General features: G+C 63.2%; 56 protein-coding genes (1 of these 56 only partly in view). 29 read left to right on the top strand and 27 right to left on the bottom strand.

Annotated elements, in window-relative coordinates:
- A partial coding sequence (locus AB4Y77_RS13440) for a hypothetical protein (RefSeq protein WP_442014296.1) occupies positions 1-370 on the top strand: 370 nt, incomplete at its 5' end.
- A gap of 67 nt (positions 371-437) precedes the next feature.
- Here AB4Y77_RS13440 and AB4Y77_RS13445 read toward each other — a convergent pair.
- Entirely contained in the window at positions 438-1,058 is a 621-nt protein-coding gene (locus AB4Y77_RS13445) for a class I SAM-dependent methyltransferase (protein ID WP_442014297.1), read from the bottom strand.
- Between the two features lie 203 nt (positions 1,059-1,261).
- Between AB4Y77_RS13445 and arfA the strand changes: the two genes are divergently transcribed.
- Positions 1,262-2,797, top strand: coding sequence for an arabinosylfuranosidase ArfA (gene arfA, locus AB4Y77_RS13450; protein ID WP_442014298.1), 1,536 nt, complete (start codon positions 1,262-1,264; stop codon positions 2,795-2,797).
- Between the two features lie 3 nt (positions 2,798-2,800).
- On the opposite strand, the gene AB4Y77_RS13455 is transcribed toward arfA, so the two are convergent.
- Positions 2,801-3,175, bottom strand: a complete 375-nt coding sequence (locus tag AB4Y77_RS13455; RefSeq protein ID WP_442014299.1) for a hypothetical protein — start codon at positions 3,173-3,175, stop codon at positions 2,801-2,803.
- 151 nt (positions 3,176-3,326) lie between these two features.
- On the opposite strand from AB4Y77_RS13455, the gene AB4Y77_RS13460 reads away from it, so the two are divergent.
- The 4 genes from AB4Y77_RS13460 to AB4Y77_RS13475 all read left to right on the top strand — a co-directional run bounded on the left by AB4Y77_RS13460 (position 3,327) and on the right by AB4Y77_RS13475 (position 6,756).
- Positions 3,327-3,734, top strand: a complete 408-nt coding sequence (locus tag AB4Y77_RS13460; protein ID WP_442014300.1) for a RidA family protein — start codon at positions 3,327-3,329, stop codon at positions 3,732-3,734.
- Positions 3,735-3,791: 57 nt separating this feature from the next.
- Complete coding sequence (locus tag AB4Y77_RS13465) at positions 3,792-4,796, top strand: LacI family DNA-binding transcriptional regulator (RefSeq protein WP_442014301.1); 1,005 nt, start codon at positions 3,792-3,794, stop codon at positions 4,794-4,796.
- A gap of 33 nt (positions 4,797-4,829) precedes the next feature.
- Positions 4,830-5,930 carry a D-TA family PLP-dependent enzyme gene (locus AB4Y77_RS13470; protein WP_442014302.1) on the top strand — a complete coding sequence of 367 codons (1,101 nt, stop codon included), beginning with the start codon at positions 4,830-4,832 and terminating at the stop codon, positions 5,928-5,930.
- Between the two features lie 112 nt (positions 5,931-6,042).
- Positions 6,043-6,756 (top strand): heme oxygenase (biliverdin-producing), encoded by a 714-nt coding sequence (locus tag AB4Y77_RS13475; protein ID WP_442014303.1) that lies wholly within the window; start codon positions 6,043-6,045, stop codon positions 6,754-6,756.
- On the opposite strand, the gene AB4Y77_RS13480 is transcribed toward AB4Y77_RS13475, so the two are convergent.
- Positions 6,688-7,209 (bottom strand): flavin reductase family protein, encoded by a 522-nt coding sequence (locus AB4Y77_RS13480; RefSeq protein WP_442014304.1) that lies wholly within the window; start codon positions 7,207-7,209, stop codon positions 6,688-6,690. The two genes, AB4Y77_RS13475 and AB4Y77_RS13480, sit on opposite strands and share 69 nt — an antisense overlap.
- Before the next feature lie 200 nt (positions 7,210-7,409).
- Between AB4Y77_RS13480 and AB4Y77_RS13485 the strand changes: the two genes are divergently transcribed.
- From AB4Y77_RS13485 to AB4Y77_RS13520, 8 genes are all read left to right on the top strand, one after another.
- Complete coding sequence (locus tag AB4Y77_RS13485) at positions 7,410-7,712, top strand: urease subunit gamma (RefSeq protein WP_311211721.1); 303 nt, start codon at positions 7,410-7,412, stop codon at positions 7,710-7,712.
- A gap of 8 nt (positions 7,713-7,720) precedes the next feature.
- Positions 7,721-8,074 carry an urease subunit beta gene (locus tag AB4Y77_RS13490; protein WP_311211720.1) on the top strand — a complete coding sequence of 118 codons (354 nt, stop codon included), beginning with the start codon at positions 7,721-7,723 and terminating at the stop codon, positions 8,072-8,074.
- Positions 8,071-9,801, top strand: coding sequence for an urease subunit alpha (gene ureC, locus AB4Y77_RS13495; protein ID WP_442014305.1), 1,731 nt, complete (start codon positions 8,071-8,073; stop codon positions 9,799-9,801). The genes AB4Y77_RS13490 and ureC overlap by 4 nt, the downstream gene beginning before the upstream one ends.
- 17 nt (positions 9,802-9,818) lie before the next feature.
- A complete protein-coding gene (ureE, locus tag AB4Y77_RS13500; RefSeq protein ID WP_442014306.1) occupies positions 9,819-10,292 on the top strand; it encodes an urease accessory protein UreE in 474 nt (157 codons plus the stop codon).
- Between the two features lie 180 nt (positions 10,293-10,472).
- On the top strand, positions 10,473-11,141 hold the full coding sequence (locus AB4Y77_RS13505; RefSeq protein WP_442014307.1) for an urease accessory protein UreF: 669 nt from the start codon (positions 10,473-10,475) through the stop codon (positions 11,139-11,141).
- Positions 11,142-11,162: 21 nt separating this feature from the next.
- The gene (gene ureG / locus AB4Y77_RS13510; protein ID WP_442014308.1) at positions 11,163-11,780 is read left to right on the top strand and encodes an urease accessory protein UreG; all 618 of its coding nucleotides are present in this window, start codon (positions 11,163-11,165) and stop codon (positions 11,778-11,780) included.
- Between the two features lie 268 nt (positions 11,781-12,048).
- Positions 12,049-12,906 (top strand): urease accessory protein UreD, encoded by an 858-nt coding sequence (locus AB4Y77_RS13515; RefSeq protein WP_442014426.1) that lies wholly within the window; start codon positions 12,049-12,051, stop codon positions 12,904-12,906.
- Positions 12,906-13,958 carry a HoxN/HupN/NixA family nickel/cobalt transporter gene (locus AB4Y77_RS13520; protein WP_311211713.1) on the top strand — a complete coding sequence of 351 codons (1,053 nt, stop codon included), beginning with the start codon at positions 12,906-12,908 and terminating at the stop codon, positions 13,956-13,958. Before AB4Y77_RS13515 ends, AB4Y77_RS13520 begins: the two co-directional genes overlap by 1 nt.
- Positions 13,959-14,015: 57 nt before the next feature.
- Here AB4Y77_RS13520 and AB4Y77_RS13525 read toward each other — a convergent pair whose 3' ends face one another.
- The gene (locus AB4Y77_RS13525; RefSeq protein WP_311211712.1) at positions 14,016-14,993 is read right to left on the bottom strand and encodes a serine hydrolase domain-containing protein; all 978 of its coding nucleotides are present in this window, start codon (positions 14,991-14,993) and stop codon (positions 14,016-14,018) included.
- A 149-nt stretch (positions 14,994-15,142) separates the two neighbouring features.
- On the opposite strand from AB4Y77_RS13525, the gene AB4Y77_RS13530 reads away from it, so the two are divergent.
- The gene (locus tag AB4Y77_RS13530; protein WP_442014309.1) at positions 15,143-15,652 is read left to right on the top strand and encodes an RNA polymerase sigma factor; all 510 of its coding nucleotides are present in this window, start codon (positions 15,143-15,145) and stop codon (positions 15,650-15,652) included.
- Between the two features lie 5 nt (positions 15,653-15,657).
- Positions 15,658-16,695, top strand: a complete 1,038-nt coding sequence (locus AB4Y77_RS13535) for a hypothetical protein (RefSeq protein WP_442014310.1) — start codon at positions 15,658-15,660, stop codon at positions 16,693-16,695.
- Positions 16,696-16,794: 99 nt separating this feature from the next.
- On the opposite strand, the gene AB4Y77_RS13540 is transcribed toward AB4Y77_RS13535, so the two are convergent.
- On the bottom strand, positions 16,795-19,278 hold the full coding sequence (locus AB4Y77_RS13540; RefSeq protein ID WP_442014311.1) for an alpha-amylase family glycosyl hydrolase: 2,484 nt from the start codon (positions 19,276-19,278) through the stop codon (positions 16,795-16,797).
- A gap of 307 nt (positions 19,279-19,585) precedes the next feature.
- Between AB4Y77_RS13540 and AB4Y77_RS13545 the strand changes: the two genes are divergently transcribed.
- Complete coding sequence (locus tag AB4Y77_RS13545; RefSeq protein ID WP_311211708.1) at positions 19,586-19,783, top strand: hypothetical protein; 198 nt, start codon at positions 19,586-19,588, stop codon at positions 19,781-19,783.
- Complete coding sequence (locus tag AB4Y77_RS13550) at positions 19,780-20,010, top strand: hypothetical protein (protein WP_311211707.1); 231 nt, start codon at positions 19,780-19,782, stop codon at positions 20,008-20,010. Before AB4Y77_RS13545 ends, AB4Y77_RS13550 begins: the two co-directional genes overlap by 4 nt.
- Before the next feature lie 74 nt (positions 20,011-20,084).
- On the opposite strand, the gene AB4Y77_RS13555 is transcribed toward AB4Y77_RS13550, so the two are convergent.
- Genes AB4Y77_RS13555 through AB4Y77_RS13575 form a run of 5 tightly spaced genes read right to left on the bottom strand, consistent with a single transcriptional unit; the run spans position 20,085 to position 24,893 of the window.
- Positions 20,085-21,125, bottom strand: a complete 1,041-nt coding sequence (locus AB4Y77_RS13555) for a lactonase family protein (protein WP_442014312.1) — start codon at positions 21,123-21,125, stop codon at positions 20,085-20,087.
- A gap of 2 nt (positions 21,126-21,127) precedes the next feature.
- Complete coding sequence (locus AB4Y77_RS13560) at positions 21,128-21,958, bottom strand: aldo/keto reductase (protein ID WP_442014313.1); 831 nt, start codon at positions 21,956-21,958, stop codon at positions 21,128-21,130.
- Between the two features lie 60 nt (positions 21,959-22,018).
- Complete coding sequence (locus AB4Y77_RS13565) at positions 22,019-23,068, bottom strand: NAD-dependent epimerase/dehydratase family protein (RefSeq protein WP_442014314.1); 1,050 nt, start codon at positions 23,066-23,068, stop codon at positions 22,019-22,021.
- Complete coding sequence (locus tag AB4Y77_RS13570; RefSeq protein ID WP_442014315.1) at positions 23,065-24,036, bottom strand: aldo/keto reductase; 972 nt, start codon at positions 24,034-24,036, stop codon at positions 23,065-23,067. The genes AB4Y77_RS13565 and AB4Y77_RS13570 overlap by 4 nt, the downstream gene beginning before the upstream one ends.
- Positions 24,037-24,071: 35 nt before the next feature.
- The gene (locus AB4Y77_RS13575; RefSeq protein WP_311211703.1) at positions 24,072-24,893 is read right to left on the bottom strand and encodes an aldo/keto reductase; all 822 of its coding nucleotides are present in this window, start codon (positions 24,891-24,893) and stop codon (positions 24,072-24,074) included.
- A gap of 218 nt (positions 24,894-25,111) precedes the next feature.
- On the opposite strand from AB4Y77_RS13575, the gene AB4Y77_RS13580 reads away from it, so the two are divergent.
- Entirely contained in the window at positions 25,112-25,996 is an 885-nt protein-coding gene (locus tag AB4Y77_RS13580; protein WP_311211702.1) for a helix-turn-helix domain-containing protein, read from the top strand.
- 73 nt (positions 25,997-26,069) lie between these two features.
- Here the strand turns inward: AB4Y77_RS13580 and AB4Y77_RS13585 are convergent, their stop codons facing one another.
- Positions 26,070-26,279 (bottom strand): dodecin, encoded by a 210-nt coding sequence (locus AB4Y77_RS13585; protein WP_011773002.1) that lies wholly within the window; start codon positions 26,277-26,279, stop codon positions 26,070-26,072.
- 106 nt (positions 26,280-26,385) lie between these two features.
- Positions 26,386-27,192, bottom strand: a complete 807-nt coding sequence (locus tag AB4Y77_RS13590) for an SDR family oxidoreductase (protein ID WP_442014316.1) — start codon at positions 27,190-27,192, stop codon at positions 26,386-26,388.
- A gap of 162 nt (positions 27,193-27,354) precedes the next feature.
- Here AB4Y77_RS13590 and AB4Y77_RS13595 point away from each other — a divergent pair, with 162 nt between their 5' ends.
- Positions 27,355-27,786, top strand: coding sequence for a universal stress protein (locus tag AB4Y77_RS13595; protein WP_024819067.1), 432 nt, complete (start codon positions 27,355-27,357; stop codon positions 27,784-27,786).
- 89 nt (positions 27,787-27,875) lie between these two features.
- Here AB4Y77_RS13595 and AB4Y77_RS13600 read toward each other — a convergent pair whose 3' ends face one another.
- From AB4Y77_RS13600 to AB4Y77_RS13615, 4 genes are read right to left on the bottom strand one after another with little or no spacing between them, the layout of a single operon-like run.
- On the bottom strand, positions 27,876-29,855 hold the full coding sequence (locus tag AB4Y77_RS13600) for a pectinesterase family protein (protein ID WP_442014317.1): 1,980 nt from the start codon (positions 29,853-29,855) through the stop codon (positions 27,876-27,878).
- Between the two features lie 58 nt (positions 29,856-29,913).
- Positions 29,914-30,810 carry a carbohydrate ABC transporter permease gene (locus tag AB4Y77_RS13605; RefSeq protein WP_311211699.1) on the bottom strand — a complete coding sequence of 299 codons (897 nt, stop codon included), beginning with the start codon at positions 30,808-30,810 and terminating at the stop codon, positions 29,914-29,916.
- A gap of 9 nt (positions 30,811-30,819) precedes the next feature.
- Positions 30,820-31,770 (bottom strand): carbohydrate ABC transporter permease, encoded by a 951-nt coding sequence (locus AB4Y77_RS13610; RefSeq protein ID WP_311211698.1) that lies wholly within the window; start codon positions 31,768-31,770, stop codon positions 30,820-30,822.
- A gap of 33 nt (positions 31,771-31,803) precedes the next feature.
- Complete coding sequence (locus AB4Y77_RS13615; RefSeq protein ID WP_311211697.1) at positions 31,804-33,114, bottom strand: ABC transporter substrate-binding protein; 1,311 nt, start codon at positions 33,112-33,114, stop codon at positions 31,804-31,806.
- Between the two features lie 308 nt (positions 33,115-33,422).
- On the opposite strand from AB4Y77_RS13615, the gene AB4Y77_RS13620 reads away from it, so the two are divergent.
- From AB4Y77_RS13620 to AB4Y77_RS13630, 3 genes are read left to right on the top strand one after another with little or no spacing between them, the layout of a single operon-like run.
- A complete protein-coding gene (locus AB4Y77_RS13620; protein ID WP_311211696.1) occupies positions 33,423-34,289 on the top strand; it encodes a PmoA family protein in 867 nt (288 codons plus the stop codon).
- Positions 34,286-35,866: a family 43 glycosylhydrolase gene (locus tag AB4Y77_RS13625; protein ID WP_442014318.1), complete on the top strand. Its 1,581-nt coding sequence runs from the start codon at positions 34,286-34,288 to the stop codon at positions 35,864-35,866. The genes AB4Y77_RS13620 and AB4Y77_RS13625 overlap by 4 nt, the downstream gene beginning before the upstream one ends.
- Positions 35,863-36,894 (top strand): LacI family DNA-binding transcriptional regulator, encoded by a 1,032-nt coding sequence (locus AB4Y77_RS13630; protein WP_311211694.1) that lies wholly within the window; start codon positions 35,863-35,865, stop codon positions 36,892-36,894. The genes AB4Y77_RS13625 and AB4Y77_RS13630 overlap by 4 nt, the downstream gene beginning before the upstream one ends.
- An 8-nt stretch (positions 36,895-36,902) precedes the next feature.
- On the opposite strand, the gene AB4Y77_RS13635 is transcribed toward AB4Y77_RS13630, so the two are convergent.
- From AB4Y77_RS13635 to AB4Y77_RS13660, 6 genes are read right to left on the bottom strand one after another with little or no spacing between them, the layout of a single operon-like run.
- Entirely contained in the window at positions 36,903-38,588 is a 1,686-nt protein-coding gene (locus tag AB4Y77_RS13635; RefSeq protein WP_311211693.1) for a thiamine pyrophosphate-binding protein, read from the bottom strand.
- On the bottom strand, positions 38,585-39,361 hold the full coding sequence (locus tag AB4Y77_RS13640) for a cyclase family protein (RefSeq protein ID WP_442014319.1): 777 nt from the start codon (positions 39,359-39,361) through the stop codon (positions 38,585-38,587). Before AB4Y77_RS13640 ends, AB4Y77_RS13635 begins: the two co-directional genes overlap by 4 nt.
- 7 nt (positions 39,362-39,368) lie before the next feature.
- On the bottom strand, positions 39,369-41,018 hold the full coding sequence (locus tag AB4Y77_RS13645) for a phytoene desaturase family protein (protein ID WP_442014320.1): 1,650 nt from the start codon (positions 41,016-41,018) through the stop codon (positions 39,369-39,371).
- A 32-nt stretch (positions 41,019-41,050) separates the two neighbouring features.
- Positions 41,051-42,826, bottom strand: a complete 1,776-nt coding sequence (locus tag AB4Y77_RS13650) for a flavin reductase (RefSeq protein WP_442014321.1) — start codon at positions 42,824-42,826, stop codon at positions 41,051-41,053.
- 30 nt (positions 42,827-42,856) lie between these two features.
- The gene (locus AB4Y77_RS13655; RefSeq protein ID WP_442014322.1) at positions 42,857-44,095 is read right to left on the bottom strand and encodes a styrene monooxygenase/indole monooxygenase family protein; all 1,239 of its coding nucleotides are present in this window, start codon (positions 44,093-44,095) and stop codon (positions 42,857-42,859) included.
- A 51-nt stretch (positions 44,096-44,146) separates the two neighbouring features.
- Positions 44,147-44,935, bottom strand: coding sequence for an SDR family oxidoreductase (locus AB4Y77_RS13660; protein WP_311211688.1), 789 nt, complete (start codon positions 44,933-44,935; stop codon positions 44,147-44,149).
- 488 nt (positions 44,936-45,423) lie between these two features.
- Between AB4Y77_RS13660 and AB4Y77_RS13665 the strand changes: the two genes are divergently transcribed.
- On the top strand, positions 45,424-46,347 hold the full coding sequence (locus AB4Y77_RS13665) for an AraC family transcriptional regulator (RefSeq protein ID WP_442014323.1): 924 nt from the start codon (positions 45,424-45,426) through the stop codon (positions 46,345-46,347).
- Positions 46,348-46,361: 14 nt separating this feature from the next.
- Here the strand turns inward: AB4Y77_RS13665 and AB4Y77_RS13670 are convergent, their stop codons facing one another.
- From AB4Y77_RS13670 to AB4Y77_RS13680, 3 genes are all read right to left on the bottom strand, one after another.
- On the bottom strand, positions 46,362-47,510 hold the full coding sequence (locus AB4Y77_RS13670) for a Fic family protein (protein ID WP_442014324.1): 1,149 nt from the start codon (positions 47,508-47,510) through the stop codon (positions 46,362-46,364).
- A gap of 136 nt (positions 47,511-47,646) precedes the next feature.
- The gene (locus AB4Y77_RS13675) at positions 47,647-48,348 is read right to left on the bottom strand and encodes a FadR/GntR family transcriptional regulator (RefSeq protein WP_442014325.1); all 702 of its coding nucleotides are present in this window, start codon (positions 48,346-48,348) and stop codon (positions 47,647-47,649) included.
- A 72-nt stretch (positions 48,349-48,420) separates the two neighbouring features.
- Entirely contained in the window at positions 48,421-49,224 is an 804-nt protein-coding gene (locus AB4Y77_RS13680) for an alpha/beta fold hydrolase (RefSeq protein WP_442014326.1), read from the bottom strand.
- A 129-nt stretch (positions 49,225-49,353) separates the two neighbouring features.
- On the opposite strand from AB4Y77_RS13680, the gene AB4Y77_RS13685 reads away from it, so the two are divergent.
- The 5 genes from AB4Y77_RS13685 to AB4Y77_RS13705 all read left to right on the top strand — a co-directional run bounded on the left by AB4Y77_RS13685 (position 49,354) and on the right by AB4Y77_RS13705 (position 54,668).
- On the top strand, positions 49,354-50,853 hold the full coding sequence (locus tag AB4Y77_RS13685; RefSeq protein WP_442014327.1) for a four-carbon acid sugar kinase family protein: 1,500 nt from the start codon (positions 49,354-49,356) through the stop codon (positions 50,851-50,853).
- A 25-nt stretch (positions 50,854-50,878) separates the two neighbouring features.
- On the top strand, positions 50,879-51,781 hold the full coding sequence (locus AB4Y77_RS13690; protein ID WP_442014328.1) for an NAD(P)-dependent oxidoreductase: 903 nt from the start codon (positions 50,879-50,881) through the stop codon (positions 51,779-51,781).
- A gap of 101 nt (positions 51,782-51,882) precedes the next feature.
- Entirely contained in the window at positions 51,883-53,349 is a 1,467-nt protein-coding gene (locus AB4Y77_RS13695; protein ID WP_442014329.1) for a GntP family transporter, read from the top strand.
- Positions 53,349-54,224: a class II fructose-bisphosphate aldolase gene (locus AB4Y77_RS13700; protein WP_442014330.1), complete on the top strand. Its 876-nt coding sequence runs from the start codon at positions 53,349-53,351 to the stop codon at positions 54,222-54,224. The genes AB4Y77_RS13695 and AB4Y77_RS13700 overlap by 1 nt, the downstream gene beginning before the upstream one ends.
- Positions 54,225-54,275: 51 nt before the next feature.
- Positions 54,276-54,668, top strand: coding sequence for a DUF1304 domain-containing protein (locus AB4Y77_RS13705; protein ID WP_311211680.1), 393 nt, complete (start codon positions 54,276-54,278; stop codon positions 54,666-54,668).
- 15 nt (positions 54,669-54,683) lie between these two features.
- Here the strand turns inward: AB4Y77_RS13705 and AB4Y77_RS13710 are convergent, their stop codons facing one another.
- The gene (locus AB4Y77_RS13710; protein WP_442014331.1) at positions 54,684-55,103 is read right to left on the bottom strand and encodes a VOC family protein; all 420 of its coding nucleotides are present in this window, start codon (positions 55,101-55,103) and stop codon (positions 54,684-54,686) included.
- Between the two features lie 63 nt (positions 55,104-55,166).
- Positions 55,167-55,227 carry the final stretch of an Lrp/AsnC family transcriptional regulator gene (locus AB4Y77_RS13715; protein WP_442014332.1) on the bottom strand. 974 nt of this gene lie beyond the right edge of the window, so 61 of the gene's 1,035 nt are visible here — the last part of the coding sequence; the start codon falls outside the window, past its right edge; the stop codon is at positions 55,167-55,169.

Here is a 55,227-nt window from a genome sequence, read left to right on the forward strand (position 1 = left end):
CCCCCAAAAATGGGTCGATAAGGGCACTCGTAACATGGATTGCAGAACCTCCGACGGGCAAGACGGCGTGAACTACAGCATCCTGACCCAAACGCCTGACCCCGTGGACCTGGAAGCATCAGTAAGCGTGGTCAGAGCGTTCTGGGAATCCAAGGGCTTCACCACCCGTACCGAAACCAACCCCCGAGAACCGGGCCTTATCCGCCTCTACGCCAACGAGAATGGCGGACACCTCGTGTCCTACTTCGCAAACATCAAAGGCTCCGGCCTGGAAATGGACACTATCTGCATCGCCGGAGACCAGACCGCAATCTACAAGGAATTGGACAGGCAGGAAGCGAGTGCCAGTCCCTCGCCGAGTACCAAGTAGAGCTGAAGAGCCCCGGCCCCTTGTTGACTCTGGGCCGGTGCACAGCAATCACTGCGCGTAGGTGGGTTTAGCCATCCAAGGTCGGAGTGAGCAGCCGCTTCGCGACGATAGCCGCGTGGGGACGCACTCCAGGGTCGACGCGGGAGTGCGTACCGACAATGCTGAAACCGGCTTCCTGCAACAGTCCCGACAACTCCTCCACAGACCAGAAATAGGCGGACGTCACTGCGTGCGGGAACGGTTCACCCGCCGGGCCATCGAAGAAGCCGAGCAGGAGGCTCCCGCCGGGAGTGAGGCAGCGGGCAAACTCGTCCAAAACCTGGCTGACCCCATCAGGGTGAGTGTGGATCAGGGAGTACCAGGCGAGGATCCCCGCCAATGAGTCATCCGGCGTCGGCAGCCGTTGAAGTGACCCGACAGAGAACCGAGCCTCCGGACAGAACCTCTTGGCCGTCTCAATGAACTCCGGTACGAAGTCCACGCCCTGGACGTCCACCCCGGCGGAGTGCAGGAAAGCTGTCCACTGTCCGGGCCCACAGCCGGCGTCGATAACCTTCCCGGGCAATCCCCGAGCCCATGACAACACCAGCTCCCTATCGACCGGATGCGTGCTGCTGATGGACCCGAACAGCGAGGTGTACTCGGCGGAACGCGCAGAATAGGCGGCTCTCACTGCTCCAAAGGACATGCGTCTCAGCCTAGAGGCAGTTAGCGCCCGAGCATGTTCGAGTCTCCGGCCACACAACGGCTTGCCCGGCGAACAAAGGCGGGAAGGATGCGTCCCGGCAAGAAATCTCTTGACTCCCAGACCAAGGCCACGTCAGCATAGTTTCTATAACGTTGTAAATCAGCAATGCAGACCACGCAGCACAAGCAGACAAGGACCGCCCTTTGGGAACCCCGGAAAACCCCACGGCCAAAATCACCATCGACCCCGCGTTCGTCGTAGGCCCCGTCAGGAGGAAGACCTTCGGCGCCTTCGTCGAGCACCTCGGCCGCTGCGTCTACACGGGCATTTTCGAGCCCGAGCACCCGAAAGCAGACGACGACGGCTTCCGCACCGACGTCCTCGACCTCACCAAGGAACTCGGCGTCTCCACGGTCAGGTACCCGGGCGGAAACTTCGTGTCGGGCTACCGTTGGGAAGACGGAGTGGGACCCAAGGAGGACCGCCCAACAAGGCTCGACCTCGCCTGGCACTCCAGCGATCCCAACCTGGTGGGCGTGGACGAGTTCGCCAAGTGGTCGGAGAAAGCCGGGGTTGAACCCATGATGGCCGTGAACCTGGGCACCAGGGGGACCCAGGAAGCGCTGGACCTGCTGGAGTACTCCAACATCAAGGGTGGAACGGCCCTGTCCGAACAGCGCAAGGCGAATGGCGCCGTCGAGCCTCACAACATCAAGATGTGGTGCCTCGGGAACGAGATGGACGGCTTCTGGCAGATCGGCCACAAGAAGGCCGGCGAGTACGCGCGGGTTGCCGCCGAAACGGCGCGGGCGATGCGCATGGTCAACCCGGACCTGGAACTGGTGGCCTGCGGAAGTTCGGCACCCACCATGCCCACGTTCGGCGAATGGGAGCGCGTGGTCCTCAACGAGACGTACGAGTTGGTGGACCTGATCTCGGCGCACCAGTACTTTGAGGACTTCGGGGATCTGCAGGAGCACCTGTCAGCCGGGCACCGGATGGAGGCGTTCATCAAGGATCTGGTGTCGCACATCGACCATGTGAAGTCGGCGAACAAGTCCGGGAAGCAGGTCAATATCTCGTTCGATGAGTGGAACGTGTGGCACATGTCCCGCGACGAATCCAAGGCGCCCTCGGGAGATGACTGGCCGGTGGCGCCTGTGCTGTTGGAGGACCGCTACACGGTTGCCGACGCCGTGGTGGTGGGAGATCTCCTCATCACGCTGCTGCGCAACACGGACCGCGTCCACTCCGCGAGCCTGGCGCAACTGGTCAATGTGATCGCACCCATCATGACCGAGCCGGGTGGCCGGGCCTGGAAGCAGACCACGTTCCACTCGTTCGCGCTCACCTCGCAGCACGCCTCCGGCACGGTGCTCAACCTCGCCGTCGAATCCCCACAGCTCGCGAGTGAAAAGACTGCCGGCTTTACCGCGCTTTCAGCGGTGGCGACCTATGACGCAGACGCCAAAGAGGCCGTGGTGTTCGCTGTGAACCGCTCGGCGACGGACGCGCTGACGCTGGATGCCGCCGTCGGAAGCCTCAACGCAAGCAAAGTCATTGAGGCCGTCACCTACTCCAACAAGGACCCGTACTGGCAGGCCACTGCCGACGATTCGACGTCGGTCCTGCCGTCCGAGAACGTCAGTGTGAAGCTCGACGGCGGCCGCCTCACAGCCGGTCTTCCGGCCGTGAGCTGGACCATGATCCGGTTGTCACTGGAGGACCAGGTCAACTGAAAGCTAGGCGATCTGCTGCGAGCCGTCGTGGAACATGGGGTACGCGGAGATCGGTGTGACCGTGGCTGACGGAGTTGGCTCCGGTGCCTGCGCTGCAGGTGCCGGGGCCGGCTGGTCAACCGTCACTATCTCCATGGACTCCATGTCCAGGAGCCGCCTGCTCCCGGTGTCGTCCGTGAGCCAGAAGAGGTCGGTCCCCGCGACGGTTTTCACCACGCTGCCCCGGTGATAGAGGCGGCCGTTATGCCAAGCCTCGATGTAGTCACCAGGGCTCAACGGATGCTGTTCTTCCTTGCTGCCCGGCATGCTGCCGAATGCCTGCGCCAAGCTGGCCTGGGTCTTCAGCGCCTGGAAAAGATCCCTGTTTGCAATGCTCATGTCTGCTCCCCTCAGCTGTCGCCGTCCGTTGGCATCAGCATTACGCATGTATGTTGCAGGCGCGTTGCATGGAAATGAGCGGCGTGTGACGGCTGCTGGGGCTTAGGGCACATGATGGGATGTACCCATTCATCCAAAGCGAAGGACCTCCATGCCGGGCGCTGTCACTCTTATTCATTCCGACCGGCTCAGTTCGGCAGCCGAGTACGCCTATGCTGCAACGGCCCCTGCCGGCGCACGGCTGATCTTCCTGGCGGGGTCCTGCCCGCTGAACGAGGACGGCACCACAGCAGATATTGGGGACTACAGAGCCCAAGCGGAAAAGTCGGTTGAAAACATGCTGCTGGCTTTGGACGCCGCCGGAGCGGGGATCGGGGACGTCATTTCCACCCGCGTCCTTGTTGCATCGGCGCAGCAGTCCGACTTGGTGGCGGCGTGGGAGGTGGTGCGCGCGGCGTTCGGTGACCATGACGTCCCAAGCACCCTCATGGGCGTCACCGTCCTCGGCTACGACCACCAATTGGTGGAGATCGAAGCCATCGCCGCAGTCATCGACTGACTCCATGCCGGCCTGATCTGCAACGATGTATGCCAACAGGACAAAAGGAGCACTTGAATGGCCGTCACCATGAACGACGTCGCGCGGGTCGCCGGGGTCTCGTTGAAGACGGTTTCCAACGTGATCAACAACTACGAGTTCATCCGGGCCACCACCAAGCAGCGCGTCCTGGACGCCATTGACGAGCTGGGCTATGAAACCAACCTGACGGCCCGGAGCCTTCGCTCGGGCAAGACCAGCATGCTCGGATTGGTCCTGGCCGATCTCTCGATTCCGTACTACGCCGAGTTGGCGTCTGACATCATGAAAGCCGCGTGGACCCGGGGCTACCGTGTCCTGGTGGAGCAGTCCGGGAATGAGCCTGAGCACGAAAAGGCGGCGCTCCAGGGCCAGTTCCGCACCCTGACTGATGGACTCCTTTTCATTCCACTTGCCTTGGATGCTGAGCAGATTATTGATGCGGCGGGCAAGAAGCCGTTGGTCCTGCTGGGTGAATTCGTTCAGGATCCGCGGCTGGATATGGTCCTCATTCAAAACCACCGAGCCGCTGCTGCGGTCACCGCGCACCTGCTGGCCGGCGGCCGCCGTCGTATAGCCGTTGTGGGGGCGCGCGACGGCGACACGACAGGCAGCAACGGCCTCCGCCTTGAGGGGTACAAGGCTGCGCTCGCTGACGCCGGCGTTGCGTACGATCCCGCCTTGGTGGTCGATTGCGATTGGCGGCGCGACGGGGGTGCTGAAGCCAGCGGGCGGCTCCTGGACAGCGGCGTGGAGTGTGATGCCGTGTTTGGGCTCAACGACGCCCTCGCGCTGGGTGCGCTGCATGAGCTTCTGGTCCGCGGCAGGAAGGTCCCCGAGGAGATCGCCGTTGCCGGTTTCGATGACATCGATGAGGCGAGGTTTGCCTCGCCGTCGCTGACCACTGTGGCGCCGGGGCGGGCGGAAATTGCGGAGCGCGCCGTCGAACTCCTGATCAACCGGATTGAAAACAAGGATGCCGCGCCCGCTGTTCAACAGCCCGAGGCGTCGTTTGAGCTGCGGGTCAGGCAGTCGGCGCCGTAGGGCGCCCACGCCCGGGCCGTTAGTGTTTGAGGAATGAACGTGATCCCCGCTGAAGTTGTTACCCCTGCTGTCATGATCGACCTCGATGTCCTGGACCGGAACATCGAACGCATGGCAGCAAGCATGCTCAGCAGGGGACTCAAGCTCCGGCCGCACGTCAAGACGCACAAGACCCTGGAGATCGCGCGCAGGCAGCTGTCAGCTGGGGCCGTGGGGATCACCGTTGCCACCATCGGCGAGGCCGAGGTCTTCGCAGCGGACGGCGTGAAGGACATCTTCATCGCGTACCCGCTCTGGGTTGAGGCCACGCACGCTGATCGCCTGCGGGCCTTGACGGCAACGTGCCGCCTGGCCGTTGGCGTGGATTCGGCAGAAAGCGCGACGGCGATGGGCCGGCAACTCGGCGCAGGCGCTGGAAGCGTTGAGGTGCTGATCGAAGTGGACAGTGGTCATCACCGCAGCGGCGTTCTGCCGAATGAAGTGGTGGACGTCGCCCAGGCAGCGGCCGCCGCGGGGTTGATGGTGTCCGGCGTTTTCACGTTCCCCGGCCACAGCTACAAGCCCGGCATGCCTACGGGGGCGGCTAGCAACGAAAATGAGGCGTTGGGTTTTGCAGCAGCGGCGCTGACGTCGGCTGGTTTCGAAGTGAAAACCATCAGCGGGGGATCAACGCCCACGGCCCTGATCTCCGGCGATTCCGCAGCCACTGAACTGCGTCCCGGAGTTTACGTGTTCGGCGATGCCCAGCAACTGGAGCTTGAACGGTGCACGTGGGACGACATCGCGTTGACCGTCGCAGCCACGGTGGTCAGCCGACATGAGGCAACAGGCGGGAACGTGCGTCGGGTGGTGGTGGATGCCGGCAGCAAAATCCTGGGCAGTGACCGCCCGGACTGGGCCACCGGCTACGGACGGCTTCCCGAATACCCCGAAGCCAAAGTGACTGCGCTGTCAGAGCACCACGCCACAGTTGTGTGGCCGGACTCCTCGGAACTGCCGCCTTTGGGCACTCGGCTCAGGGTCATCCCCAACCACGTGTGCCTGGCCATGAACCTCGTAGATGAAGTTACTGTGGTGCGCGATGGTGCCGTCGTGGAGCAATGGGCCGTGGCAGCACGCGGGCGCAATAACTAGAAGTCTCCGCAATTCCGTATTAGCGCACAAAAGCTTTACCTAATACATGTCCTGTGACAGAGTGTCATCAAACGTGCTTTTCCGCCTGTTTCGATTGATGACTGGAGTTTCCATGAACCTCTTCTCCGAAGAGCTCAAGCGCCACACCTCGGCCGCCCATGAGCATGCCGAGCAGGCGGGCTTCGTGACGGAGCTGCTGGCGGGTCGGATGGACGCAGGCCAAGTGGCCGCCATGCTGCTGCAGAACCTGGTCATCTATAGGTCGCTGGAGTCAGCCCTGAAGGTCAATCAGGACCCGCGGCTCGCGGCCTTCGCTGACCCAGCCCTCATGCGGGTCGAGGCACTGGAAAAGGACCTGGATGTCCACTACGGCCACGACTGGGAGTCCAAAGTGGCATCAGGCGAACTTCACGTAACGCCCGGCGCCAAGGCGTACGCTGACGAGCTCGCAGCACTCGGTCCGATGTCAGCCACCTATCTCATAGCCCACCACTACGTGCGTTATCTGGGTGATCTTTCCGGTGGCCAGATCATCTCCGCGCTTGTTCAGCGGCACTACGGACTAGGCCCTGAGGGTCTGAATTTCTACGCGTTTGACCATATCGAAAAGATCAAGCCGTATAAGGACGCGTATAGGACCCGCTTGGACGAGGCCGACTTCTCAGAGATCGAGAAGCAGGAAATCCTTCACCATGCCGTGGTGGCGTTCGAAACCAACCGGCAGGTCTTCGTGGACCTGATGGAGCACTACCTGGAGCTAGGCCACGGCCCGCACGGACTGGAGCAGGGTGTGGAACTCCCGGTTGTGGTAGACCAGCGGGGCTGAATCGGCGGGGCTAAACCGGATATCCGTAACGGTTGCGGCCAACAGCACGGAGCCACCCAGAGGCGCCCGATGGACGATCTCGCACCGCAATGCCCATGGAGCTTCCCTGAGCAGTGGCTCGCCTGTGGCCAGCACTTCCCAGTCCATGTCGCTGGTGAAGCGTGGGGCTGTGGGGTCGGAGAAGGTGCGCACGAGGTCAACTTGGTCCGCGCCCACCAGGTGCACGACGATCGTTTGCGCGGCAGCGATATGCGAAGCTGACCGGCCGCCGGTGACGGAGAAGGCGAGCGTCGGTGGATCCACCGCCACCGATGCCACCGAGGACGCCGTGAGCCCTACGGCTCCTTCCGGCCCTGACGCGGTGATGATGGCAACTCCTGCTGGGTGAGAGCGGAAGGCGGCCTTGAAGAGCTCGCCGACCGGCTCTGCCGGCAAGGGGGTCTGATGGGACATTCATGAACCTTCGTGGGACTGGTTGGGGTTGGCGCCGTTTTGCGGAAGCGCACCTGAACGATCCTAAGACCTCAACTTAAGTTGAGGTCAATTCGGGCAAATTCGACCCCCGGTTGAGACAGGTTGGAAACGTCGCCGAAACTTCCGCTCCCTACGCTGGTCACATCTGTCACGGACGTGCCCACGTACAAGGAGAATCCATGCATCTTTTGCCCCGCGAGCAGGAGAAACTCATGATCGTGGTCGCTGCCGATCTCGCGCGGCGCCGTCAGGGACGGGGGCTGAAACTGAACTACCCCGAGGCCGTGGCGATCATCAGCTACGAGCTCATCGAAGGTGCCCGTGACGGCAGGACCGTCGCCGACCTCATGAGCTACGGAACCACCCTGCTCCGGCGCGAAGACGTGATGGAAGGCGTGCCGGAGATGATCCACGACGTCCAGATCGAAGCTACCTTCCCTGACGGCACCAAGCTTGTCACCGTCCACCACCCCATCCGCTAGGAGCCCCCATGATCCCCGGTGAATACAGGCTCCTGCCCGGTTCCATCACGTGCAACAGCGGCCGTGAGGCAATCGCCGTCGAGGTAGTGAACCGCGGCGACCGCCCCGTCCAGATCGGTTCGCACTACCACTTTGCCGAGGCGAACCGCGCCCTTGAGTTCGACCGCGACGCCGCCTACGGCCGCCGCTTGGACATCCCGGCCGGCACCGCCGCGCGGTTCGAGCCTGGTGACCGGAAGACCGTGCAGTTGATCGAAATTGCGGGGGCGCGCGAGGTCTTCGGGCTCAGTAACGCTGTCAATGGAAAGCTCGACGGCGGCACTCGCCTGAGCGGGTCTGTTTCGGAAGGAGACGCCAAGTGAGCTTCAAGGTTTCCCGCAAGCAATACTCCGAGCTGTACGGCCCGACGACGGGCGACGCCATCCGCTTGGCCGACACCGAGCTGTTCCTCGAGATCGAAAAGGACTATACGGTCTATGGCGAAGAAGTGGTGTTCGGCGGAGGCAAAGTCATCCGCGACGGCATGGGCCAGAACGGCCAACTGACCCGTTCGGAGGACATCCCGGACACCGTCATCACCAACGTGATCGTCCTGGACTACAGCGGAATCTACAAAGCCGATGTAGCCCTCAAGGACGGGCACATTTTCAAGATCGGCAAGGCCGGCAACCCGCAGATCGCCGACTCCGTGGACATCGTGATCGGCGCCAGCACGGAGATCATCGCCGGCGAACGGAAAATCCTCACCGCCGGCGGCATCGACACCCACATCCACTTCATCTCCCCGGAACAGGTTCCGGCAGCCCTGTGCAATGGCATCACCACCATGGTGGGCGGTGGCACCGGCCCGGCCGAAGGCACCAAAGCCACCACCATCACACCAGGCGCCTGGCACATCTCCAGGATGCTCCAAGCCGCCGAGGGACTCCCCGTTAACATCGGCCTGTTCGGGAAGGGCCACGCATCCGCCGTCGAGCCCCTCGCCGAGCAGATCCGCGCCGGCGCGGTCGGGCTCAAAGTGCACGAGGACTGGGGCTCCACCACCTCGTCCATTGACATGTCCCTGCGCGTTGCCGATGAATACGACGTCCAAGTGGCCATCCACACCGACACCCTCAACGAGTGCGGCTTCGTGGAAGACACCATCAGGGCCATCGACGGCCGCGTCATCCACACCTTCCACACCGAAGGCGCCGGCGGTGGGCATGCCCCGGACATCATCAAAATCGCCGGCCTGCCCAATGTCCTTCCCGCCTCCACCAACCCCACACTGCCGTACACCCGCAACACGATCGAAGAGCACCTGGACATGCTCATGGTCTGCCACCACCTCAACCCGGACATCCCCGAAGACGTGGCCTTCGCAGACTCCCGCATCCGCGCCGAAACCATCGCCGCCGAGGACGTCCTGCACGACCTCGGCATCTTTGCGATCACCTCTTCCGACTCCCAGGCCATGGGGCGCGTTGGCGAAGTAGTGACCCGGACCTGGCAGGTAGCCGACGCCATGAAACGCCAGCGAGGCGTGCTGAAAGACCCGACCGGCGCTGCCCACGGATCTGCCGAATCGGACAACTTCCGGCTCAAACGGTACGTGGCCAAATACACCATCAATGCGGCCATCGCCCAAGGCATGGCAGGTGTCATCGGTTCCGTGGAAGAAGGAAAATTCGCGGACCTCGTCCTCTGGGACCCTGCCTTCTTCGGCGTGAAACCCGAGCTCGTCATCAAAGGCGGCCAGATCGCCTACGCACTCATGGGCGACGCCAATGCCTCCATCCCCACGCCGCAACCCCGCACCATGCGGCCCATGTTCGCCACGTACGGCAAAGCCCTCCAGCAGACGTCCATCACTTTCCTGTCCAAAGCAGCGATCGACGCCGGAGTGCCCGCCGAACTCGGCCTCGAACGCATCATCAAACCCGTCACCGGCATCCGCAACCTCACCAAAGCGGACCTCAAATACAACGGCGAAACCCCGGACATCGTCGTCGACCCCGAAACCTACAAAGTGAGCGTCGACGGCGTCGAAGTCACCTCCCAGCCCTCCGACGTGCTGCCCATGGCGCAGCGCTACTTCCTCTTCTAAACCGTTTAGGAAACCACATGATCATCGAAAAAATCCTGGGCAACCTCCACGAACAGCCCAACGCCTACGCCGGGCACCACAAAGAAAAAGTGGTCCTCCCCAGCGCAATGCTCGTCAAACGCATCCAACGCGTCACCACCGACCACGGCAAAGAACTCGGCATCCGGCTCCCCACAGGAACAGGAGACCTCCGCGACGGCGACATCCTCGCCGTCGACGACCACAACGTCATCATCATCTCCGTGCTGCCCACCGACGTCCTGGTGATAGGGCCGCGGAGCATCCACGAAATGGGGGTGGTGGCGCACTCCCTTGGTAACCGGCATTTGCAGGCACAATTCTTCGACGCTGCATCCGAATACGGGGCCGAAGTTATGGTCTGCCAGTATGACCACACTGTGGAGGACTATCTGAAGAGCGTCGGCGTCCCCTACGACAGGCAAGAGCGGGTCATGCCGGTGCCGTTCCGCCATGCTGAGCATTCGCACTAATACCGCGGTCCTGCTGCCGTCCGGGGGTGGCCGTGGCTGGGGCGCCGTTCTCGGCGAGCCTGCGGCGGATGATAGGGGCCGTGCCCGCTTCGCGGTGCCCACCACGCCGCGGCCCCTATCCTCCGCCTCCGTCGAGGTTCGCCGCGGCGGCGTCGCGGTTGACCCCGCCAGCGAGGCAGTATGACCTCCTATCAGCTTGCTCTTCAACAGTTGACCGACTCCGCGTTGCCTACGGGGGCGTTTGCTCATTCTTTGGGGTTTGAGAGCTACGTACATCGTGAGTTGGTGTGTGATGAGGGGTCTTTTGGGGTTTGGCTTTCCGCTTTTTTGGGGCAGCAGTTGGTCTATTCCGATGGGTTGGCCGTTCGCTTTCTTTATGAGGGGGTGGATGTCGAGGTTTTGGATTCTGTTCTTTCAGCGCAGCTGTTGGCTCGGGAGGTTCGGGAGGCTTCGCTCAAGATGGGGGGACGACTGTTGGAGATTGGTGGGGAGGTGTTCCCTTCGGGGGAGCTGGGAGCGTATCGGGAGTTGGTTCGTGGGGGTGGGGCTTCGGGGCATCAGCCCTTGGCTTTTGGGGTGATCGCCCGGTCACTGGGTGTTCCCTTTGAGGCCGCGCTATCCGCCTATTTGTTTGCCACCGTTACTTCGCTGACGCAGAACGCCGTGCGTGCCATCCCGCTCGGGCAGAACGCCGGGCAGCGGGTACTTCGCCAGGCGCACGACGCCGTTGCTACCGCCGTCGAGGATGTAGCACAGCTGTGCTGGGACGACTTCGGGGCTGTGAGTCCCGGCCTTGAAATTTCACAGATGCGGCACGAACGGCAACGCGCCCGCATGTTTATGAGCTAGCTAGTGCAAAGGACAGAAAACATGACAGAACCCATCAAAATCGGCATCGGCGGACCCGTCGGAGCAGGCAAAACCCAGCTCGTGGAACGCATCACCCGGCACATGAGCGGCGACATCTCCATGGCCGCCATCACCAACGACATCTACACCATCGAAGACGCCAAAATCCTCGCCGCCAACGGAATCCTCCCCGAAGACCGCATCATCGGCGTCGAAACCGGCGGCTGCCCCCACACGGCCATCCGCGAAGACACCTCCATGAACACGGCAGCCATCGAAGAACTCAAATTACGGCACCCCGACCTGCAGGTTATCTTCGTCGAATCCGGCGGCGACAACCTCTCCGCCACCTTCAGCCCCGAACTCGTCGACTTCTCCATCTACATCATCGACGTCGCCCAAGGCGAGAAAATCCCCCGCAAAGCCGGGCAAGGCATGATCAAATCCGACCTCTTCATCATCAACAAAACCGACCTGGCGCCCCATGTGGGGGCGGACCTCGCTGTCATGGAGAGGGATTCCACGGAGTTCCGCGGCAACAAGCCGTTCTGCTTCACGAATCTCAAGACGGACGAAGGTTTAGAGGAGGTCCTTAACTGGATCCGCCGGGACGTCCTGATGCTCGACTTGGCTCAATGAACCGATGCGAGTTGGCAGTTAGGTCACCTTCGGTGGCGCCCGCGGATGAAGGGGGCCGTGCCCGCTCCGCGATGCCCGCCACGCCGCGGCCCCCTTCATCCGCGTTCGCGGATCGCCCCCGTCCGCCATACGCCGCCACTTCGCGGGCTCCTGACCCCGGCGAGGCCGCCGTGACTGCCCAGCTACCTTGCGGGTGTGCCTTATGAGCACGCACGTAGTGATCCCGGACGTCGACTCCAGCCTTTGGGGGAACGTGGAGCCCGGCTCCATGTTGGCTTCCGCGGACCGCCCGGTGCGGGGGCGGTTGGAGCTGGGTATTAGTTTGCGCGGGGGGAGGTCCGTTGCTTTGCGGCAGTTTCATGAGGGCGCTTTGAGGGTGCTTAGGCCGCATTATCTGGATGAGAGCGGGCAGGTTTGTTATGTCATGGTCAATCCTGGCGGGGCGTGTTTGGGGGCCGATCTGTTTGTTGTTGAGGTGGAGGTTGATGCGGGGGCGGAGCTGTTGCTGACCACGCAGTCTGCCACGAAGATTTATCGGACTCCGGCGTCGTTTGCTGAGCAGCGGATGAGTGTCCGGCTGGGGGAGGGCTCGCGGTTGGAGCTGATGCCCGACCAGTTGATCGCCTACCGGGAGGCGAGCTACCGGCAGAATACGCACATCAGTCTCCACCCGACGTCGTGCCTTGTCATGGCGGAGGTGGTAACGCCGGGGTGGTCGCCGGACGGCGCATCTTTCAGATTCGAAGAGGTCCGGCTGCGGAATGAGATCTGGATAGAGAGCGGGAACGGACCAAAACTGTTGGCCCTCGATAACCTTCTGATTCGCCCACCCGTCAACGACGTAACCGGGATGGGGTTCATGGAGGGCTTCAGCCACTTGGGATCTTTGGTGGTGGTGGACCCGCGGGTTGACCAGGGGCTTGCTGATGACTTGGACCGCATATCCCGTGATTTTGATGCGTACACGGGAGTTTCCTTGACGGCGACTATTGCCGGGACTACTGGGCTTGTGCTGCGATCGTTGTCCAACAGCACTGAGGAACTCAACACATTGCTGGGTGTTTGCTCCGGCGTCCTGCGGGAACGTTGGTACGGGCAGGGACCCTTGAACCTGAGGAAATACTGATGACTGCACTGACCGAGTTCGCCACCATGTACCGGCAGCGGGAGACGTTGTCCCTGCGGGCCCGGCTGCTGTTCACGTTCGGTGCCGTGGCCGCATTGCACGTTGCCGCCGTCGTGCTGTTGCTTGCGGGTACGGCAGGCGCCGCGCAGCCGCTGGCGCTGGGACTGGTGGTCACCGCATATGTGGCCGGCATCAAACACAGCTACGACTGGGACCACATTGCCGCGATCGACAATTCCACCAGAAAGTTCGTGGCACAGCGCAAGGACCCCGTGAGCGTGGGGTTTGCGTTCAGCCTGGGGCACAGTTCCGTGGTGATCCTGGCGGGGCTGTTGGTGGTGGCGGGTGCCACGTTGATTGGGCAGTTCATGGAGGACGGCACCACCGGCAACAAGGTGCTGGGCTTGATCGGCAGCGGTGTCTCCGGGCTGTTCCTGTTGGCGATGGGCCTGTTCAACGGCTCCGCGTTCGTCCGCGCCACGCAGGTTTACCGGAGGGTGCAGGCCGGCGGGGAAGTGCGCCAAGAGGACCTCGAAGCGAAGGGTTTCGTGGCCCGCCTGCTCGCCAAGCCGCTGTCCAAGGTGGAGCGGCCACGGAACATCTATGTCATCGGTTTCCTGTTCGGGCTCGGGTTCGACACTGCCACCACCATCGGGCTGCTGGTCATCACCACGACGGCATCACTCGCCGGGGTCTCACCGCTCGCCTTGATGGCCCTCCCGCTCGCGTTCACTGCCGCCATGACCCTGTGCGATTCAGTCAACGGCGTGGCCATGATGAAGATGTACACATCAGCTATTCGCAACCCGCGGCGCAAGCTCGGCTTCAACGCCGTCATCACCGGCATCTCGGCAGTCTCGGCGCTGTTCATCGCGGTCATCACGCTGGGTGGGTTCGTGAATTCCGCATTTGAACTTGAGGACCCTCTGACCTTGTGGCTCGGCGGCATTGACCTTGGCGACGCCGGCCTCATCCTGGTGGGACTGTTCGTGCTCGTGTGGGCCGTATCAGCCTGGCGTGGCCGGCATGGGCGGTCAGCGCAACCCATCTAAGTCGCAGTTGAGCGCGTTTAGCGGCCTCAAAACGCGCTCAACTGCTACCTACTTGGGCTAGGAAGCTGCCACCGCGTTGAACAACTCGTTCGTATCCACGCCCAGGTCCGGGGCGTCCAGCACGTTCGTCAGGAACACGACGCAGCGGTCCTGGTCCGGGAACATCCACCACTCGGTCCCGGACCAGCCGGGGTGGCCGTAGATCCCCTTCGCCAAAAGTTCCGACTCGTTGGCGGGCAGCTGGAAACCCAAGCCCGTGTGCCGCAGGGGAGCGGGCCGGGTAGTGATGTGGGAAACCTCCGTGGTGCGGGGCCGGCGCATGGCAGCAAGGGTTGCGGGCCGTACTGCTTTCCCCGAATCCCGCAACAGCTCCGAACCGAGATTGAGCAGGTCCGTGGCGGTGCCGAACAGGCCCGCGCCGGGATGCCTGTGCTGGTACATACCCTCCACGTTCAGACCCGCAGCCTCGGTGCCGTGGACCGTGTGCGGGTTGCAGTCCGAGCTGAACGTGAGCGATCCAGCGCCGGTGTCCGCTGCCAGGGCAAGCAGTTGCTCCTCGAACGGGCGCCCATCTGCCCACTCGGCCATCGCGGCGGCCCCTTCAAAAGCGATGTTGCAGTACTGGACCAGGCTTCCCGCGTAGAAGGCTTGCTCCGCTGAGGTGAGAGTCTCGCGGAGGGGAGTGCCGCCGTCGAGCGCCGGGTCCGCAATACCGGAACGGTGGCTGAGTAACTGCTCCAAGGTCACTGTGTCCGTGCGTCGGGCGCCGAATCCGGGCACGGCCGCGTCAAGGGAGGCACCCAGGGACAACCTGCCCTGCTCCACCTGCCGCATCACGGTCAAGGCGCTGATGGGTTTGGTCACGGAGAAAAGCGCAAAGTGGTCATCGGCCGTGGCTTGCCTGCCGCCGTCGGTCCCGAAGGCCACAACGTCCTCGATGCCGTGGCTGGACGCGATCCCCAGCACAGCAACCGGCACGCGCCCAAGGTCTACCTGCTTACGGGCCCAGTCTGCGGAGGGTCCTGTTTCCATCATGGTTCTTCCACGCTCTCGTTTAGGGCTTTGTGCGTCGAATCTATCGCGGGTGACTGAAGAAACTTGCCAACGCCTGTAACCGTGGCGGCCTGGCCGGAAACTATACAAGTATCCTGCAGTTCAGGGCTCTATATCAGGGGGAAATAATCGTGCTTTCCGAGCGCGAATTGGCGTTCATCGCCATTCACAAAGACAGCTACCCATCCGTCTTCAAATTCGTCTGTCGACGCGTTGAATCCGTCGAGGCAGCGGAGGAGATCGCAGCAGACGTGTTCCGCATCGTCTGGCAGAAGTGGACCGACGACTCACGCCCGGAGCTCCCGTATTTACTGACGGTAGCGCGGAATCTGGTGGGGAACGCGTACAGAAGCCGCGACCGGCGGCTGGCGCTGCAGGAAAAGCTGCGGACGACGGCGGTGGAGCGGTTTGGCGGTGAGTCCGAAAACGTCGCGGTACAGGATGCCATGATCCGGTTGCGTGAACAGGACCGGGACATCCTCCAGCTGGCCTATTGGGACGGCTTGAGTACCGCGGAAATAGCGGGCGTGCTGCAGTGCAGTGAATCGGCGGCTAAAGTCCGCCTCCACCGGGCCCGAACGGCATTCCGGAAACAGATGCCTGCAGGGGCCGAAACCACCACACAAAAGATGGGGGTCTGAAGACAATGGATCCGATCAAGAACCAGATTTCAGCGATTGACCCGCTCACTGTCGATCCAATTGCTGAGCCCAACGGCGAAGAAGCGCTGCACAGGATACTCTCGGGCTCCACGGTGTTCAGCGACAGCCACCCGGTGGCGGCAGTGGCGTCCCTTGACCAGCGCAGGCGGCGTAAGGCACAGATTGCGGGAGGGCTGTTGCTCGCCGCTGCGGCCGTCACGGCGGGAGTGCTGGTAGCCGCCAACCTTGGCTCGGTGAACACCGCGCCGGCACCTGCTGTCACGGTCACCTCCACTGAAGCGACACCCACGCCCAGCGTTTCGGTCACGCCAACACCCTCGGCGACACCGTCGGCTACGCCATCAGCGACGCCCACGGCTACGGCAACGGCTGCCGCGCCCACTTCCCCGCCGGCTCCAACCGTTCCCGTGGTGGCACCTACCCCCGTTTCCACCACGACATTGCCGCACGCTTCCCTTTCGCGGACCTTCACTTTCCCCGACGGGCACCTCTCCTTCACGCTTCCGGTTGGTTGGAGCGCATATACGGAGCAGGGGCCCTATCTTTCCGAGGAAACGAAGGCTGCGTCCCAAGGGGCCACCATCCTGGACAGTGCAGGCACCAAGGTGGCAATGGTGGGCAGCGGGTTCTACGGAGACGGCACCGCGGGCGAGGTAACCCGGACTGTCTACGACCGGGCTGCCGTCCCAGGGCTGAGGGATATCTCCGGCAATCCTGTGGAGTTTGGTTTCGCGGCCAACCAAGCCAGGTACGTTCCGTACGGAGCGCCGGAGGGCAGTGCCAAAGTCCTGGGTGATATGTACTATTTCATGGACGTTCGCCTGGCCTCGGAGCTTCAGTCCGGGGAGACGGACTCGGGAACCAATCTGATCAGGATGCCCAACGGATTCATGAACGGCTACGTGCTGTTCGACTTCGACAAGCAGCCCACCTTCGCAACCCCCGAGGCAGCCAAGGCCTGGATGGGCACCACGCAGTACGCCCAGCTCAAGTCCTTGCTCCTGAGCCTGAGCTACAAATAGCCCATCTGAGTAGCAGTTGAGGCCGTTCTGAGAGCTCAAAACGGCCTCAACTGCAACTTACTTTGGGTCGGCGGACGGGTTGGTTAGCGGACGGGTTGATTAGCGGACGGTGACCAGGTGGCTGGCGGGGTCGTATAGGAATGTGACAGCTCCGCCAGCATGCTGCAACACCACGTTGGCGCCGTCCAATTCACCGCCCGCACCATAGTTTTCAGCCCAGGAGCCGTTGATGGCGGCCTTGAATTCGTAGCTTCCGGCGGGCAGGTTGGGCACGTTGAGTTGCCACAGCCGATGCGTCGGCTCGTAGGTCATCAATGCCTGCTCACAAGACGGCTGCCAGTCCTCGGTGCAGCCCAGTTCGGTGTTGAGGCTGCCGGCCACGGAAACGGACTCGGGCTGGGTGGGTTCACCCACCACACCGCTGCGCGGCTCACTGGCCGATGTCTGCCCCCGGTTGTCCAGCACCACGGCGCGGTATTCCACGGACGTTCCCGCCTCCAGCGAGGACACGTCATGGAACACTTGGTACGGCGCGTTGTCGTCCGTGCCGATCGCTTGCCACTCGCCGCCGGCCGTACGCGACTGGAACGTTACCTCATAGAACGAGCTGCCGTCGACGTCGGCTGTCACCTTCACACGGGACGCGTCGCCGGCCGCGGTGACTGGCTTCTTAAGCACGACGGCGGGCGCCGCCTTGGACTTCGCGAGTCGCCCCGCTGCTTCGTACACCACGGCGGAAAGCGGCGGGACGGTGACGTTCAGCTTTGCCTGTGCATCGGTTTTCGCATGAGCGGCGGCGTCACCGTAGACCAGGTTGAACGGTTGCTTCGCCTCATACGTGGGAATTGCGGCTGTTTGGGCCGTCTCGCTGTTGTTCACGGCCACGAGGTATTCGCGCTGGTCCTTGGCGTCGATACGGGAGAAGGCGTAGATCCCGGCGTCGTCGGCGGCGTAGCGGTTTTGCTGCGCCCCGGTGCGGAGGGTGGGGTGCTCAGCGGTGAGCGCGGCGAGTTCGCTGATCTTTTTGTACAGCGGGTGGCCGGTGTTGAAGTTGTCCGTGGCGTGGGTGGAGTTGGTGCCCAGGAGGTCGTCATCCAGATACTCCTGGACCTTGCTCGCGAACAGGGTCTGCCGTGAATCCTGGTCGCCGCCGGCGCCCGTGAAACCTTGCTCGTCTCCGTAGTAGACCACCGGGTTGCCTCGCGAGAAGTACATCAGCTCATGGGCCAGCTCGTCGCGTTCCACCAGTTCGGCGTCGGACGCTCCTGCGTTGTCCTGGGCGATGAACGTGCCGATACGGCCCATGTCGTGATTGCCCAGGAATGTGGGCAGCTGGTAGACGTTGGAATCGGCGTCGGTGTACCAATCATCCCCGTTGAAAAAGTCGGCCAGCCCGGTGGCCTTGCTGCCTCGGGATGCGAAGCTGCGGGCCGCGCCCTGAAAGCCGAAGTCCAGCACAGCCTGCATCTTGTTCCTGGTGGTGAATTTGGACGTGATGCTCTTTGAGGTGTCGAAGACCTCCCCGAACATGAAGAACTCGTCCTTGCCCTGTTCCTTGGCGTAGCTGAGAACCTGGGGTCCGAATTGCTGCCAGAACTCATCGTTGACGTGCTTCATGGTGTCGATGCGGAAACCGTCGATGCCGAAGTCGCGGATCCAGGTTTTGTAAACGTCCATCATCCCGTTGACCACTGTGGGGTTTTCGGTGAACAGGTCATCCAGGCCGAAGAAGTCGCCGTAGAGGGAGTCCTCGCCGGCAAAGTTGGTGTTGCCGCGGTTGTGATAGAGCGTGGGGTCGTTCAGCCAGGACGGAACCTTGACGTCTTTCTCGGCGGCCGGGACCACGGGCGTGTACGGGAACGACGTCGCCGGGTCCAAGGCCGGGAAGTCTTGCGTTCCGGCGTAATCGCGGTCGTCGAAGACGTCGCCCGCAGCCGTCCGGTAGGGCTCGGCTTCCTTGGAAATGTAGGGTGCGGACTGAGTCTCCTGGTACTGGATGACATCCGCCGTGTGGTTGGTGATGATGTCGAAGTACACCTTCATGCCCCGCGCGTGGGCAACATCAATGAGGGTCTTCAGCTCGGCATTGGTGCCCAAGTGAGGGTCGATCTGCGTAAAGTCCGTGACCCAATATCCGTGATAGCCAGCGGAACTGTTCGCTTCGGTCCCGTCACCCTGGACTGCTTTGTTCTTGAAGCTTGGCGTGAGCCAGAGGGCGTTGGTTCCCAACCCTTGGATGTAATCCAGGCGGTCCTGCAAGCCCTTCAGGTCACCGCCGTTGAAGAACCCTTTGCGGGTGGGATCGAATCCGGACACCATGGGATCCGCGCCCAGCCCGCCGTCGTCGTTGGTGGTGGTCCCGTTGTTGAAGCGGTCTGCCATGACGAAGTAGAAGTTCTGGTCGCTGACCCCTCCGCGGATGGAGTGCTGGGCTGCGGGATCCGGCTTTTTGGCGGCGGGAGCGGCGCCTGCGGGGAGGATCGCTGTGGCGGTGAGTGCCGCCGTCGTGAGGACGACGGCGGCGAGGCGGCCCAGGGGGCGGCGTTGTTGGGGGAGGGCAGGTCTATAGCTGCGAGTTAACAAGTGATGGAACCTTCCGCTAAGCGACAGTGCTGTGGGACAAGTCACAACTGTAAGCGCTTGCGTACTCTTAATCCAGATTCTGCCTTAGTTACTGGAAGTGAAGAAGTCTGTAGGGCACCAATTACTGGAAGCGTTTGCAGCAGCCCTGGCTGGAAATTCGGGATTTCGGCACTGTGCTCCTGCATCAGCGTCCCCTGGAATGCTATGCATTTGTCCATAACGCAGCCCTTGTGACTTGCATAGGGTTGAAGAGATCTGCTTCACACCACGCAGTGCCCCGATCTACTCCCAAGGATGAGTTTCAACGATGAAGAGCATCGCCCTCCTGCGCGAACGAGCCACCCGCACCATGCCTACCGGTTCCCACTGCCCGGCATCGGGCCTGTGGAGCCCGGAGTCCGATCCGGACGCCGTCCAGGTGTTCCCCGAGGGCCACGTGCTTCCTGCCCACAACGGAGTAGCAACTGTCTGGCGGCGCCGCACGGCCGCCGAAGTGTCAGCGTGACCAGCTCCATCCTGAACCGGCCCGCCGACTACCGGCACGTTCCTGCCGCAGAGTGGTCCGAGCTCAGCTCCGGCGATCCTGTGTGGATTTACGACGTCGCCTGGGGCGCCGGGACAGGCCGCGTTGACGACGTCTCCAAGCACCAGGAACTGCTCTGGGTGGTCCTCGAACCGACGGGCCGCAAGCTGCTCTGCGGCACGGACGACGTCCAGGTCTGGTCCGTCTAAAAAGACTCGCCGAGGTGGCATTTAATACCAATGTCTGAGCGGATCATACGTATTAAATGCCACCTCGGCGGTTGTTAAATCAGCATGCTGGGTGAGCCAGTCTCCACGCGGCCGACGGGGCCGTCCGGCAAACCGGTGGCCGGGTCCAGCCTGAAACTTACGACGTCGTCCGAGCCTTCGTTGGCGACGTACAGCCAGCCTTCGCGGACCAGGTGATGGCGGGGCCAGTCACCGCCACACGGAACGTCTGCAAGGGGCTCAAGCCCAGTGCCGTCGTGGGTCACCTTCAGCACGCAGATGCGGTTGGATCCGCGCACGCCCATGTAGGCGAAGCGGCCATCCAGTGACAACGCGATCTCCGCTCCGGAGTCGCCGTCGAACGGCTTGTTGATGCTGGCCGGAACAACTGCGGTGAGCTCGTACGTGCCATCCGGTTCCATCCTGACAATGGCCACCTCCACCGAATACTCGGTGTCCACGAACACGGATCCGCTGTGATGCGGTGCCATATGCCGCGGTCCCGAGCCCTTGGGCAGCACCAGCTCATGATCGGGCTGCAGGCCTTCGCCGGGAGCATACTTCCACACGCGGACCAGGTCATGCCCGAGATCAGTGGTCATTACCCGGCCGTCGGGGAGCATCAGGCTCGAATGCGCGCGACTGGGACGTTCGCCGTCAGTGGGTGCCGTGAAGTGGGGATCGACGGCGGCTGCCGCGCTGGTGCGCGAGGTGATGGCGCCGTCGTGGTCCAGTTCGTAGAGGATGACTTGGCCATCGCCCCAACAGGTGGCCACAATGAAACGGCCGTGGGGGTCCACGGCAACGTGGCAAGTGGCGTCTCCGGCAGGCCAGGGCTCACCGAAGGCCTCCAGTTCTGCCTCGCCCCTCCGGCGATAGGCCCGGACCGTTTTACCTTCCTCGGCGACTGCGTAGACCAGCGGAAGCGTGGGGTGCAGCGCAAGGAACGACGGCGAGTTGGCAGCAACCGCCAAACCGGCGGACGTCAGGTGCCCGTGGTCGTCTGCCGAGAGCACGGCGATGCCTTTGCCTTTGCCGTTCCGGTCCGCCGTGTAGGACCCCACCCAGATCAGCGTGTCAGTGGTTTTCGATTCCATGCTTAGTGCCCCTGCACGTCCGAGTCGACGCCTGCGTCAGGTCCGGCGTCGAGGGTTTGCAGTTTGGAGAGGTCTTCCTGATCCAGCTCGAAATCGAACACGTCCAGGTTCTCCTGCATCCGTTCCGGATTGGCGGTCTTGGGAATGGCAACCAGCCCCTGCTGGACATGCCAACGCAGCACCACCTGGCCCGGAGTCTTCCCGTACTTCCCACCGATGCTTGCCAGCACCGGCGCGTTGAGCAGATCGCTGCTGGCACCCAACGGGCTGTAGGACTCTGTGATGATGCCGTGCCGCTCGTTGTAAGCACGGGCTGCCGGACGGGGGATGGAAGGGCTGACCTGTACCTGGTTCACCGCCGGCACCACCTCCGTTTCCCGGAACAGTTGGTCAAGGTGCGCCGGCTTGAAGTTGGAGACGCCGACGGAGCGAACTTTCCCGGACGCCTGCAGTTCCTCGAAGGTCTTCCACGTGGAGACGAACTCGCCGCGGCGCGGGAGCGGCCAGTGGATCAGGAGCAGGTCAACATACTCCAGGCCGAGGCGTTCCAGCGATCCTTCAAGCCCGTCAATGGCCTTGCCGGAGCCTTGGAATTCGCCATCCAGCTTGGTGGTGATGAACAGTTCTTCACGACTCACTCCACAGGCGCGGATGCCGTTGCCCACACCCGTTTCATTCCCGTACTTTTTTGCCGTGTCCACGTGCCGGTAGCCATGTGACACCGCCTCCACCACGGCGTCGGCCACCTCAGCATCATTCAATGGCCACGTGCCGAGTCCCAGTTGCGGGATTTTGAAACCGTCGTTCAGTTCGATCAGTGGGGCAAGTGCCATGGGCTGGGTCTCCTCTGGGTTTCTCTGTTTCTACGCTGACCGCTGGCTGCTTGGCAACAGTTATCTTCGTGACCAGTCATGGAGCCGATCACTCAACTCCATGAAATCTTCCTTCACTACCTGCAGCTCCGGGTGGGCATCGTGCCACTCCACGATTTCCCGGGCGCCGTCCGCGAACGGGATGGTGGCCCGGTAATCAGGAACCAGCGCCTTGATCTTGGAGTTGTCGAACACCACGGAGTGGGAGCGATCGCCCAGCAGGTTGGGGCCCAGCTCCGGGCTGTGGGCGGCGATCGTCTCTGAGGAAACGTGGAAGAGTTCGGGCTCCGCAACGCCGGCTGCCCTCGCGAACAGGCGATAGACCTGATTCCACGGCAGGAACTCGTCCGAGGTAATGGTGTAGCTCTCGCCAATAGCCTGCGGCCTGCCCAGCAGCCCGACGAAGGCCTTGGCGAAATCCCTGCTGTGGGTCAAAGTCCAGAGCGAGGTTCCATCTCCATGAACCAGGATGGGCATCCCCGCGCGCATGCGGTGAATGTCGGTCCAACCGCCCACCATGGCGATCTTGGTGCGATCGTAGGTATGGGAGGGCCGCACCACCGTCACCGGAAAGTCCTGGTCGCGGTAGGCCTCGAACAGCAGTTCCTCACAGGCGATCTTGTCCCGGGAGTACTGCCAGAACGGGTTCTTCAGCGGGGTCGATTCACGGATAGGCAGTGTTGTTGGCGGTTTTTGGTACGCCGAAGCGGAACTGATGAACACGTACTGACCCGTCCGCCCACGGAACAATTCCATGCCGGCCAGCGCCTGGTCCGGGGTGAAGGAGATGAAGTCCGCAACGGCGTCGAACTCCCTTCCCCCCAGTACTTCCCGCACAGCGAGCGGGTCGCGGATGTCCGCGTGGAGGACTTCGGCACCCTCGGGGGTCGGCCGCCCGGCTGACAGTCCCCTGTTGAGGATGGTCAGCCGGTGGCCCAGTGCGACGGCGCGTTCAGCCGCCGCCGCACTGATGACGCCGGTTCCGCCGATGAACAGGATGTTCCGCGGCGCAACGGTGTCCGACGCCGTTCCGAGGTTGCCGGGGAAACTGGGGTCGCTGAAGCTGCTCACCAGGCGTAGTCTTCGGGGGCGGGGCGATGGCCCGGGAAGATGTCGTCCAGCCGCTTGAGGGCGTCCTCGTTCAGCGTGACGTCCAGTGCCCGGATGGCTGCATCCAGTTGTTCCTGCGTGCGGGGGCCCACGATCGGTGCCGTGACAGCGGGTTGGTGAAGCAGCCAAGCCAGCGCTACGTCGCCGGGCGCGTGGCCCAGTTCGTCCGCGAAATCCTCGTACTGGCGGATCTGGTCCTCGTGCTTCTTGAGGGTTTCCAAGGCCCGGCCCTCAGCACGGCGAACTCCCTGTTCCTCCTTCTTGAGGACGCCACCCAGCAGCCCGCCCTGCAGTGGCGACCACGGAATCAGGCCCAGACCATACTGTTGGGCCGCCGGAATGACCTCAAGCTCGAGTTCGCGCCGGAACAGGTTGTAGATGGACTGCTCGCTGACCAAGCCGGTGTAGTTCCGCCTCCGGGCAGCTTCCTGCGCCTGGGCAATGTGCCAGCCCGCAAAGTTGCTGCTGCCCGAGTACAGGATCTTGCCTTGCTGGACGGCGACGTCAATGGCCTGCCAGATCTCGTCCCAGGGGGTATCTCGGTCAATGTGGTGGAACTGGTAGATATCGATGTAGTCCGTCTGCAAGCGCTTCAGGCTCGCGTCCAGCGCGCGCCGGATGTTCAGTGCCGACAACTTGGACTCGTTGGGCCGGTCAGTCATGGTGCCGTACAACTTGGTGGCCAGAACGGTCCGTTCGCGGCGCTCGCCGCCCTTCGCGAACCAGCGGCCGATGATTTCCTCGGTCCAGCCGCGGTGCCCGGCCCCGCCGTATACGTTGGCGGTGTCAAAGAAGTTGATGCCGGAATCCAGCGCGGAGTCCATGATCGAATGGGCCGTTGCTTCGTCCGTCTGGGGACCGAAGTTCATGGTGCCCAGGCAGAGGCGGGAGACTTTCAGGCCGGAGCGGCCAAGGTGCGTGTACTGCATGGTTGTTGAGTTCCTTTGTTTTGTACAGTCAGGGCTTAGAGCTGGGTGAAAGCTGCGACGGCGGGATCGGAGCCGATGCGCGCGCCCGCCTCCAGTGCCGTGATGGCTGCCAGTTCGGATTCGGTGAGGGAGAGGTCGGCTGCGCCAAAGTTCTCGCGCATTCTGGTGGAGTCCGCTGATTTGGGGATCACGATGGTTCCCTGTGCCAGATGCCAGGCCAGGATTACCTGTGCAGGAGTAGTGCCGTGGGCTGCAGCCACCAACGCCACCTGCTCGGCGTTCAGGTCCTTGCCCTGCCCCAAGGGACTGTAGGCCTCCACGGCAATGCCCAAGTCGCGGCACTTAGCGGCCAGTGCGCCCTGCTGGAACGTGGGGTGGACTTCGATCTGGTTGACGGCCGGAACCACGGCTGCCTCTTTGAGCAGCGTGTCCACGTGGTCGGAGAGGAAGTTGGAGATGCCGATGGCACGGATCTGCTTGTCCTGGTACAGCTTCTCCATTTCTTTCCACGCCTGGGTGAAGAGGCCCTGCGACGGGACCGGCCAGTGGATCAGGTAAAGGTCGATGACCTCCAGCCCCAAGGCATCCCGGCTGCGCTGAAACGCGTCATAGGCTTCGCCCTGCTCACCGTTGCGGAGCTTGGTGGTGATGAAGAGTTCCTCGCGGGGAATCCCCGAGGCTGCGATGGCAGCGCCTACCCCTGCCTCATTGCGGTACGCGGCAGCGGTGTCGATGTGGCGGTAGCCGGCCTCAAAGGCATCTTCCACTACCCTCTGGGTTTCCTCGGCAGGTACTTGGAAGACACCGAATCCGAGCTGGGGAATGGTGACGCCGTTGTTCAATGTCAGCTCTGGCATGACGGTCTCCTTCGACGGGATGGTTATGGCGTTGACGCTCCAGCTTCTTGGTGTCCCTGGCGGGGACTGGTCAAGAAAGCGTTTTCGGAGGCCCTGTACTGAGCCTATGCAGTTTTGTCCACAGAGTCAGCAATCCAGCCTGATCCTGTTTTTCCTAGGTCTGGGAGTCCTACCCACAATGGTGGTCTTTCACACAGCCCGAACGGCAGAATGGAGGGATGGGTCAAAGCGCCGAGTTCGGTAAATTCCTCAAAGTCATGCGTGCCCGCCTCTCACCCGACGACGCCGGGGCGCAGGAGTCCGGCGGTGCCCGCCGAGTGCCCGGACTCCGCCGCGAAGAGGTGGCACGCCTTTCCGGCGTGAGCACTGACTACTACACACGCCTGGAACAGGGCCGGAACATCCACCCCTCCAAGGCGGTCCTGGATTCCGTGGCCCGCGCACTGCGCCTGGACGCGGGGGAGCAGGCACACATGATGGACCTGCTGGAACACTGTGCCAGCTCGGCAGGAAGCCCCGGCCCCGTGCAAAAGGTGCGGCCGGCCCTGCGGCAGCTGCTGGACGCCGTCGGAGATGTTCCCGCCTTGGTGCTGGGCCGCCGCGCGGATGTCCTGGCCGGAAACCGGCTGGCCCACCTGCTGTTTACCGATTTCGCGGCTTTGCCTGCAGCCGAGCGGAACCTGACGCGGTGGACCATCCTGGATCCGGCGGCCGGAGCGCTGTTCAGGGATTGGAAGACCGTGGCCGCCGAGGCCGTCGGGGCGTTGCGCATGGATGTGGGCCGGCATCCCAACGACCCCCAAACCAACCAGCTGGTGGGCGAACTTGCTGTCCACAGTGAGCATTTCCGTCAGTGGTGGGCCGGGCACAGGGTGGCCACGCGCTCCGCAGGTACGGTCCGGTTGCACCACCCGGTGGTAGGCGACCTGGAACTGAACTTTGAAACCCTGGGTCTCCCGGACGACCCCGACCAGCTCCTTCGGGTCTATTCGGCCAAGGCGGGTTCGCCGTCGTCGGACGCTTTGACGCTCTTGAACTTTGGCGACATGGGCACCCAAGCTGAAGTCCCCGCAACCGAACCCGCCCGCCGAGAAGGCAGTTAATGACAATCCGGAGCTCCGGAACTGTCATCAACTGCCATCTCGCGGGTGGGTAGAGAGGGTGTCAGCGCCAGAGTCAGCGCTCCAGGCGGAAGCCGAGCTTGATGGTGACCTGCCAGTCGGCCACTGCGCCGTCCTCGAGGTGGCCGCGGATTTCCTTGACCTCAAACCAGTCCAGGTTCCGCAGGGTCTGGGAAGCTGTTGCGATGCCATTCTTGATCGCGTCGTCAACGCCTTCGGTGGAAGTTCCTACAATTTCGGAAACGCTATATGTGTGGCCAGCCATGGTGCTCCTCATCAACGTCTTACGAATCTGGAAAATCCGGCCCGCCAGGCAGGCCGTCCAAGCAGACTAGCCCACGGATCTCCGTGCGGCCAGAGCCTGCACTGGCCTAGCTTTCGCGCCAATCATTGCTGGTGATGTGCGAACCGGCCTGCGGTCCCATCTGCAACATTCCACCGTCCACGGGCCAGGACGCTCCATTGACATAGCTCGACGCCGGGGACGCGAGGAAGGCGACGACGGCGGCGACTTCGCGTGCATCACCGGGGCGTCCCAGCGGAACTCCGGGCCTTTCCTTCTGTGTGGGATCCTCGTCTTCCTGCCCGGTCATGGGCGTCGCAATCTCGCCCGGTGCCACGTTGTTGGCGGTGATCCCGTACTCGGCCAGTTCCAAGGCCATGGTTTTGATGAGCCCGCCCAATCCGTGCTTTGAAGCGTCGTAGGCGGAGGCACCCACCCGCGGCTGGAATTCGTGCACGCTGGTGACGGCGATGATCCGCCCGCCGCGGCCGGCCTTCACCATGCGCTTCGCCGCGGTTTGCATGGCCACGAACGCCCCGTTGAGGTTGGTGTCCAAGGTGGACATCCAGGTTTGGAAGTCGAGGTCAAGGAACTTGGTGCCGTCACCGGCTCCGGAGTTGTTGACGAAGACGTCCACGCCACCGAGTTCCTCAGCGAGCTGGTTGATTGCTTCTACCGTCCCCTGGACGTCTGTGGTGTCGAGGTGATGCACCACGGCTTTCTGGCCGAGGCCGCGGACCTCTTCCGCGGTTTCCTCTGCGCCCTGCTGGTCCGTGTGCCAGGTGATGCCTACGTCCATGCCGGCCTTGGCCAGAGCCACTGCCGTGGCCCGTCCGATGCCTGAATCCGATCCCGTGACAATGGCTGTCACCGGGGAAAATGGTGCGTCGCTCATGGTCCTGCCTTTCGCTCGGGTGATCATTCCGATAGATGTATCCCTACCCAGTGATACTGGGCATAAACACTCCCGGCACAAAAGGGTCATCCCGGCAGATGATGATGGAGTGTAGATTTTCTTGCAGCAGCACCCAGTGAATCCCCACAACCAGGAGTACTCATGTCAGAAGTTATTGTGGTCGGCGTCGACAACAGTGAAACCGCCAAGCGCGCAGCAGTGGCAGCAGCGAAGTTCGCCACCGCCCTCGGCGCAGAACTGCACGTGATCAGCGGCTTCTCCGATGACCGCATCGAAGAATTCGGCAGCGGCAGTGACCGCATCACCGTCTCCTCCGCCGACTCAGCGGAATACGTTGCCCGCAAGGTCTCCGAGGAGCTGGACGTTCCCGCCGGAAACATCAAGTACTTCGCAGCCCGCGGTACTCCGGCCAACGCCCTCATCAACTACGCCGAAACCAACAACGCCTCGCTGATCGTGGTCGGCAACAAGCGCATGAAGGGCCTGGGCCGCGTCCTGGGCAGCATCGCCAACAGCGTTGCCCACGGTGCGCCGTGCGACGTGTACATCGTCAACACGGACGTCGACGCGTAACCAGCCCAATGTAGGTAGCAGAGGCCGTTGTGGAAGTTCACAACGGCCTCTGCTGTTACTTGGCGGGTTACCGCGTTGGGTTCGCCATCTCAAGCACCTGCTGCCGGAGTCCAGTCACCCAGGAAGGTCTCCTTGGTGAACTTCAATGCTTCCTGGTCAGTGAGCTGGGGGTGGAACTCGTTGACGTACGCGCCGGACCCCGTGTTGTTGTACTCAGCGAAGCGGCCCTCCGTCCAAGCATGTCCGCTCATGTCGGACCAGCCCTGCACCGCGATGTGGCTGCCCAGTTGTGAGTCGCGGATGACGGCCATGGGGTGGGCGTCGGGATCGCTGCTGGCAAACCAGGGGCGGCCCAGGCTGACGGTTCCTGGCGCGGCATCGGACGTGAGGGTGCTGTTCACGATCAGGAAGCCGTACGGGTTGGAGTTCTTGGTGCTGGGGGCAACGATGTAACCGTTGTTGGTGTCACTGCCACGGTTCAGGGAGTGGATGGTGCAGTCATCGAAGACTGCGGTGCCACGGCCGTAGAGGAAGTCCACATCGCCTTCGATGTAGCAGTTTTTCAGATACGTTCGCGCGGTCGCATCCCGGCCGGTGGTGTCAGCCAGGTAGGTGTCCTGGTTGCCCAGGAAGCGGGTGTTGTCGAACGATACCTTGTCCGCCACGGTCCTCACTGCGAGGGCCTGGCTCCCGCCGTTGGCGGCTTCGTCATAGGCGTTCTCCACGGTGAGGTTGCGGACGGTGGTGCCCTCCGCCAGGACGTTGAGCGTTGCGCTGCCGGCTGCGCCCCACGTGCCACCGAAGAACTTGGCGCCGTTGGCCGGGAGGTCATAGGAAATCACGACGTCGGACGGGTCACCTGTTGCTCCCTGAAGCGTCACGTTGGGCCGGTCGGCCCAGACATTGACCATTTCCCTGTAGAAGCCGGGCTTGATGGTGATGGTCCGGGGCCGGGTGTTGCCCACCGGAATTGAGCCGATGGCCGCCTGCACACTGGCGAAGTCACCGGTGCCGTCCAACGCTACGGTGACCTCCGTCGTCGTGCTTGGCGCTTGGTTTTCGCGCGGTCCTGCACCCGAGTTGACCAAGCCGGGAACCTTGGCGGCGTCGTCCTTGGCGTAGGCGTAGAACTGCGTGGGGTCGAAGGCGCTGCCGACGCTGTCCTTGCGGCCACGCGTCGCATCGAAGATATTGTCCCTGTTGACGATTTCCGTCGCTGGATCCTTGGCCACCACAGGATCCGCAACCGCGGTGAAGTAGTTGCCCTCCAGGACCACCTTGGCGGCGTTGCGGCCCATCATTCCGTACTGGCCAATGTCCTGCAGATAGTTGTTGTAGACGTGTGCCGCTGCGGTGTTGTCCAAACTGAAGTTGCGCTGGACGGTGTTGCGGATCCAGTTATGGTGGACTGTCATTTTGGTGACCGCGTTGCTGGTCCAGCCGACACCCAGGGCTTTGTTGTTGTCCGCGAAGACGTTCCAGGAGTACGTGAGGTAGTCCGAGTCCTTGCGGGTATCGATCATGCCATCGCCCATGCGCTCAAACTTCATGTGGTCCACCCAGACGTGGTGCGAGGTATCCAGCTGGATCCCGTCGCGGTCATTGTCCGGGCGCTTGCCGTCCCAGTCACCGGGAATGTAGGAATCACGGACCGTGAAGTTCCGGAAGATCACGTTGGACACGTTGATGAGCTTGAACCCGGCATTGACCAGTTCCACGCCCGCGCCGGTGCCAATGAAGCTCTTGTTGGAGGTGACGGGAATCTTCACGTAGTCCTGCGCGGTGATCCTGCCTTTGAGGAAGATGACCAGGGGTTCCTCTGCTGCGGCATAGGCCGCCAGCTCCTCAAGCGACGACGCACTGACGTGCCTGCCGGCCTGGCCGCCGGTGGTCCCGTCCAGTCCGTTGCCGGGCAGGGAAGCGAACCCGTCAGGGCGCTGCTTCCACAGAGCGGCCGGTGCGGACGACTCCGTACCGCTGTGGATGGGCTCCGCCCGGGCGGGCGCAGCGGTAAGGCTTCCAAGAATGACGACGGCGGTGACCGCGCCGAGCAGGCGTCGCAGGCGCATGCAAAACTCCTTTGTCTTGTGAGGTGGGGCTTGTCAGGTGGGGCTTCAGGTGGAGGGACTACTTCAGCCCCGTGGTGGCAATACCGTTGATCAGGTACTTCTGCCCGGCAATGAAGAAGCCGATAATCGGTGCGATGGACACCACCGACATCGCAAACATGGGACCCCACATGCTCTGGCCTTCGGAGTCCATGAAGGCGCGCAGGGCCAGGGGGACGGTGTAGAGGTCCTGGTTCTGGATGTAGAGCAGCGGCCCGAAGAACTCGTTCCACGTGGAGATGAACGTGAAGATCGCGGTGGTGGCCATGGCCGGAACACAGAGCGGCAGGATCACGCGGATGAACGTCCGGAAGGGGCCGCATCCGTCGATCTGGGCGGCGTCGTCCAATTCCTTGGGCAGGGACTTCATGAACTGGACCATCAGGAAGATGAAGAAGGCGTTCGTGGCCATGAAGTTGGGCACGATCAGCGGCAAGTACGTATCCAACCATCCCAGCTGCGAGAAGATGATGTACTGCGGAACCAACAGCACGTGGCCCGGCAACATCAGGGTTCCCAGCATGAGGGCGAAGAACAGCTTCCGGCCCGTGAACTCCATCCGGGCAAAGGCATAGGCCGCCAGCGCGCAGGAGAAGATGTTGCCGATGATGGAGAAGATCACGATGACCATGGAGTTGATCAGGTACACGTGGAACGGCTGGTCCAGGGCGGTCCAGCCCTGTGCATAGTTTGAGAAGTCCCAGTTCTCCGGCCACAGTCCCAACTGCCGGAAGATATCGTTGCTGGGCTTCAGCGAACTGGAGATCAGCCACAGCAAGGGGTAGAGCATTACCAGCCCCACCAGGCAGAGGATCAGGTGCCGCGAGAAGCGGGTAGCCGGCGTGCCTGTCAAGGCATCTTCGGGCTGTTCCTGCTTGGCCAGCTTGCGCTTGAGGGGTAGATCAAGGAGTGCCATGGGGTTGCCTTAATTGTCGTAGAAGACCCAGAACTTGGATGCGATGAAATTGATGGCGGTGAAAATCGCGATGATCATCAACAGCAGCCAGGCCATGGCCGAGGCATATCCCATCTCGAACTCGGTGAAGCCCTTCTGGTAGAGGTACAGGTTGTAGAACAGCGTGGAATCCGCCGGACCACCCGTACCGCCACTCATCACGTAGCCCTGGGTGAAGGTCTGGAAGGAACCGATGAGCTGCATGATGAGGTTGAAGAAGATGATGGGGCTGATCAGGGGCAAGGTGATGTTCCGGAACTGCCGCCACTTGGAGGCCCCATCAATGGAGGCTGCCTCGTAATACATGCCCGGAACCTGCCGCAGCCCGGCGAGGAAGATCACCATGGGGGAGCCGAAGGTCCACACGTTCAGCACAATCAGCGTGCTCAGCGAGAACTGCGGATCGGTCACCCACGCAGGGCCCTGGATCCCGAACAATCCCAGGAACCCGTTGACGATGCCGTCGTTGCCGAAGATGTAGCGCCACAGCATCACGATTGCCACGCTCCCGCCCAGCAGGGATGGCAAGTAATACACGGAACGGTAGATCGAAAGGCCCTGAAGCCCCCGGTTCAGCACCAGGGCAACCAGCAAAGCAACAGCCAGGGAGATCGGCACCGAGACAAACGTGTAAACGAAGGTGACCTTCAGCGACTGAAGGAGCCGCGGGTCCTCGAACATCGCCTGGAAGTTCGCGAGTCCCACGAAGTTGGGCTCGGTGAAGAGGTTGTAGTCCGTGAAGGCCAGGTACAACGAGGCGAAGAACGGAATGACGGTGAACAGCATCCCCAGGAACCAGGGGAGCAGGAACAGATACCCCGACCGCTGCTTCTTCCGCCGGGAAGGACGGATGCGGGGCTTGCCGTCCGTTGTCGGAGCCGGAGTGGAGGCGCCGGGAGGCTGTTTGGTCAGAACCGACATGGTGCCGCCGTCCTCTCAGGAACAGGTCCGGAGTTATTTGTTGATGGCTGCATTGCTCTTCTCCATGAAAGTCTTTGCGGCATCGGCGGGACTGACACGGCCGAACTCCACCTCGGTGGTCAACTGCTTGAGGGTGTCGGCCACAACACTGGCGCCCTTCGGATACACATACGCAGCAGGAAGTTCGTCTTCCTGGATGGCGGCCATCATGTCCACGAACGTCTTGTCATCGGCACTCAACTTCGGGGTGATGGCATCAGCCACCTCCGGGTTGATCGGAACACCACGCTGGGTGAGGACCTCGGCCGCGCCTTCGGCATCGTTTGTCAGGAAGTCCACCAACTTCGCAGCTTCCTTGGGGTGCTTGGACTTGGCAGCGATGGACCACAACATGGTGGGGTCCGCGGAGTAGCCACGGCGCTCGCCGGTGGTTTCGCCCGGAATGCGCAGCAGGACCACTTCGCCTTCGACGGCCTCGTTATAGCCGCGGAAATTGTTGATGGGGATGATCTGGGAAGCCACAGTGCCCTTGGCCAAGTACGACTGTGCCGGGGAACCACCAATTTGCTCGAAGAACCCAGCCGGTGGGTAGCCGCCGGCCTTGCGAAGGTCCACGCTGTACTGGAACCAGTCCTCAATGGTCTTCTCGCTGACGCCAAGCTTGTTGTCCTTGGTGTAGAAGTCCTCGCCGCGTTGACGGGCGAGGATGATTGGGCCGGTTTCGGTGGCGACGTCGTAACCGGCTCCGTAGACTTTTCCGCCGGTCTTCTGCGTGACTTCCGTGGCAAACCTGGCGTAGTCCTCCCAGCTCCAGGTCTTGTCATCCGGGATGGTGACGCCCGCCTGGTCCGTGATGGTTTTGTTCACCACCATGCCAATGGTGGTGACACCGGTGGCGAGGCCGTAGAGCTTGCCATCCACCTCGCCTCGGCTGAGCGTGGTTTCAGGGACCTTGTCCAGGTTCAGCTCGGGGAATGACTTGAGGTCGGCCAACGTGCCGCGCTGGGCGTACTCCAGGAGGCTGCGGTTGGCCATGGCCAGGACGTCCGGCGGGTTGCCGCCGGCGAAGCGCGTGGCGAGCTTGTCTGCGTAAGGACCGCTGTCCTGGTATTCGGTCTTGACGGTGATGCCCGGGTTCTTTTTTTCAAAGATCCGCAGGGCCGCCTCGGTCATCTTGGCGCGGTTCGCGTCGCCCCAGAACACGAAATTCAACTCCACGTTTCCACCGCTGCCCGACTGCGCGCCGCCACCTCCCCCGCAGCCAGTGAGGGCCAGGCCTGCCGCAACCACCGCGGCCCCCAGGACCATCCTGCGCGGGATAGGAGTGCTTGCTGTCTTCTTCATTGAATGACGCCTTTCTGATGTCCGTGAGTGGACGTGGGTGGTGGTTTTGAGCTTGAGAGTGCAGAAACTTTCTGCACCTTGAGGCCGGAGCTGGGCAGCTGAATCGGCTTGAGGGATCGTTTGGGACGTTCAAAAGTAGCGAGTAAACGATTTCTAGCAAGGAATCGCTGTGACTGTCAACACATCGGGGATGCATATCGAGAAATTACTCAAGAAACTTTCTTAAGATGTTGCCGAACTCTTTCTGTCGTGATTATGCTGATTCCCACACCAGCCAATGCCAGCCAACCCGCCGTGAAGGAGATCCAATGGGTAGCTTCCAACTACGTGGAACGCACGTGATGCAGGAGAATGCCGGACAGGATCTGGCCCCCCGCATGGCTCCGAGGCCCTACCTTCACCCCATCCGCTCGGGGGCCGGAGTGATACTCACCGAGGCCGCCCCCGAGGACCACCCGCACCACCTGGGCTTATCGCTGGCCCTCTCTGACGTGAACGGAACCAATTTTTGGGGCGGGTCGACCTACACCGGGAACGGTCCGGCGGTCCTCCCCAACCACGGGCGGCAAATCCCGTCGGGCTGGCAGCATCTGGACGGGCACTCGGAAGGAGACATCGCCTGGATCAATCACAGCGACCAGCAGGTGGCCAGCGAACGCCGGAGTTACTCCTATCAGGAGCATCCGGTTCGGAACGCGTGGAGCTTTGCGTTTGCCTCGGTGATCCGCCCCGCCGGTGCCGTGGAGCAATTGTCCGTGTCGTCGTCGGCCGTTAAGGGGCGTACAGGAGCCGGCTACGGTGGAATCTTCTGGCGCTTTCCACCCGGGGACGGCCCCGTGCAGGTGCTCTGTTCCGATGGGTCGGGTGTCGAAGCGGCGCACGGTTCCCTGTCCCCGTGGCTCTTGGTGGGACTACGGCAGCAGGGCAAGGATGCCGGCGTGATACTCGCGCAGGACCCCGGGCAGCTCCGTCCCTGGTTCGTCAGAACCGAAGGGTACGTCGGCGCAGGGCCCGCCGTCGCGTGGGACAAACCAGTCACTGCGGACCGGGACAAGCCCCTCACGCTCAACCTCCACGCGGTGATCCACGACGGCAAAGTGGCCACCAGCCACCACGCCCAAGAACTCCTTCAGCAGCACTTTCACTTCAGCAACTCACCCGACAGGACGACATGACAGCCCGACCCCGCGTGCCCGAATACAGCAACCCCATCCTGAACGGTGACTGGCCGGACCCGGATGCCGTCCAGGTTGAGGGCACCTATTACCTCATCGCCTCCAGCTTCAACCGGGTCCCCGGGCTGCCGGTGCTTCGCTCCAAAAACCTGGTGGACTGGGAGCATGCCGGGCATGCCCTTCCGGAACTGCCGCAAACCAACCACTACTCCCTGGTGCGCCACGGAAGCGGTGTATGGGCTCCCGCACTCCGTTATCACGACGGCAAATTCTGGATCTTCTACCCGGATCCGGATCACGGCATCTTCGTCCTGAGCGCGGAGAAGGCCGAGGGTCCTTGGAGCGCGCCACACCTTCTGTATGCCGGCCGCGGCCTGATTGATCCCTGCCCGTTGTGGGACGAGGACGGGCAGGCGTACCTGGTGCATGGCTGGGCGAAGAGCCGCATCGGGGTGAAGAACCGGCTGACGGTCCACCGGATGAGCCCCGACGCAACCCGATTGCTGGACCACGGAACCCACGTCATCAACGGCGAAGACCTGCCCGGATTCACCACTTTGGAGGGCCCCAAGTTTTACAAGCGCGAGGGTTGGTACTGGATCTTCGCACCTGCCGGCGGGGTTTCCACCGGATGGCAGTCGGTGTTCCGCTCGCGGTCTCCTTTTGGGCCCTACGAGGAACGCCGGGTTCTGGAGCAGGGTGGTTCGCCGGTGAACGGCCCGCACCAAGGCGCGTGGGTCACCACTCCCGAGGGGCAGGACTGGTTCCTGCACTTCCAGGACCGCGGAGCCTTCGGCCGTGTGGTCCACCTCCAACCCATGGGTTGGGATGCGGACGGCTGGCCGTGGATGGGCGCAACCGCGGACGACGACGGACCGGGAACCCCGGTTTTGGTCCACCCCTACCCGGCGGGTACTTCGCCGGAAGATGTGGCTCCTCCCACCAGCGACAACTTCACGTCCCCCGGACTGGGGCCGCAGTGGCACTGGCAGGCCAACCCACGCAAGGAGTGGCTGTCCACTTGTGGAGGAGGGCATCTGGTCCTGCGTCCGCAAGCCAACGATCCCATCAACCTGCGCGAACTCCCCAACGTCCTGGGCCAGATCCTCCCCGGCGTGCCGTCCACCTTTACCACCACGCTGGAACTGGACGATGTTCCGGCAGGTACCCGGGCCGGCGTCGTGGTTCTTGGCCAACGGTATGCCTGGCTGGGGATCGTACGGACGGGTGACGGGTATGTCCTGGGCAGCGGCACTGGCAGCGAAGGTCCGCAGGAGCTTCCCGTGGGGCGTGCGGTGGAACTTCCGGGGCCGCGGATCGAACTTCAGATCAGGACGGATGAGACCCCGCGAGCCACCTTTGCCTGGCGTGTAGGTCCCACTGATCCGTGGCAGATCCCGCTGTGGGATTTCGATGTGATGGAGGGACGCTGGATCGGGGCTGAGCTGGGGATATTCACGGCCTCACCCTTGGGTTCGAGCGAAAGCGGCAGTGTTATCGTTGGACCCGTGCGGGTCGAAACTGCGCCGGTCCGCCGGACAACGGCTCCGCGCATTGCCGCTTCAGTTTCCCCATGAGTTCAAGGACTGCCCCGTTGACCGCAACTCCGCGCCCCAGGATTGCAGACGTGGCTGCGGCCGCGGGCGTCTCCGTGCCCACCGTTTCCAAGGTGCTGAACGGCCGTTCGCACGTTTCCGAGGCCACGCGTGCCCGTGTTCAGCAGGCCTTGGAAGAGCTCGACTACACCAAGCGGAACACTGCCACTGAGCCCGGACTGCTGCAATTGGTGGTGAACAACTTCGATTCCCCGTGGGTCCTGGAAACCATGGAGGGAGTGGAAGCTGCAGCTGCGCGGCTCGGCTACACCGTGGCCTACACGCGGGCCGTCAACGCCACCGTGGAGAACTGGCAGAAACTGCGGGAGCCCTCCGGCAACCGCCTGGATGGTGTGATGCTGCTGGCTCCGCGCCAAGGATCAGCCTTGGTGGACCAGGCGCGGGCACTGAAAATTCCGGCCGTCGCCATTGACCCCGAAGGTTCGGAGGGACTGCAGATTCCCAGCGTCAGCCCGGCGTCGTTCTCCGGAGCGTTGGGCGCGGTGTCCCATCTCCTGGGCTTGGGGCATGAACGCATCGGCATCATCACGGGCCGCGTGCACAGCCCCGGCCACGGCCGGGCGCGCTACGCCGCCTACGCCGCCGCCCTGCACGAAGCCGGGCTCCCGGTCCTTCCCGAGTTTGTGCGCGACGGCGACTTCAGCATCGAGTCCGGCCTTCGCCTGGGCGGGGAACTCCTGGATCTCCCCGAGCGGCCCACCGCGATCTTCACGGGCAGCGACCTGCAGGCCCTCGGAGTCATGAACGCCGCAGCGCAGCGATCCCTGAAAATACCTGACGACCTCAGCGTGGTGGGCTTCGATGACATCGCCCAGGCCGCCCTCACCTCCCCGCCGCTCACCACGGTCCGGCAGCCGCTCGCTCAGCTGGCATCGATGGCCGTGGGCATGCTCGCGGAACAGATCGACCAGCCCGGCCTTGGCTCCTCGGCAGCCCTCGAGGTGGCCACGGAACTGGTAGTCCGCGCGAGCACCGCCCCGCCCAACTAGCCCCGCGCTTAGTGGCCCTGGAACGCCTCCGCCAGCCACCACGATCCGCCGTCGGACGCGATCTTGGCGTCGATCACGAGGGGCCGGTCCTGCGTCCCGGCTTCGTAGGCCTCGATCCACGGGCGCACGGCTTCCAGGTCCGCAATGGTCCGTACGGTCACGCCTTCGGCGCCGAATCCGCGGGCTATGGCAGCGATGTCCGTTTCCGGGAACACGACGCTGGAGAGCTCGGCCTCGGTGTGCTCCGACGCGAAGTGGTGGACCTCGGCCCCGTACGCTGCGTCGTTGTAGACGATGCACACCAAAGGCAGTTTGAGCCTCGCGGCGGTCTCCAACTCGCTGATGCCCATCAGGAATCCGCCGTCGCCCGCGCCCAGCACCGGCAGCCGGTGCGGCTGGGCAAGCGCGGCGCCAATGGCCGTGTAAAGCCCCAGCCCGATCGCCTGAAACGCCTGGGTGAAGCAGAATCCGAACTCGTCCGGCACAGCGAGGTACTGGCTGGGGTAGCCCATGAAGTTGCCCGAATCCACGGCCACGATCCGCTCCGCCGGCAGCAGCGAATCCAGTTCCCGGGTGAGGACGCGGGGGTCGATGGACGTCGCCGTGGACAGATCTTCTGTGGAAACGTCCCGCCATCTGGAGCCCTGCTTGATGGCCAGGGCATTGGCTTCGGAGCGGTATTTTTCAGCAGGCTCAGGCTGCACGGTCCGCAGCGCCGGCAGGGCGTCAGCGGCAGTCAGTGCCGAGTCTCCCAGCAGCCCCAGGGTGATGGGCCGGTTGGCGCCGAGCGCGGAATCTTCGACGTCGATCTGCACCACGTTGGTGCCGGTGGAGATGAGCCGCCCGTGCCGCATGGTCCACATATTCAGCGCGCAACCCCACCCCACAATCAGGTCGGCGCCGCTGATGAGCTCCGCCGTCGTGGGCGAAGAGAAGCCGCCGGAAATCCCCAGATTGTGCGAGTCGCCGTTGAACAGCCCACTTGCCACGGCCGACGTCGCCACCAATGCTCCAGCATGCCGCGCTAATTCCAGGATCTCGTCCCGGGCGCCGCGCCCTCCGCGTCCGGCGACGAACACCGGACGTTCAGCGGCGGAAATCAGCGCCACCAACTGCTCAACGGCGGCAGCGTCCGGGCGGATCTTCAAGGGCTCAGGCACGACGACGGCACTCACCTCATCTGCCGTGGTTGAGGATGTGGCACTTTGGACGTCCAACGGCAAGCTCAGGACCACGGTGCGGCGCTCATTGACCGCGGTCCGGAAAGCCCTGACGGTGTCTGCCACAGCTGTGGCTGGGGAGTGGATGCGTTCAGCCACGGCTCCGACGCTGCGGGCCAGCCCGTCTTGGTCGATCTTGAAGTTGGACCGGATCGCTGCGGCCTGGGTGTCGGCGGTCAGCACGATCATGGGAGTGCGGCTCTTCGCGGCTTCACCGATTCCCGTGATGGCATTGCTCAGCCCGCAGCCTTGGTGCGTGGTGACCACTCCCACCTTGCCGGACATCCGCGAGTAGGCGTCGGCCATGGTCGCAGCACCGCCTTCATGCCGGGTGGCAGTGAAAGGGATTCCTTCGGCCATGAGGGTGCCGGTGACGTCGAAGTTGCCGCTGCCCACCACGCCGAAAACATGCCCGACGCCGAGCTTCGCCAGCGTCCTGCCCACCAGGGTGGAAACCCGTACGTGCTCGCTCATGCCTTCTCCACCAGCGCGTAAACACGGCTCGGGCTGCCAGTGCCGCCCACGATCGGCAGGGGAGCAACCACCAGTGTGGCACCAGTGACGGGAAGCCGGTCCACATTCCGCAGCGAGGTGACGCCATACTTGTCCGCGCCGAGGAGGAACGAATGCACGGGGAACATCGGATCCAGCGCGCCGGCCTGCCCTGCATCGATCCCCACGGTTTCCACCCCGAAACCGCTGATCGAGGCGTTACCGGCAAGCCACTTGGCACCTGCCGCAGAGACCCCTGGAGTGTGGGGTCCGGCGTCGTCCGCGTTGACGAAAGCCGCAGCATCAGCGCCGCGGGCCGCCCATCCGGTCCGGAAGATGACCCAGCAATTCTCGGGGAACGCACCATGCGCCTCCTGCCACTGCTCAAAATGTTCCGGTTCCAGCAGGAAGTCAGGGTTCGCGGAGACCTCTGCGGTCTTGTCGATCACCACCACGGGACCCACCAACCGGTGCGGCTCGATCTTGTCCACGGACTTGCCGTCCTTGCCGGTGATCCAGTGGACCGGAGCATCCAGGTGCGTCCCCGCGTGTTCACCCACGGTGACGTCGTTCCATGCCCAGGCCGGGCCGGCGTCGTCGAAATTGCTCACCGGCGAGACGGACAGCCCCACCGTGTTCGCGAAGGGCTGCGGAAGGTTCAAGATGGGGGTTTCGGAACTGAGGGGCGTGGTGAGGTCGATGATTTCCACTGAACCACTCGAAAGGGCTGCAGTGAGCCCGGCCAGAACAGACATTGTTCTCCTATCGCTTGCTTGGTTTAAGTGCTGCTTGAAGACGCGAAAATCGTGAAGGTGGTGCGGTCAGTTTTTGGGCCACCAAGTGGCCCGAGCCACCGGAAAGGCCAGGACCGGGGTGGGTTGACGCGCCGATATGCCAGAGACCATCGACGGCGGTTTGGTGGCCTGCCGCCGCGGGGAAAGGCCGCCAGAGCAGGTTTTGGAAGAGCTCAGCGGAGCCTCCATAGGGGTCGCCTTTGACGGCATTGGGATTAGCGGCGGCCAGGTCCGTGGGAGCGATGATGTCTGAAGCGAGAACCGTAGCCTGGGTTCCCGGTGCGAACTGCTCCAGCCGGGCGAGGACCCGTTCCAGATAGCCCTGTTTCAGCTCCTCGGTCCAGCCTTCCTCCACTGTCAGTTCGCCGGCAGCATCACCCACGGGAGAGAACGGAACCTCCTGCAATTGCAGCCACAGCGTGGCCTTGCCCTCTGGAGCCCGGGACGGATCCAGGACGCATTGCTGCCCCACCACCACCGTGGGTTCGCTGGGCAGCAGGCCGGCCTCGGCTTGGGCGCAGGCGATTCCTGTGCTGTCCGAGCCGTTGCTGATGTGCACCAGGGGAACATCGTTGAGCCGGGGATCGACCCACTCCACGGGCTTGTCCAGGGCGAGGTGGATCTGCAGGGCGCCGCGGCCGTTCTGGTAGCGTCCGGCCGCCGCGGCGGTTCCGGCAGGTGGCTGGCGAAGGAGCTGGGTATAGAGGGCCTGCGGGGAGACGTTCGCCAACACCGTGCCGGACGTGACCACGCCCTGCGACGTCCGGACGCCGGTGACCGAGCTGTCTTTGCCGGAACCGCCGGAACCTACCAGGATCTCCTCGGCCTCGGCGCCCAGCATGATCCGGACCCCGTTGTCGCGCAGCAACGACTCAAACGCCTCCACGAACCTCGACGCCCCGCCTTTCACAATCGGGAGCCCGAAGCCGTGCATGCTCATGGCCATCACCGGCAACATCACCCCGCCGGTTGCCTGGTCCGGGCCAAGCCCTGCGTGCAGGAGCCACGGAGACCACAGTTGGTCCGCTTCCCACCCGTCAAAGCTGCTGCGGGTGTAGTTCCGGCCGCTCATGACCGCGTCCCGCACGAAGGCTTCGGTCCCGGAGAATCGTCCACGCCGTATGGCTCCGAAGGCAATCTTCGCCGTCTCCTTGAACGATCGAAGCTCCGCCCCGAACGCCCCAAAAACCGTGCCGGCGTTCCGCTCAAGGTCATTCAACATGGCCAGGTAGGCGGACTGGTCGCCGGTGACCTTGAACGCGGCAGCAGTCTCGCCCGGATCCCGATGTGCAATGACAACCCGGTGAACTCCCGTGGCCGGATCCGCGGCGACACTCGCGGTCACCGGGCCGGTGGTGTTGCAGTACTCCAGCCCCCTTGCGTGGAGTTCCTTGCCCAAAGCCGCGTAGGCGCCACCTGACACGAACAACGGGTGCCAGGAAGAGAAGGAGTCGTGGATGAAGCCCGGCAGGGTCCGCTCGGAGGAATGAATGAAGCCTCCCAGCCGGTCTGAACGCTCGATGATGCAGACGCGCTTTCCGTCCATGGCGAGCTCAGCTGCCGCGACCAGGGAATTGATGCCCGAGCCAATGATCGCGACGTCAACGGAATCGTCCATTTCCGCTCCTTTCAGAAGTGCTCAGAAGGTGGCTAGAAGTCCGGGTGGCTGGCGGTTGCGTGGTATTTGCCGCCGTGGAACACCAGGGGAGCGCCGCCGTCGTGGTCGTATTTCTCTACTTCCCCCACATAGATGACGTGGTCGCCGGCGTCGTGCCGTGAGACCGTGCGGCATTGGAAGGTGGCCACCGCGCCGTCCAGGAGTGGGACGCCGGCGATGCCTTCGGTGGTGTCCGTGCCGGCGAACTTGTCGGTGGCGGGAGTGGCGAACTGGCGGGACAGGACGTGCTGGTCGCTGGCCAGGATGTTGATGGCGAAATGCGTGGCGTTCTCGAAGTCACCCAGGCTTGGCGACCGTTTACTGGGGCACCACAGCACCAAAGGGGGCTCCATGGAAACTGACGTGAACGAATTCGCGGTCATGCCCACCTTCCGGCCGTCGGCAGCAACAGTAGTCACCACGGTAACGCCTGTGGCGAATTGCCCCAACGCGCCCCTGAAATCACGGACGTCGAAAACGGAGGTGTCTTCCTCTTTGCGGGCCTGCATGAAGTCGGCTGCGGCTGTGGGATCGAACCACCACGGATAGGACGTCCGGGGATCATCGAACCCGGCCACGATGCCCGCTGCCAGCGCCGGGTGTTCAGCGGCTTCGCTGAGGAGGGTTTTCTGGTGGTCCCTTCGAGGCTTAAGGAGGTCGTTGGTCCATTCAACCGCCCACTGGCCCCATCCGCGCCAGAACTCATCGAACGTCCGCTCCATCCAGTGGCGGTCGAACGGCTGCTGGCCCCTGCGAACAATCGCATCGAGGTAATACTTGGCGGCCAGTGTCGCATTGTTTGAGCCCTGCCCGGTGAGGGGGTCGTTGAGGACCACAGCGTCGCCGAGCCCGAACACCAGCTTCCCGTTCCCGAGCTCCCCGACGGCGGACCTCACCGTTGGCGTGATGCGCCCCAGCAGGGTGGCGCCGCTATCGGTCAGTTCCGCGTCGGCGAAGTTTTCGGCCTCGTGCGGGAAATGCTCTCGCAGGATTTCCAGCGATCGCTCCAGCTGCTCTTGCGGGGTCCCGACGTCGGTCCACCGGTCCATGGGGCCGCCCACCACGCCTTCGAACACCATCATGCGGCACGGCCCGGTGACGGTCAGGCCCGGGAAAGTAAAGAACTCGCCGACGCCGGGGGCCATGGACATGCGGATGGCGGCGGCGCTGCTGGAGGTGCCGTCCGGTGACGCGTCGCCCGCGACAGCACCGTCGTCGGCGGTGACGTAATTGTCGGCCGTGACGTAATTGAGCGCCAGGACCCGCTGGGGCCGGTCGAAGGGCGACTTTGCCTTGTCGCGCGGGAAGATCTGGCCGATCTCGCCCTTGCCGGTGCTGACAATGACAAGCTCGTAGTCGCGGGCGAGCTCTTCGAGCATGCGCGTCGTGACCTTCTCAATCCGGAAGTCACCCCCGGCGGCCACGAACGTCTCGATCCACAGGGCACTTTTGATCCGTTGGTCGATGGAGCGGGCCGGCCCATCCAAGGGGGCCTCCCATTCGATGGGTTCTTCCGCATCCACGCGCAACCGGATGGAGGTGATGCCCGGGACGGAGCCGGACTCGTAGAACTCCGAGAGCGCTGTCCCCATCTGGGCTTCGGCGTCGAGGGCGGTGGAGAACATGCACTGGCTGGACATGACTTTGCCGGTGCGGATCTGGGCCGCGGAACGGTCGGACAGGAGCGTCACGGCGTAGCCGTCCCGCTGCAGGCCCAAAGCCAGTTGGGCGCCGGATTCCCCGGCCCCGACGATTGCTATTTTTCGCATGATTAAGTCCTTGCTGGCAGGGGTGTGCCATTAAACCTTGGCGGCGGAGAGGCCGGCCAGGTAGTCAGCAGCTTTGTCCGGATACATGAACCAGTCCTGGAATTCCGGGGGGTGGTTGAAGCCGTTGGCGAACCGGTGGGCAATGGCCGGCTCGCTGTTCGCTGCGCCCAGGAGTTCAAGGATGTGGGGCGGCGGCGGGGCCAGGAGGGCATTTGTCCAGTGTGCAACGTGCTGGGCGTAATCCCAATAGCGCTCGAAGGTGGCCTGCATGAACTCTGCGTCGTAGGCTCCATTGTCCTGCCGGATGATGCTGTCCAAGTATGACGCCGCACATTTGCTCGCGTTGTTGGACCCTTGTCCGGTGATGGGGTCGTTCAACACCACGACGTCAGCCAGGCCCAGTACCTGACGGCCGCTCGGCAGCGTGGCAATCGGGTGGCGGACGGTGGGTGCGAAGCGGCCTTGGAGGACGCCATGGGGATCGGTGAGTTCCACGTCCGTGGCCCGTTCGGCTTCCCACGGCAGGAACGTCTGCAGGATGTTCGTGGAGTTCTCCAGGTGCTCCTCGGGAGAGAGGCCCTTCCACGTGTCCATCGGGCCGCCCGGAACGCCTTCGAAGACCATGATTTCGCAGGGGCCGGTGGTGGTGAGGGCGGGGAAGACGAAGTACTCGCCAACTCCGGGGATGAGGTTGAACGAGACGGCCGAGTACTCTTCGCGGGGCTTCAGGCCTTTCACGTAGGTCAAGGCAAGGGCGCGCTGCGGGGCGTCGTAGGTGCTGCGTTCGGCGTCGCGGGTGAAGAGCTGCGCGATCTCGCCTTTACCGGCTGCCACGATCACCAGGTCTGAATTCTGCGTGTACTTTTCCAGCTCAGCTACGCCGGCGTCTTCGAAGACCAGCTCGCCGCCCCGCGCGGTGAACTCCTCCATGAACTTGGGGAACTTCACGCGCTGATCGATGGACTTGGCGTGGTTGTCCAAGCGGGAGGCCCAGCTGATGGCCTTTTCACCCGGTAGTTCGGGGTGGGGAATGGTGAAGGAGATGCCGTCCACGGTGGGGGCATCGGGCCAGAAATCCAGCCCCAAGGACCGCTCGTGTTCCAGCGCGTTGTGGAAGATGCACTGGCTGGAGGCCACCTTTCCTTCCTGGATCTCCTGCGGTGTGCGGTTGGAGATCGTGGTGACGTGGAATCCGGCGTCCAGCAGGCCGATGCCCAGCTGCAGTCCGGACTGGCCTGCACCCACGATGGTGATGTGGCGTTGCGTCATGGTGTTGTCCTTCTCTCTTGGTCTGTATGGGTGTGGGTTTGTTTGCGGTTGTCAGTTGGCGGCGAGCAAGGGAATGGTCTCTTCGGCGCGTTCGGGTCCCAAAGCGGAGTAACCGCCGTCAACGGCCCAATCGGCGCCGGTCACGAAGCTCGCTTGGTCGCTGGCGAGGAACGCGACGACGTCACCCACCTCGTGCGGGCGGCCGACGCGTTTGAGTGCGTGGAACGGGGCGGCCACGGAATCTGTCTTCTCAAGGTTCCCGTTGCTGAGGGAATCCATGATGTTGCTCCACACCCAGCCCGGGCTGACCGAGTTGACCCGGATCCCGTCCGATGCGAAGTCCACCGCCATGCTGCGGGTCACCTGCACCAAAGCAGCCTTGCTGGCGGGGTACAACCAGCGGCCTGTCTGCGCCACGGAGCTGGAAATGGACGTGAAGTTGATGATGGCGCCGTGCCCCGAAGCCTTGAGGTAAGGGCGGGCCGCGTTGCTCGCAACTACGGCGCTGACGAGGTTGACGTTCAGTGCGTCGAGCCAGTCGGCGCGGCCGGAAGCTCCGCCATCGTCCTTGTACGTGCAGGCGAGGTTTACCAGGATGTCCAAGCTGCCGTGTCGGGCCAGGGTCCCGCTGACAAGCTGGTTCACGGCGTCATCATCAGTGATGTCAGTGTGGGAGTAGGTGATTCCTTCGCCCAGCCCGGCGGTGAGCGATGCGCCGTCGGGGTCTATGTCCGCCACCACCACCGTGGCTCCGGCGTCCCGCAAAGCGGTGACCACGCCCTGGCCCACCTTGGTGGCTCCACCGGTGACGATCGCTGTCCTGCCCTTGAGTGCTGACATGTGCCAAACCCTTTCCCGCGATGATGATGTTACGGATATATGACGTGCGTCATATTCGTCCTGCAAGCGACTCTAGGCAGTCGTGGTCGTTCGGAATATCCACGTGGCGCGAGGATTATCCGAATTACGCAGGCTCCTCCTCTTCTTCGTGCCAGCCAACCCAGGCCGCGGAAGTGAGGTGGGTTTCCCTGGCCTGAAGCTCCGCCGCCCAGAGTTCGAAATGACTCCGATCCCATTCATCTCGGCGGTCATGCACGAGCTTGATGTTCTTCACTAGCCCTCACCTCGCTTCCGTCACTGTTGTGGTTCTGTGAGCTGCGTCATACTTGTCTTAAAAGCGACTCTAGACAGTAGCTGCACTCCGGAATATCCGCTCGGCGCGGGGATCATCCGAAAAGCGAAAAGACCCCGTGCAGTGGGAAAACCGGTGAAGTAGGTGGCGGATGGTGAGGATTCTTCCTCGTGACGTTCTGCGGGGGCGGCCCACCATGGCCACCACCGACGTGGACCAAGCGCACGCCAAAATTGCTGAGCTGTTTTGCAGTCACGAACTGTCGCCGCGAACGCGCCAGTCCTCTGTGGATATGAAGCTCCGCTCCCTCCACCGCGGCGATGTGGGGATCGAGTTCCTGGACTACGGCGCGGACGTACGGATTGAGCCGGAGGGCCTCCAGGACTTCCACCTGGTGCAAATCCCGTTGACGGGGCACGCGTCCATGAAGGTGGGCGCGAGCACTGTGGAGTCGAGTCCGGCGATGGCCACTGTTCCTCCGCTCGACAGGCCCTTCTCCATGAGCTGGGACAGCGGCAGCCCGCACCTAATTGTGTACGTGCGGCGGGCAGCGCTGGAGCGGGTGGCGTGGCAACTCAACGGCGCGGCGCCTGGTGAGCTGGGCTACGGCATGGACCTTTCAGGTGGCGCCGGGCGCGCGTTCTTGAGGGCCGTCGTCGAACTTCATGACGACATGATCAGCCAACCGCAGTCCGCGGCTCCCGCTTTTGTGCAGGGTTTGTTGGCGGACAGCATGATCTCGCGCTTGCTGATGGCGATGGAGTCCCCCGGCGTGGAGGCTCGGGACGCGGCTTCGGAGGGCCGGTTGGTCCGCGATTGCCGCGAACTGTTGGAAAAGCACGCTTTCGAAGAACTCACTGTCCCGGACATCGCCGAGTGCCTGGGCGTTTCGGTCCGCACGCTGCAAACTGCCTTGCGGGCGGAAACTGGCGCGACGCCGTCGGAGTTATTGCGCAGTATCCGGCTGGATCGAGCCCGGGAGATGCTGCTGGAAGCGAGCCCGCGGGAGCAGAGTGTCACGGCCGTCGCTGAGTTGTGCGGTTTCACGCACCAAGGGCGCTTCTCTGCGCTCTACGTGAAGGCTTTCGGCGAGCTGCCCAGCGAGAGCTTGCGCCGCTAGGCAGGAGGCGGAGACTATTCTGAATCGCGCAGAACGCGGGGCAGGAAACCCAATTGATCCAATTCCCGAACCAGAAGTGGCGTTAGTTCGCTCGGGGCCAGCCGAAGCCGGTAGGATCTCTTCCCCTTGGCGATCGGTTCAATGACGCCGCGGTCCAGAAGCTTTCGAATGTCTTGACTTCGTGTCGCAGCTGAACCTGTGAATGCTGAACTAAGGTCTGCGGCCTTCACGTCAACTTTGCGCGCGATGATGGTCAAAGCCAGGGCTTCGTCCGCCGTGAAGCGCGACGAGGCGAGGCCTCTTGCGATTGCGGGAACCAACAGGCCTTCCGTAACGAAGTCCTTGTCACCGAGTTTCGCCAACCTTCTGAGGTCTGTCAGTTGTCCTTCGAGGACATACGTCGACCAGCGAATCAGGGACTCGGGTTCGAGGGAATCGGCGTCTTCGAGTCGTTCGTAGTAGAGGGCGCAGTTCTCCCCAAATACGGCCGTTGGGTTCAGCGCCCGGTATCCGGCGGTGTCGGAGAACCCTTGCCGCCGCATGGCGGCGTAAGTCATGAGTCTCCCGACGCGACCATTGCCATTGCCGAAAGGATGAATCCAGACGAACCGATGGTGGGCAAGCGCAATCTTGAGGAGCTCGTAGTTTTGATCTACGTCCGCATTGATGAAGTCGAGGAGTGACGTCATGTCTCCGTGCACGCTCCCTGGCGAGGGTGGCCGGTGCGATGAACCGCTGATGGTGACATCGGCGAGCCTGTAGGCACCAGGTGTGCGGTCCCCTTCACGTTCCAAACCGGCCACGGAGATGCGGTGCAGCTCCCGGACAAACCCGTGTGTCAGTATCGTCCCCCGGCCGACCGCGGAGTCGACGAAAGCCGTTGCTTCTTGGAGCTGGACGATCTCTTGAACACCGTCGTCCCGCTTGATGTCGGCTCGGTCCGCGAGCTGAACGCCTGCAACAGCATCCACAATTGACGTGCGATTGCCCTCGATGCGTGCGCTCATGATGCTCGACAGCAGTTGAAAGAGTGTTCGCAACTGTGTGAAGACCTCGGGAGCGGTGGTTCCTTCACCTAAATCTGCGCGAATCCGTTCAAGGTCGATGATGGCTTTCGCCAGTGGAGAGCTGAAGGGGAACTCGGGAAAATCGAGTGGGTTCACGGGGAGAATGTTCCATAGAGGTTTCCAACAATTAAGAGCATGGCCTGATTATTCCCTAGAAATCAGTGATTTTGCTAGACCCGGCCCGTGCAGGAATTAAATTATCCGGGTCCAACAATTAAGGCGCCTGTGCCAGCTACGCCTCCAGCACGTACGTCTTCAGGTCGTCCAGCGTCTGCTGCATGTGGGCGTCCATGGCCAGGCGTGACTCGTTGGGATTCCGGGACTCCAAGGCCGTGGCGATTTTCCTGTGGTGGCCGATTGCGTGTTCCTGGATCTCCGGGAAAGCCGATGTTTCGGTGCGGCGGGCCTCGAGGACCCGGTGCAGCGGTTCAAAGAGTACAGCGACAAACACGTTGCCGGAGGCGTGAAGAATGACGTCGTGGAAGGCGAGGTCGGCTTCCACGAAAGCCGCGAGATCGTTGACTTCGTGGGCGGCCTGCATCTTATCGACGTGTTCGCTGAGTGCTGTGAGTTCGTCGTCGGAGATACGTTCGGCGGCGAGTTCGCAGGCGCCGGTTTCAAGCATGCGGCGGAGCTCAATGAGTTGGATCGCGGCGGCTGCGTCCTTGGTTCCCTCAGATGCCGCCCGCAGCACGGCTTCCAGCGATGCCCACTGGTTCAGGGGGTTGACGAACGTGCCGCGGCCGCGCTCCACGCTGAGGATCCGCTGCGCTTCGAGGGTCTTCATGGCCTCACGCACGGTCATGCGGCTCACCTCGTGCTTGGCGCTGAGCTCAAGCTCACCGGGGACCACCGTTCCGGGTGGAAATTCACCCGCGATGATGCGGTCCAGCAACTCATCAGCGACGACGCCGACCAGCGACTTGCGTGCCATGTATCCCCATTTCCTGTACTCCGGCCATCCTCCGTCCCGTGTCTTCCCGGGGCGGGATGGTTGTCAGACATCTTACGCTGGCGGAGGCCAGCTCGTTTCCCAAAATTCCTGCAGCGCCTTGGCGCATTCCTCCGGCTTCTCCCAGTGGACACTGTGGCCCGCGCCGGGAATGGCCTTCAATTGGCGCCTCGGGCCTGCCGACACGAACGCGGCCATCTGGTCGATGGACCGCACCCGGTCCCCAACCCCGGCGATCACCAGCAGGGGCGCGTGGACGCGCCCGGGCACTGAAGGTTCGACGCCGGTCATGGCCGCCTTGCCGCTGGGGCCAAGAATCGAAAATGGAACGTCGAACCCCTTGCTGAGCTGCTCCATGTCTCCTGCGGACAAAGGGCCGTACCAGGCCTCCATGCACTTGGCCCTGGTTTCGGCATCCAGAAAGCCCTGGCCCCATTGGGACTGCAGCATCGACCGGAATCCTTCATTGGGAGGCGCCGGCACCATGCCCACCAGCGTTACCGTGGCCACCAGATGCGGGGAATCCGCTGCCAATGTCAGGGCCAGGCTGCCGCCCAGTGAGTGCCCCACCACGTGCGCAGGACTCCCGCCCAGCCGGTCAAGCGCGGCCGCTACCGATGCAGCCGCGGAGTCCAAGGTCCACGTGAAATCCGGCCGTAGTTCCTCGCCTGGGTGGTAGCCGGGGAGGTCGAGAATCCAGACTTCACGGCCGGCGTCGAGCAGTTCCTTGGCCAGGGGTTCCCAGTACACCGAAGAGGACGCCCAACCGTGGATCAGCACTGCGGGAACCTGCTGACCTGCGGGAATGGCGGGAGTGAGGACGTCCACGAAAGGGAGGGGAACCACGCTGTCGGCCATGTCCCCAGCCTAGTGACGCTGAGCACCTTGCGCGCTGAGGAGCCGTGTGTCACACTAATTCAAATGTTAGATGTCTGACATCTTACATTCACTAAACCGCTACACAGATTTCCCACGATGGAGTGCACAGTGACCCTTGAAGCAGACGTTCTGGCCGCCTTCCCGGAGGAAGTCCAGATTCCCGCTCAGCTGGTAGCCGACGCCGTAGCCGCGTCCGCTGCCACCACCCCGCGCGTTCTGGTTGTCCTCGACGACGACCCCACAGGCACGCAGTCCGTTGCGGATCTCGCCGTGCTCACCCGCTGGGAGGTTGAGGACTTCACCTGGGCCTTCACCCACATCCGTGAGAACCAGACCCAGGCCGCCGTTTACGTCCTCACCAACACCCGCAGCCTGGACCCGGCCGAAGCCGCGGCGCGCAACGAGGAAATCGTGCGCAACGCACTGTCCGCCGCCGCAGGCACCGTCCAACTCGGTTTTGTCAGCCGCAGCGACTCCACCCTCCGCGGCCACTACCCGTTGGAGCCGGACGTCATCGCCGCTACCGTGGCCGCCGCGACCGGCGAGCCCACTGACGGCGTAGTGATCGTTCCGGCATTCCCCGACGCCGGCCGCGTCACCATCGGCGGCGTGCACTACATGAGGGGAGACGCTGGCACACTCACCCCTGTGGCCGAGACGGAATTCGCCAAGGATGCGAGCTTTGGCTTCAAGAACTCCGAGATGGCCAAGTATGTGGAGGAGAAGTCGCAAGGCCGTTTCCCGGCAGGCGACGTGATCGTCCTGGACCTGAACATCATCCGCGCCGGAGCTTCCGCCCAGGACCCTACCATCTCCGCCAAGGCCATCGCCGACGCCCTGGAGCCCGCCACCAACTCCACCCCGATCGTGGCCGACATCGTCACAGAGAACGACTTCCGCGCCCTCGCACTGGGCCTTGAAGAAGCCGAACGCCGCGGCAAGAAACTCCTCTACCGCGTGGGTCCGCCGTTTGTCCGCGGCCGGATCGGCCAGGAAATCCGCACGGCATTGACCTCCGAAGAAGCCTTCGCGGGCAACACTCCCTCCACTGCCGGCGGCATGATCGTGGTCGGCTCCCACGTTGGCCTCACCACCCGCCAGCTCAATGACCTCACAGCCGCGCACAGCTCCGCGCGGACCATCGAGATCGACGTCGAGAAACTCATTGCCGGAACCGAAACGGCAGGTGAAGCGGAAGCCGACGCCTACATCGGAACCGTCGTCTCCGACGTCATCGATGCCCTCCACCACGGTGACGTCATCGTCCACACCAGCCGCCTGCTCATCAAAACCGACGACGCCGCAGCAAGCCTGAAGATCGCCCGCACCGTCTCCGCCGCCGTCGTCGCTGTGGTGAACCGGACCCTGAAAACCTTCCCGCCGCGGTTCGTCATCGCCAAGGGCGGCATCACGTCTTCGGATGTCGCCGCCCACGGCCTGGAAATCCGCCACGCAATCGTCCGCGGCCCCATGCTGCCGGGCATCGTCTCGCTCTGGGAGCCGGTGGACGGCCCCGCCAAGGGCATCCCGTACATCGTCTTCGCGGGCAACGTCGGCGACGACCAATCCCTGACTGAAGTCACCCGCAAGCTCAGCGCCACCTTCTAACAGCCAAAATTCACTGGAGAACACCATGACCAGCAGCAACTACACCGTCACCGTCCTGGGCCTCGGCGCCATGGGCCTGCCCATGGCAACCCGTCTCGCGTCCGAGCTCACCGTCCACGGCTTCGACATCGCCGAGCCGCGACTGGAACTCGCCGCAGCCGCCGGGATCAAGACGTTCGCTTCAGCCCGTGAGGCCTCCGATGGCGCCGACGCGCTGCTCCTGGCCGTCCGCAACGGCGAGCAGCTCAACGATGTCCTCTTCGGCGAGAACGGCGTTGCCTCGGTGTTGAAGCCCGGCGCCGTCGTGATCCTCGGCAGCACCGTTGGCACCGAAGCCATCCCCGCCACGGTGGAAAAGCTTGCGGAATACGGCGTGGTCCTGGTTGACGCTCCCCTGTCCGGTGGACCCAAGCGTGCAGGCGAGGGCGACCTGCTGATCGTCGTGGGTGCAGAGCCCGAGGCACTCGAAAAGGCCCGTCCCGCACTCGAACTGCTGGCCTCCACCCTGAGCATCGTGGGTGACAAGCCCGGCGACGGCCAAGCACTCAAGACCGTCAACCAGCTTCTCTGCGGTGTCCACATCGCCGCCGCTGCCGAGGCCATGGCCCTTGCCGACGCCCTCGGCCTGGACCAGGCGAAGACCCTCGCCGCCCTCGAGGCCGGAGCCGCCGGTTCCTTCATGCTGTCCAACCGTGGTCCGCGCATCCTCGAGGCCTACTCCGAGGACGGCGCCGAGGTCCTCAGCCGCCTCGATATCTTCGTCAAGGACATGGGCATCGTGGGTAAGGCGACCCGCGCCGCCGGCCTCGCCGCACCCGTTGCCGCCGCAGCTGAACAGCTCTACCTTCTCGGACAGGCCCAAGGCCTCGCCGCCGCCGACGACTCCGCCGTCATCAAGGTTGTCGCGCCCGCAAAGCGCACTGCCTAACCACCCCACAAGAACCCGCGACGACGGCGATCCCCCCTTCGCCGTCGCCGCCACCTCCCGCCGGTCTTGCCTAGACTGGTATGTCAAAGGAGACACCCCCAATGAATCCCCTCGTTAACTCGTTGATGGTTCAGGCGGCCGACGCCCCCGCCATCAAACCCGCAGTCGAACTGGGAACACCCCTTCTGCTGACCATCGCCGCAGCCGGAATCGCCTTGCTGTTGGTGCTGATCATCCGCTTCAAGATCCAAGCTTTCGTGGCCCTCCTGGCCGTCAGCATCCTGGTGGGTGTTGCCGCGCAGATTCCACTCAAGGACATCTTCACCGTAGTGACCACCGGAGTTGGCAGCACCATGGGCAAGGTCGCCCTGCTGATCGCCCTCGGTGCCATCCTCGGCCGCATGATCGAGGTTTCCGGGGGCGTGCAGTCCCTGGCCACCCACTTCACTGAGAAGCTCGGCGCCAAGCGCGTCGCTGTCGCACTGACCGCCGTCGGCTTCCTTGTGGCGATCCCCGTGTTCTTCGAGGTGGGCGTGATCGTCCTGGTCCCGATCGTCTACGCCTTCGCCAAGATCGCCAACGTTCACCCCATCAAGTTCGGCCTGCCCATGGCCGGCATCATGCTTTCCATCCACGTCGCTGTCCCGCCGCACCCGGGCATCGTTGCAGGTGCGGGCGTCTTCGGCGCGGACATCGGGCTGATCACCATGATCTCCCTCATCATCTGCATCCCCCTTGGATTCCTGTCCTACTGGGTTGCCAGCATCATGAACCGCAAGGAATACGAATTGCTGCCCGGCGTCAAGCAGCAGGTTGACGAGTTTGGCTCCGACTCCCTGGTCCACGTCGGCCACGACGGTCCCGGCGCCCGCGCCATCGCTCCTCCGCGTCCCGGCCTGATCATGTTCTTGATCGCCGCGCCCATCGCCCAGATTCTCCTCGGCACCGTTGGCACGCTGACCATCCCCAAGGACAACTACTGGTACGGCGTGGCCGCGTTCGTCGGCAATCCGTTCTTCGCGCTCCTCGTAGCCGTGGCCCTCTCCTTCTTCCTGCTTGCTGTCCGCCGCAACTGGTCCCTCAAGGAAACCGGCGAGATCTTCGAAGGCGCATTGCCTCCCATCGCTTCCATCCTCATGGTTGTTGCCGCAGGTGGCGTGTTCGGCGAAGTCCTCCGCACATCGGGCATCGGCGCGGCCCTTTCCCACACCTTGGACAGCCTCGGCCTGCCGGTGATCGTTCTCGGCTTCATCATTTCCCTGGCATTGCGCGCCGCCCAGGGTTCGGCAACCGTCGCCATCGTGACCACTACCGGCCTGCTGACCTCCGCGGTCATGGAAGGCGGTTACACACCGGCCCAGATCGCCGTGATTGTTATCGCGATCGGCTTCGGCTCGCTGGGCCTCTCCCACGTAACTGACGCCGGCTTCTGGACCGTGATCCGCTACTACGGCCTCACCGTGTCCGACGGACTCAAGACCTGGACCGTCCTGACCACCATCCTGGGCCTGGCCGGCTTCGCGCTGACCTACGTCGCGTGGATCCTGGTGGGAGGCTTGGCCCACTGATGCGCACCAACCTCGATCACCTGGTCACCTCTGCGCTGGCTGATGGCTCCGCAGTTCCGGCTTTCACCTGCTACGACTTCACCACCGCCCTTGCCGTTGTTGCGGCCGCTGAGGATGCCCGTCTGGGCGTGATCCTGCTGGTCGCTCCGAAGACTGCGTCCACTGCCAATGGACTGAGGCTCATCACGGCCCTGCGTGGCCTGGCTGACTCCGCGAGTGTCCCGGTCTCTGTGCAGCTTGACCACGCTTCGGATCTGCAGGTCATTAGTGATTCTGTGGCCGCCGGTGCTGACTCGGTGCTCGCCGACGGTTCGTCCTTGCCCTACGAGGACAACATCGCCCTGGTCCGCGAGGTCCGGGCCGTACTGGACGCCCAAGGTGCTGCCGACGTCGTGATTGAAGCAGAACTCGGCGGCCTTGCCGGCGACGAGGACAGGGCGTTCGGTGCTGACAATCCAGCGCACGACGCCGGAACGCCAGGTGCGGGACTCACTGACCCGGCGCAGGTGGCTGACTTCGTTGAACGAACCGGCGCGCAACTCCTGGCCGTTGCGGTGGGGAACGTGCACGGCAAGTACAAGGGCGAGCCCGCCATCCGTTGGGACGTACTGCAGGACGTCGCAGCACGGACCGACGTCCCCCTGGTACTCCACGGTGCCTCCGGCATACCCGCCGATCAGCTCGCGAAGGCCCCTTCGCTGCGGGTTGGCAAAGTGAACTTCAACACTGAACTGCGTACCGGAATCCTGTCCACGCTGGAATCTGAAACCGCAGCGCACAGGGCCGATGGCGAGAATCTGCAAGGCCTGCTGTCCAAGTGGAACGTCTCTGCGGCGACCTTCGCCGGCGCCACACTGGAGTTGCTCAGCGCCTGACGGGCAGCGCGGCACCCAAGACCGGCATGACAGGGAGGCTAGGATCAAACCATGATCCTGGCCTCCCTGATTTTTGCGTCGATAGCTGCCCTGCTCCACGTTTACATCTTCACTATGGAGTCCATTACCTGGACCAAGCCCAAGACCTGGAAAACGTTCAGCATCACCTCCCAGGCTGATGCGGAAACCACCAAACCGCTCGCGTACAACCAGGGCTTCTACAACCTCTTCCTGGCCATCGGCGCCCTGATCGGCATCGTCGCAGTGGCCATGGGGGCCCCGCAGGTGGGCTGGACCCTGGTCTTCAGCAGTTGCGGCTCCATGCTTCTGGCAGCCTTGGTCCTCGCCGCGAGCGGCAAAAAGTACCTCCGCGCAGCAACCCTCCAAGGAACCACGCCGCTGCTCGCCGTCGTGCTTGGTGTGCTGGCCGTGACGCTTAGCTAGGACTCTTTCTCTCGGCTAGGATTCCGGCGGCCCGTCCTGGGCCGCGGCTTCGTCCATCCACACCACTTCCCAGTGGTGCCCATCCAAGTCACGGAACGCCCGGCTGTACATGAACCCCATATCCATGGGGTCGTAGGTTTCGGAGCCACCCGCATCAAGGGCCTTGGTAGCCAGGGCATCCACGTCTTCACGGCTGTCGGCAGAAATAGCGACTATTGCCGCCGTCGAGTTTTGAGTGTCCGCGATGGGCTGCTTGGTGAACTCCGCAAACTTCGCGTGGGTCAGGAGCATGGCGAAAATGGTGTCGCTGAACACCACGCAAGCGGCGGTCTCATCGGTGAAGTTCGGATTGATGGAGTAGCCAAGGGCCGTATAGAAGGCCTTGGATGCCTCGAGGTCGCTGACGGGGAGGTTCACGAAAATAGAGGTAGTCATGGCTTTGATCCTGCCGGTGATTTGCCGCCTCGTCCAGACCCCGGTGTCCTGTTGTGGATACCTTTAGGGTGCTTTCCTCCACAGCGGAAGGGGCACTACGGACAAACTGCGCCCGGTCGCGTCA

This window comes from Paenarthrobacter sp. YAF11_1 (assembly GCF_052113445.1).
Lineage (GTDB): Bacteria > Actinomycetota > Actinomycetes > Actinomycetales > Micrococcaceae > Arthrobacter.

What these genes read in the sequence shown, in the direction of transcription:
- AB4Y77_RS13660 (WP_311211688.1), bottom strand. Translation starts at nt 44,935, where the DNA reads ATGTCAGCACTCAAGGGCAGGACAGCGATCGTCACCGGTGGAGCCACC.
- AB4Y77_RS13455 (WP_442014299.1), bottom strand. Translation starts at nt 3,175, where the DNA reads ATGAGCATTGCAAACAGGGATCTTTTCCAGGCGCTGAAGACCCAGGCC.
- AB4Y77_RS13485 (WP_311211721.1), top strand. Translation starts at nt 7,410, where the DNA reads ATGCATCTTTTGCCCCGCGAGCAGGAGAAACTCATGATCGTGGTCGCT.
- AB4Y77_RS13620 (WP_311211696.1), top strand. Translation starts at nt 33,423, where the DNA reads ATGGGTAGCTTCCAACTACGTGGAACGCACGTGATGCAGGAGAATGCC.
- AB4Y77_RS13515 (WP_442014426.1), top strand. Translation starts at nt 12,049, where the DNA reads ATGTTGGCTTCCGCGGACCGCCCGGTGCGGGGGCGGTTGGAGCTGGGT.
- AB4Y77_RS13680 (WP_442014326.1), bottom strand. Translation starts at nt 49,224, where the DNA reads ATGGCCGACAGCGTGGTTCCCCTCCCTTTCGTGGACGTCCTCACTCCC.
- AB4Y77_RS13445 (WP_442014297.1), bottom strand. Translation starts at nt 1,058, where the DNA reads ATGTCCTTTGGAGCAGTGAGAGCCGCCTATTCTGCGCGTTCCGCCGAG.
- AB4Y77_RS13590 (WP_442014316.1), bottom strand. Translation starts at nt 27,192, where the DNA reads ATGAGCGACGCACCATTTTCCCCGGTGACAGCCATTGTCACGGGATCG.
- AB4Y77_RS13520 (WP_311211713.1), top strand. Translation starts at nt 12,906, where the DNA reads ATGACTGCACTGACCGAGTTCGCCACCATGTACCGGCAGCGGGAGACG.
- AB4Y77_RS13610 (WP_311211698.1), bottom strand. Translation starts at nt 31,770, where the DNA reads ATGTCGGTTCTGACCAAACAGCCTCCCGGCGCCTCCACTCCGGCTCCG.
- AB4Y77_RS13595 (WP_024819067.1), top strand. Translation starts at nt 27,355, where the DNA reads ATGTCAGAAGTTATTGTGGTCGGCGTCGACAACAGTGAAACCGCCAAG.
- AB4Y77_RS13645 (WP_442014320.1), bottom strand. Translation starts at nt 41,018, where the DNA reads ATGGACGATTCCGTTGACGTCGCGATCATTGGCTCGGGCATCAATTCC.
- AB4Y77_RS13490 (WP_311211720.1), top strand. Translation starts at nt 7,721, where the DNA reads ATGATCCCCGGTGAATACAGGCTCCTGCCCGGTTCCATCACGTGCAAC.
- AB4Y77_RS13505 (WP_442014307.1), top strand. Translation starts at nt 10,473, where the DNA reads ATGACCTCCTATCAGCTTGCTCTTCAACAGTTGACCGACTCCGCGTTG.
- AB4Y77_RS13705 (WP_311211680.1), top strand. Translation starts at nt 54,276, where the DNA reads ATGATCCTGGCCTCCCTGATTTTTGCGTCGATAGCTGCCCTGCTCCAC.
- AB4Y77_RS13575 (WP_311211703.1), bottom strand. Translation starts at nt 24,893, where the DNA reads ATGCCAGAGCTGACATTGAACAACGGCGTCACCATTCCCCAGCTCGGA.
- AB4Y77_RS13560 (WP_442014313.1), bottom strand. Translation starts at nt 21,958, where the DNA reads ATGGCACTTGCCCCACTGATCGAACTGAACGACGGTTTCAAAATCCCG.
- AB4Y77_RS13640 (WP_442014319.1), bottom strand. Translation starts at nt 39,361, where the DNA reads ATGTCTGTTCTGGCCGGGCTCACTGCAGCCCTTTCGAGTGGTTCAGTG.
- AB4Y77_RS13580 (WP_311211702.1), top strand. Translation starts at nt 25,112, where the DNA reads ATGGGTCAAAGCGCCGAGTTCGGTAAATTCCTCAAAGTCATGCGTGCC.
- AB4Y77_RS13700 (WP_442014330.1), top strand. Translation starts at nt 53,349, where the DNA reads ATGCGCACCAACCTCGATCACCTGGTCACCTCTGCGCTGGCTGATGGC.
- AB4Y77_RS13615 (WP_311211697.1), bottom strand. Translation starts at nt 33,114, where the DNA reads ATGAAGAAGACAGCAAGCACTCCTATCCCGCGCAGGATGGTCCTGGGG.
- AB4Y77_RS13525 (WP_311211712.1), bottom strand. Translation starts at nt 14,993, where the DNA reads ATGATGGAAACAGGACCCTCCGCAGACTGGGCCCGTAAGCAGGTAGAC.
- AB4Y77_RS13570 (WP_442014315.1), bottom strand. Translation starts at nt 24,036, where the DNA reads ATGCAGTACACGCACCTTGGCCGCTCCGGCCTGAAAGTCTCCCGCCTC.
- ureG (WP_442014308.1), top strand. Translation starts at nt 11,163, where the DNA reads ATGACAGAACCCATCAAAATCGGCATCGGCGGACCCGTCGGAGCAGGC.
- AB4Y77_RS13480 (WP_442014304.1), bottom strand. Translation starts at nt 7,209, where the DNA reads ATGTCCCATCAGACCCCCTTGCCGGCAGAGCCGGTCGGCGAGCTCTTC.
- AB4Y77_RS13675 (WP_442014325.1), bottom strand. Translation starts at nt 48,348, where the DNA reads ATGGCACGCAAGTCGCTGGTCGGCGTCGTCGCTGATGAGTTGCTGGAC.
- AB4Y77_RS13585 (WP_011773002.1), bottom strand. Translation starts at nt 26,279, where the DNA reads ATGGCTGGCCACACATATAGCGTTTCCGAAATTGTAGGAACTTCCACC.
- AB4Y77_RS13460 (WP_442014300.1), top strand. Translation starts at nt 3,327, where the DNA reads ATGCCGGGCGCTGTCACTCTTATTCATTCCGACCGGCTCAGTTCGGCA.
- AB4Y77_RS13475 (WP_442014303.1), top strand. Translation starts at nt 6,043, where the DNA reads ATGAACCTCTTCTCCGAAGAGCTCAAGCGCCACACCTCGGCCGCCCAT.
- AB4Y77_RS13655 (WP_442014322.1), bottom strand. Translation starts at nt 44,095, where the DNA reads ATGACGCAACGCCACATCACCATCGTGGGTGCAGGCCAGTCCGGACTG.
- AB4Y77_RS13625 (WP_442014318.1), top strand. Translation starts at nt 34,286, where the DNA reads ATGACAGCCCGACCCCGCGTGCCCGAATACAGCAACCCCATCCTGAAC.
- AB4Y77_RS13650 (WP_442014321.1), bottom strand. Translation starts at nt 42,826, where the DNA reads ATGCGAAAAATAGCAATCGTCGGGGCCGGGGAATCCGGCGCCCAACTG.
- AB4Y77_RS13555 (WP_442014312.1), bottom strand. Translation starts at nt 21,125, where the DNA reads ATGGAATCGAAAACCACTGACACGCTGATCTGGGTGGGGTCCTACACG.
- ureE (WP_442014306.1), top strand. Translation starts at nt 9,819, where the DNA reads ATGATCATCGAAAAAATCCTGGGCAACCTCCACGAACAGCCCAACGCC.
- AB4Y77_RS13710 (WP_442014331.1), bottom strand. Translation starts at nt 55,103, where the DNA reads ATGACTACCTCTATTTTCGTGAACCTCCCCGTCAGCGACCTCGAGGCA.
- AB4Y77_RS13630 (WP_311211694.1), top strand. Translation starts at nt 35,863, where the DNA reads ATGAGTTCAAGGACTGCCCCGTTGACCGCAACTCCGCGCCCCAGGATT.
- AB4Y77_RS13600 (WP_442014317.1), bottom strand. Translation starts at nt 29,855, where the DNA reads ATGCGCCTGCGACGCCTGCTCGGCGCGGTCACCGCCGTCGTCATTCTT.
- AB4Y77_RS13695 (WP_442014329.1), top strand. Translation starts at nt 51,883, where the DNA reads ATGAATCCCCTCGTTAACTCGTTGATGGTTCAGGCGGCCGACGCCCCC.
- AB4Y77_RS13635 (WP_311211693.1), bottom strand. Translation starts at nt 38,588, where the DNA reads ATGAGCGAGCACGTACGGGTTTCCACCCTGGTGGGCAGGACGCTGGCG.
- AB4Y77_RS13605 (WP_311211699.1), bottom strand. Translation starts at nt 30,810, where the DNA reads ATGGCACTCCTTGATCTACCCCTCAAGCGCAAGCTGGCCAAGCAGGAA.
- AB4Y77_RS13470 (WP_442014302.1), top strand. Translation starts at nt 4,830, where the DNA reads ATGAACGTGATCCCCGCTGAAGTTGTTACCCCTGCTGTCATGATCGAC.
- AB4Y77_RS13535 (WP_442014310.1), top strand. Translation starts at nt 15,658, where the DNA reads ATGGATCCGATCAAGAACCAGATTTCAGCGATTGACCCGCTCACTGTC.
- AB4Y77_RS13690 (WP_442014328.1), top strand. Translation starts at nt 50,879, where the DNA reads ATGACCAGCAGCAACTACACCGTCACCGTCCTGGGCCTCGGCGCCATG.
- AB4Y77_RS13465 (WP_442014301.1), top strand. Translation starts at nt 3,792, where the DNA reads ATGGCCGTCACCATGAACGACGTCGCGCGGGTCGCCGGGGTCTCGTTG.
- AB4Y77_RS13665 (WP_442014323.1), top strand. Translation starts at nt 45,424, where the DNA reads ATGGCCACCACCGACGTGGACCAAGCGCACGCCAAAATTGCTGAGCTG.
- AB4Y77_RS13545 (WP_311211708.1), top strand. Translation starts at nt 19,586, where the DNA reads ATGAAGAGCATCGCCCTCCTGCGCGAACGAGCCACCCGCACCATGCCT.